At 72.3% G+C, this 56,744-nt stretch carries 52 protein-coding genes (2 of these 52 only partly in view); 15 read left to right on the top strand and 37 right to left on the bottom strand.

Annotated features, from left to right (window positions below; all coding sequences use genetic code 11):
- Positions 1–3,327, bottom strand: partial view of a non-ribosomal peptide synthetase gene (locus IE241_RS03765; RefSeq protein ID WP_190020095.1) — the 5' portion only. 3,879 nt of this gene lie to the left of the window's left edge; 3,327 of the gene's 7,206 nt are visible here — the first part of the coding sequence; it begins with the start codon at positions 3,325–3,327; its stop codon lies off the left edge, out of view.
- 142 nt (positions 3,328–3,469) lie between these two features.
- On the opposite strand from IE241_RS03765, the gene IE241_RS03760 reads away from it, so the two are divergent.
- Positions 3,470–4,603 carry a M20 family metallopeptidase gene (locus IE241_RS03760; RefSeq protein WP_190020094.1) on the top strand — a complete coding sequence of 378 codons (1,134 nt, stop codon included), beginning with the start codon at positions 3,470–3,472 and terminating at the stop codon, positions 4,601–4,603.
- Positions 4,604–4,713: 110 nt separating this feature from the next.
- Here IE241_RS03760 and IE241_RS03755 read toward each other — a convergent pair whose 3' ends face one another.
- Complete coding sequence (locus IE241_RS03755) at positions 4,714–5,718, bottom strand: ABC transporter substrate-binding protein (protein WP_190020093.1); 1,005 nt, start codon at positions 5,716–5,718, stop codon at positions 4,714–4,716.
- A gap of 174 nt (positions 5,719–5,892) precedes the next feature.
- On the opposite strand from IE241_RS03755, the gene IE241_RS03750 reads away from it, so the two are divergent.
- Complete coding sequence (locus IE241_RS03750; protein ID WP_190020092.1) at positions 5,893–6,690, top strand: ABC transporter ATP-binding protein; 798 nt, start codon at positions 5,893–5,895, stop codon at positions 6,688–6,690.
- 17 nt (positions 6,691–6,707) lie between these two features.
- Here IE241_RS03750 and IE241_RS03745 read toward each other — a convergent pair whose 3' ends face one another.
- From IE241_RS03745 to IE241_RS03730, 4 genes are all read right to left on the bottom strand, one after another.
- On the bottom strand, positions 6,708–7,868 hold the full coding sequence (locus tag IE241_RS03745) for a serine hydrolase domain-containing protein (protein ID WP_190020091.1): 1,161 nt from the start codon (positions 7,866–7,868) through the stop codon (positions 6,708–6,710).
- A complete protein-coding gene (locus IE241_RS03740; protein WP_190020090.1) occupies positions 7,865–8,413 on the bottom strand; it encodes a cupin domain-containing protein in 549 nt (182 codons plus the stop codon). Before IE241_RS03740 ends, IE241_RS03745 begins: the two co-directional genes overlap by 4 nt.
- A gap of 110 nt (positions 8,414–8,523) precedes the next feature.
- Positions 8,524–9,192 carry a hypothetical protein gene (locus tag IE241_RS03735; protein WP_190020089.1) on the bottom strand — a complete coding sequence of 223 codons (669 nt, stop codon included), beginning with the start codon at positions 9,190–9,192 and terminating at the stop codon, positions 8,524–8,526.
- The gene (locus IE241_RS03730) at positions 9,192–9,887 is read right to left on the bottom strand and encodes a sigma-70 family RNA polymerase sigma factor (RefSeq protein ID WP_190020088.1); all 696 of its coding nucleotides are present in this window, start codon (positions 9,885–9,887) and stop codon (positions 9,192–9,194) included. Before IE241_RS03730 ends, IE241_RS03735 begins: the two co-directional genes overlap by 1 nt.
- A gap of 213 nt (positions 9,888–10,100) precedes the next feature.
- Between IE241_RS03730 and IE241_RS03725 the strand changes: the two genes are divergently transcribed.
- Entirely contained in the window at positions 10,101–10,925 is an 825-nt protein-coding gene (locus IE241_RS03725) for an SAM-dependent methyltransferase (protein ID WP_190020087.1), read from the top strand.
- A gap of 31 nt (positions 10,926–10,956) precedes the next feature.
- On the opposite strand, the gene IE241_RS03720 is transcribed toward IE241_RS03725, so the two are convergent.
- The 5 genes from IE241_RS03720 to IE241_RS03700 all read right to left on the bottom strand — a co-directional run bounded on the left by IE241_RS03720 (position 10,957) and on the right by IE241_RS03700 (position 15,257).
- Positions 10,957–12,165 (bottom strand): hypothetical protein, encoded by a 1,209-nt coding sequence (locus IE241_RS03720; RefSeq protein WP_229898724.1) that lies wholly within the window; start codon positions 12,163–12,165, stop codon positions 10,957–10,959.
- A 68-nt stretch (positions 12,166–12,233) separates the two neighbouring features.
- Positions 12,234–12,620 (bottom strand): GntR family transcriptional regulator, encoded by a 387-nt coding sequence (locus IE241_RS03715; RefSeq protein ID WP_190020086.1) that lies wholly within the window; start codon positions 12,618–12,620, stop codon positions 12,234–12,236.
- A gap of 48 nt (positions 12,621–12,668) precedes the next feature.
- Positions 12,669–13,667, bottom strand: a complete 999-nt coding sequence (locus IE241_RS03710) for an ABC-2 membrane transporter-related protein (protein WP_190020085.1) — start codon at positions 13,665–13,667, stop codon at positions 12,669–12,671.
- Positions 13,664–14,611 (bottom strand): ABC transporter ATP-binding protein, encoded by a 948-nt coding sequence (locus tag IE241_RS03705; protein ID WP_190020084.1) that lies wholly within the window; start codon positions 14,609–14,611, stop codon positions 13,664–13,666. The genes IE241_RS03710 and IE241_RS03705 overlap by 4 nt, the downstream gene beginning before the upstream one ends.
- Positions 14,612–14,726: 115 nt before the next feature.
- Positions 14,727–15,257 carry a CGNR zinc finger domain-containing protein gene (locus tag IE241_RS03700; RefSeq protein WP_190020083.1) on the bottom strand — a complete coding sequence of 177 codons (531 nt, stop codon included), beginning with the start codon at positions 15,255–15,257 and terminating at the stop codon, positions 14,727–14,729.
- A 132-nt stretch (positions 15,258–15,389) separates the two neighbouring features.
- Between IE241_RS03700 and IE241_RS03695 the strand changes: the two genes are divergently transcribed.
- From IE241_RS03695 to IE241_RS03685, 3 genes are all read left to right on the top strand, one after another.
- Complete coding sequence (locus IE241_RS03695; RefSeq protein WP_190020082.1) at positions 15,390–16,112, top strand: AzlC family ABC transporter permease; 723 nt, start codon at positions 15,390–15,392, stop codon at positions 16,110–16,112.
- Positions 16,109–16,420, top strand: a complete 312-nt coding sequence (locus IE241_RS03690; protein WP_168094501.1) for an AzlD domain-containing protein — start codon at positions 16,109–16,111, stop codon at positions 16,418–16,420. Before IE241_RS03695 ends, IE241_RS03690 begins: the two co-directional genes overlap by 4 nt.
- A 95-nt stretch (positions 16,421–16,515) precedes the next feature.
- Positions 16,516–17,238 carry an RraA family protein gene (locus IE241_RS03685; RefSeq protein WP_229898723.1) on the top strand — a complete coding sequence of 241 codons (723 nt, stop codon included), beginning with the start codon at positions 16,516–16,518 and terminating at the stop codon, positions 17,236–17,238.
- 284 nt (positions 17,239–17,522) lie between these two features.
- Here IE241_RS03685 and IE241_RS03680 read toward each other — a convergent pair whose 3' ends face one another.
- The 14 genes from IE241_RS03680 to IE241_RS03615 form a co-directional block, all read right to left on the bottom strand.
- Positions 17,523–19,322 carry a S9 family peptidase gene (locus tag IE241_RS03680; protein ID WP_190020081.1) on the bottom strand — a complete coding sequence of 600 codons (1,800 nt, stop codon included), beginning with the start codon at positions 19,320–19,322 and terminating at the stop codon, positions 17,523–17,525.
- A gap of 132 nt (positions 19,323–19,454) precedes the next feature.
- On the bottom strand, positions 19,455–20,525 hold the full coding sequence (locus IE241_RS03675) for a hypothetical protein (RefSeq protein WP_190020080.1): 1,071 nt from the start codon (positions 20,523–20,525) through the stop codon (positions 19,455–19,457).
- A gap of 448 nt (positions 20,526–20,973) precedes the next feature.
- Positions 20,974–22,044 (bottom strand): hypothetical protein, encoded by a 1,071-nt coding sequence (locus IE241_RS03670; RefSeq protein ID WP_229898722.1) that lies wholly within the window; start codon positions 22,042–22,044, stop codon positions 20,974–20,976.
- A 542-nt stretch (positions 22,045–22,586) separates the two neighbouring features.
- Positions 22,587–23,990 (bottom strand): MFS transporter, encoded by a 1,404-nt coding sequence (locus tag IE241_RS03665; RefSeq protein ID WP_190020079.1) that lies wholly within the window; start codon positions 23,988–23,990, stop codon positions 22,587–22,589.
- A gap of 196 nt (positions 23,991–24,186) precedes the next feature.
- Positions 24,187–24,831, bottom strand: a complete 645-nt coding sequence (locus IE241_RS03660) for a hypothetical protein (protein WP_190020078.1) — start codon at positions 24,829–24,831, stop codon at positions 24,187–24,189.
- Positions 24,832–25,322: 491 nt separating this feature from the next.
- A complete protein-coding gene (locus IE241_RS03655; protein ID WP_190020077.1) occupies positions 25,323–26,549 on the bottom strand; it encodes a cytochrome P450 in 1,227 nt (408 codons plus the stop codon).
- Positions 26,550–26,577: 28 nt separating this feature from the next.
- On the bottom strand, positions 26,578–26,760 hold the full coding sequence (locus IE241_RS03650; protein ID WP_373300557.1) for a rubredoxin: 183 nt from the start codon (positions 26,758–26,760) through the stop codon (positions 26,578–26,580).
- Positions 26,757–27,620: an alpha/beta fold hydrolase gene (locus IE241_RS03645; RefSeq protein WP_190020076.1), complete on the bottom strand. Its 864-nt coding sequence runs from the start codon at positions 27,618–27,620 to the stop codon at positions 26,757–26,759. The genes IE241_RS03650 and IE241_RS03645 overlap by 4 nt, the downstream gene beginning before the upstream one ends.
- A complete protein-coding gene (locus IE241_RS03640; RefSeq protein ID WP_190020075.1) occupies positions 27,617–28,720 on the bottom strand; it encodes a fatty acid desaturase in 1,104 nt (367 codons plus the stop codon). The genes IE241_RS03645 and IE241_RS03640 overlap by 4 nt, the downstream gene beginning before the upstream one ends.
- Positions 28,721–28,747: 27 nt before the next feature.
- Positions 28,748–29,047, bottom strand: coding sequence for an acyl carrier protein (locus IE241_RS03635; protein ID WP_190020074.1), 300 nt, complete (start codon positions 29,045–29,047; stop codon positions 28,748–28,750).
- An 82-nt stretch (positions 29,048–29,129) separates the two neighbouring features.
- Positions 29,130–30,077 (bottom strand): acyl-CoA desaturase, encoded by a 948-nt coding sequence (locus IE241_RS03630; protein ID WP_229898721.1) that lies wholly within the window; start codon positions 30,075–30,077, stop codon positions 29,130–29,132.
- Positions 30,078–30,104: 27 nt separating this feature from the next.
- Positions 30,105–31,079, bottom strand: coding sequence for an acyl-CoA desaturase (locus IE241_RS03625; protein WP_190020073.1), 975 nt, complete (start codon positions 31,077–31,079; stop codon positions 30,105–30,107).
- A 12-nt stretch (positions 31,080–31,091) separates the two neighbouring features.
- Complete coding sequence (locus IE241_RS03620; protein ID WP_229898720.1) at positions 31,092–32,891, bottom strand: fatty acyl-AMP ligase; 1,800 nt, start codon at positions 32,889–32,891, stop codon at positions 31,092–31,094.
- Between the two features lie 104 nt (positions 32,892–32,995).
- The gene (locus IE241_RS03615; RefSeq protein ID WP_229898719.1) at positions 32,996–33,805 is read right to left on the bottom strand and encodes a thioesterase family protein; all 810 of its coding nucleotides are present in this window, start codon (positions 33,803–33,805) and stop codon (positions 32,996–32,998) included.
- A 306-nt stretch (positions 33,806–34,111) separates the two neighbouring features.
- Here IE241_RS03615 and IE241_RS03610 point away from each other — a divergent pair, with 306 nt between their 5' ends.
- The 8 genes from IE241_RS03610 to mtnB all read left to right on the top strand — a co-directional run bounded on the left by IE241_RS03610 (position 34,112) and on the right by mtnB (position 40,857).
- The gene (locus IE241_RS03610) at positions 34,112–35,110 is read left to right on the top strand and encodes a beta-ketoacyl-ACP synthase 3 (RefSeq protein ID WP_190020072.1); all 999 of its coding nucleotides are present in this window, start codon (positions 34,112–34,114) and stop codon (positions 35,108–35,110) included.
- Positions 35,111–35,288: 178 nt separating this feature from the next.
- Positions 35,289–36,098: a 2OG-Fe dioxygenase family protein gene (locus IE241_RS03605; RefSeq protein WP_190020071.1), complete on the top strand. Its 810-nt coding sequence runs from the start codon at positions 35,289–35,291 to the stop codon at positions 36,096–36,098.
- 151 nt (positions 36,099–36,249) lie between these two features.
- Positions 36,250–37,128, top strand: coding sequence for a MetQ/NlpA family ABC transporter substrate-binding protein (locus IE241_RS03600; protein ID WP_190020070.1), 879 nt, complete (start codon positions 36,250–36,252; stop codon positions 37,126–37,128).
- 5 nt (positions 37,129–37,133) lie between these two features.
- On the top strand, positions 37,134–38,153 hold the full coding sequence (locus IE241_RS03595; RefSeq protein WP_229898717.1) for a methionine ABC transporter ATP-binding protein: 1,020 nt from the start codon (positions 37,134–37,136) through the stop codon (positions 38,151–38,153).
- Entirely contained in the window at positions 38,150–38,812 is a 663-nt protein-coding gene (locus IE241_RS03590) for a methionine ABC transporter permease (RefSeq protein WP_190020069.1), read from the top strand. Before IE241_RS03595 ends, IE241_RS03590 begins: the two co-directional genes overlap by 4 nt.
- 97 nt (positions 38,813–38,909) lie before the next feature.
- Positions 38,910–39,491 carry a 1,2-dihydroxy-3-keto-5-methylthiopentene dioxygenase gene (locus IE241_RS03585; protein ID WP_190020068.1) on the top strand — a complete coding sequence of 194 codons (582 nt, stop codon included), beginning with the start codon at positions 38,910–38,912 and terminating at the stop codon, positions 39,489–39,491.
- The gene (gene mtnC / locus IE241_RS03580; RefSeq protein WP_190020067.1) at positions 39,488–40,228 is read left to right on the top strand and encodes an acireductone synthase; all 741 of its coding nucleotides are present in this window, start codon (positions 39,488–39,490) and stop codon (positions 40,226–40,228) included. Before IE241_RS03585 ends, mtnC begins: the two co-directional genes overlap by 4 nt.
- A complete protein-coding gene (mtnB, locus tag IE241_RS03575) occupies positions 40,225–40,857 on the top strand; it encodes a methylthioribulose 1-phosphate dehydratase (protein ID WP_190020066.1) in 633 nt (210 codons plus the stop codon). The genes mtnC and mtnB overlap by 4 nt, the downstream gene beginning before the upstream one ends.
- A 30-nt stretch (positions 40,858–40,887) precedes the next feature.
- On the opposite strand, the gene IE241_RS03570 is transcribed toward mtnB, so the two are convergent.
- The 6 genes from IE241_RS03570 to IE241_RS03545 form a co-directional block, all read right to left on the bottom strand.
- On the bottom strand, positions 40,888–41,523 hold the full coding sequence (locus IE241_RS03570) for a trimeric intracellular cation channel family protein (RefSeq protein WP_308433618.1): 636 nt from the start codon (positions 41,521–41,523) through the stop codon (positions 40,888–40,890).
- Positions 41,524–41,611: 88 nt separating this feature from the next.
- The gene (locus tag IE241_RS03565) at positions 41,612–42,634 is read right to left on the bottom strand and encodes a terpene synthase family protein (RefSeq protein ID WP_190020065.1); all 1,023 of its coding nucleotides are present in this window, start codon (positions 42,632–42,634) and stop codon (positions 41,612–41,614) included.
- Positions 42,635–42,973: 339 nt separating this feature from the next.
- A complete protein-coding gene (locus IE241_RS03560) occupies positions 42,974–44,107 on the bottom strand; it encodes a L,D-transpeptidase family protein (protein WP_190020064.1) in 1,134 nt (377 codons plus the stop codon).
- A gap of 240 nt (positions 44,108–44,347) precedes the next feature.
- A complete protein-coding gene (panD, locus tag IE241_RS03555; RefSeq protein WP_190020063.1) occupies positions 44,348–44,719 on the bottom strand; it encodes an aspartate 1-decarboxylase in 372 nt (123 codons plus the stop codon).
- A 149-nt stretch (positions 44,720–44,868) separates the two neighbouring features.
- Complete coding sequence (locus IE241_RS03550) at positions 44,869–45,432, bottom strand: PadR family transcriptional regulator (protein WP_190020062.1); 564 nt, start codon at positions 45,430–45,432, stop codon at positions 44,869–44,871.
- 41 nt (positions 45,433–45,473) lie between these two features.
- Complete coding sequence (locus IE241_RS03545; RefSeq protein WP_190020061.1) at positions 45,474–47,513, bottom strand: NADPH-dependent 2,4-dienoyl-CoA reductase; 2,040 nt, start codon at positions 47,511–47,513, stop codon at positions 45,474–45,476.
- Between the two features lie 238 nt (positions 47,514–47,751).
- Here IE241_RS03545 and IE241_RS03540 point away from each other — a divergent pair, with 238 nt between their 5' ends.
- Positions 47,752–48,423: a hypothetical protein gene (locus tag IE241_RS03540; protein WP_229898716.1), complete on the top strand. Its 672-nt coding sequence runs from the start codon at positions 47,752–47,754 to the stop codon at positions 48,421–48,423.
- Positions 48,424–48,515: 92 nt separating this feature from the next.
- Here IE241_RS03540 and pcaB read toward each other — a convergent pair whose 3' ends face one another.
- The 6 genes in view from pcaB to IE241_RS03510 are tightly spaced (at most 58 nt apart) and all read right to left on the bottom strand, a layout consistent with a single transcriptional unit that may run on beyond the window.
- On the bottom strand, positions 48,516–49,952 hold the full coding sequence (gene pcaB / locus IE241_RS03535) for a 3-carboxy-cis,cis-muconate cycloisomerase (protein ID WP_190020060.1): 1,437 nt from the start codon (positions 49,950–49,952) through the stop codon (positions 48,516–48,518).
- Positions 49,949–51,988: an FAD/NAD(P)-binding protein gene (locus IE241_RS03530; protein ID WP_229898715.1), complete on the bottom strand. Its 2,040-nt coding sequence runs from the start codon at positions 51,986–51,988 to the stop codon at positions 49,949–49,951. Before IE241_RS03530 ends, pcaB begins: the two co-directional genes overlap by 4 nt.
- Positions 51,989–52,027: 39 nt before the next feature.
- Entirely contained in the window at positions 52,028–52,561 is a 534-nt protein-coding gene (gene ssuE, locus IE241_RS03525; RefSeq protein WP_190020058.1) for an NADPH-dependent FMN reductase, read from the bottom strand.
- Between the two features lie 58 nt (positions 52,562–52,619).
- Positions 52,620–54,143 carry an FAD-dependent oxidoreductase gene (locus IE241_RS03520; protein ID WP_190020057.1) on the bottom strand — a complete coding sequence of 508 codons (1,524 nt, stop codon included), beginning with the start codon at positions 54,141–54,143 and terminating at the stop codon, positions 52,620–52,622.
- Complete coding sequence (locus IE241_RS03515) at positions 54,140–56,251, bottom strand: molybdopterin oxidoreductase family protein (RefSeq protein WP_190020056.1); 2,112 nt, start codon at positions 56,249–56,251, stop codon at positions 54,140–54,142. The genes IE241_RS03520 and IE241_RS03515 overlap by 4 nt, the downstream gene beginning before the upstream one ends.
- A gap of 10 nt (positions 56,252–56,261) precedes the next feature.
- Positions 56,262–56,744 carry the final stretch of an MFS transporter gene (locus tag IE241_RS03510; protein ID WP_190020055.1) on the bottom strand. 852 nt of this gene lie beyond the right edge of the window, so 483 of the gene's 1,335 nt are visible here — the last part of the coding sequence; the start codon falls outside the window, past its right edge — the gene reads right to left on this strand; the stop codon is at positions 56,262–56,264.

Raw genomic sequence — 56,744 nt, 5'->3', positions numbered from 1 at the left:
GGTGAGGAGCAGGGGGATGTTGTACGTGGGGCTGGGGCCTTCGAGCCGGTGCATGAACCACAGCCGCTTCTGGGCCGGGGAGAGCGGCATCCGCTCCGTGCGCGGTACGGGCACGAGGGCGGGGCGCTCGTCGGCCGGGGCGCCGGGGGCGCTGCCGAGGAGGGCGGCGAGGGCTGCGGGGGTGGGGTTGCGGAAGACGTCGGCGAGGCCGAAGCCCTCGCCTGCGGCCTCGCGGATGCGGGCGGCGATACGGCCTGCGAGGAGGGAGTGGCCGCCCAGAGCGAAGAAGTCGGCGTCGGGGGACGGCGGGGCGTCCAGACCGAGGACGTCCTGGAAGAGGGCGCAGAGCGCGGCTTCCTGCGGGGTGCGGGGCTCGCGGGCGGCCGGGCCGGCGGTGGGCTCGGGGTCGGGCAGGGCGCGGTGGTCGAGCTTGTCGTTGGCGGTGCGGGGCAGGGCGTCCAGGGCGAGGATCGCGGCGGGCACCATATGCGCGGGCAGCTGCCCGGCGAGGTGGGCGCGCAGGGCCTCCGTGTCGAGCTCCGCGGCGGCCGTGCCCTCGGCGGGGACGGCGTAGCCGAGGAGTCGCTTGCCGTGGGCGGTGTCGCGGGCGATGACCGCGGCCTGGGAGACCGTGGGGTGGGCGGCCAGCGCGGCCTGGATCTCGCCGAGTTCGATGCGGAAGCCGCGGATCTTGATCTGGTCGTCGGCGCGGCCGAGGAACTCCAGGGTGCCGTCGGGGCGGCGGCGCACCAGGTCGCCGGTGCGGTACATGGCGGCGCCGGGCTCGCCGTGGAGGGCGCCGAAGGGGTCGGCGGTGAAGCGCTCGGCGGTCAGGTCGGGGCGGCCGAGGTAGCCGCGGGCCAGGCAGGCTCCGGCGATGTACAGCTCGCCGGTGACGCCGTCGGGCGCGGGGCGCAGGGAGTTGTCGAGGACGTAGGCGCGGGAGCCGCGGACGGGTCTGCCCTGGGGGGTGCCGTCCTCGCCGGGCAGCCAGTAGTAGGCGTCGACGGTGGTCTCGGTGGGGCCGTAGAGGTTGACGGGGCCCAGGCCCTCGGTGGCGGCCAGGCGCCGCCAGAGCGGCTCGGGGGTGGTCTCGCCGCCCACGACGACGACGGCCGGGTGGTGCCGGCCCTCGTCCAGCAGCCCTTCGGCGAGGAGGGCTTCGGCGTAGGAGGGGGTGACGTCGAGGTAGTCGAGGCGCTCGTCGTGGACGTAGCCGGCGAGGGCGGCGGGGTCGCGGTAGCCGGCGTCGTCCAGCAGGTGCAGCTCGTGGCCGTGGACCAGCCAGATCAGCGGGTCCCAGGAGGCGTCGAAGGCGAAGGAGGCGCTGTGGCCGATGCGCAGGCGGTCGCGGCCGGTGCGGGCCACGGCGGGGGCGATGTGGTCGCTGCCGTGCCCGGCGTGCAGGTTGGCCAGCGAGGCGTGGGTGACGACGACGCCCTTGGGGCGGCCGGTGGAGCCGGAGGTGTGGATGATGTACGCGGCCTGACGGAGCGTGGGCGCGGCCGGTGCGGTCGCCGGGCGGGCGTCGATGCGGGCGCGGGTCTCCGGGGCGTCCAGGAGCAGCGTGGGGATGTCGTGCGGGGGCAGGCCGCGCACGGCGTCGGCGGTGCCGACGAGGCAGCCTGGGCGGGCGTCTTCGAGGACGGCGGTGATGCGCTGGGCGGGGTGCCCGAGGTCGAGGGGCTGGCAGACGCCGCCCGCCTTGAGGACGGCCAGCAGGGCGACGACGGTCGAGGCGCTGCGGGGCAGGGCCAGGGCGACGGGGGTCTCGGCCGTGACGCCCGCGGCGGTCAGCTCGTGGGCCAGGCGATTGGCGGCGGCCTCTAGTTCGGCGAAGGTGAGGGTCTCGCCGCCGCTGCGGACGGCCGTGGCGCCGGGGGTGCGGGCGGCCTGCGCGGTGAAGAGCTCGGGCAGGGTGTGCTCGGCGGGCGGCTCGGCGCGGCCGGCGGTGGCCCGCCGGATCCCGTCGGCGTCGAGGAGGTCGAGGGTGCCGACCGGCCGGTCCGGGTCGTCCAGGAGGAGGTCGGCCAGCGCGTCGAGGTAGCGCAGGAAGGCCTGTTCGTGGGCGGCGAGCTCCTCGGCGGTGTAGCGGCCGGGGTTGGCGTCGAGGCCCAGGACGAGGGAGTCTCCGGGGCCGGGGGTGGCGGTGACGGCGAGGTCGTCGACGGGTCCGGCGGCGAGGTTGCGGAGGGTGCCGGGCAGGCCCGCGAAGTCCAAGTCGGCGCCCTCGAACGGCTTGATGTTGAGCATCGGGCCGAACATCGGCTGGTCGCTGCCGGTGAGCCCGAGGTCGTGGCGCAGCTCCTCCAGGCGGTAGCGCTCATGGCGACCGACGGCGCGGGCCGCGAGGACGACGCGGCGCAGGAGCGTGGTACCGGTGTCGTGGGGCCGGACGGCGACGCGCAGCGGCATCACGTTGACGGTCATGGCAGGGGTGTGCAGGGCGGCCGAGCTGCGCCGGTTCTTCAACGGCAGGCCCAGGAGGATGTCCTGGGCGCCGGATATGCGGTGCACGTAGCCGGCGGTGGCGGCCATGACGAGGTTGGCCCAGGTGCTTCCGCCGACGGCGTCGGCCGCCTGCTTCAGGCGGGTGAGGGTGCCCGCGGGGAGGGCGGTCAGGCGGCGCAGGACCGTCGTCGCGGGCGCGGCGGGGCGGGCGGAGAGCGAGGCGGGCCCGGGGCGGTCGGCGAGGTGCTCGCGCCAAAAGTCGCGGTCGGCGGCGTAGTGCTTGCCCGCGCGGTAGGCGGCCTCCTCGTCGGTGAGTTCGCGGAGGGGGGCGAAGCGTGCGACGGGGGGCTCCTCGCCGGCGGCCAGGGCGGTGTAGACCGCGGCGACGCGCTGGCCGATGAGGGTCAGGGCGTAGGCGTCGACGGCGAAGTGGTGGACGCGCTGGTACCACCAGTGCGTCTCGTCGTCGATGCGGAAGAGGGCCTGGGTGACCAGGGGGCCGCGGGTGAGGTCGACGGGCCGGTCGAGGTCGGCGCGCATCCACGCCTCGGCCTCGGCCCGGGGGTCGCCGGCGGTGCGCAGGTCGGCCCGGTGGAGCGTCGGTTCCCGCCCGGCGGCGAGGCGCTGGGCGGGGGCGGCGTCCTCGTCGGCGGGGTCGGCCGGGACGGCGCGGAGGGAGAGGGTCTGCGCCTCGCGGGCGGTGCGGAGCAGTGCGCGCTCGAAGAGCTCCTCGTCCAGGGGGCCCCGGATCTCCACGCAGTCGCCCGTGTTGTACACGGGGTTGTCAGGGGCGAGTTCCTGTGCGTACAGGATTCCGGCCTGGGCCGCGAGCAGCGGCAGCTCGACAGGAGAAGTCTCGGCCTCGTGGTGACGCATGGTGTGGGGACTCCCGTTGGATGACAGCGATCTGGCCACACCGGTACCCCCCGGTATGTCAGCTTAGGTAAGCCTAAGCTATTTTTTGCCTATCCGTGAGAGTCTCCCACCACAGGGTGCGGAACGAACAGGAGCACCGATCATGACCGCGGCCGACGGCCTCAAATCCGCCCTGCGCGAGCGCGTACTCGCCCACCGCGACGACCTCCTGTCGCTCAGCCGGCGCATCCACGCGCACCCCGAGACGGCCTTCGCCGAGCATCAGGCCGCCGCCTGGTGCGCCGACTTCCTGCGCGGGCACGGCTTCGACGTCACCGCGCCCGCCTACGGCCTGGACACCGCCTTCGCCGCGACGACGGGCTCAGGGCCGGTCACGGTGGCCGTCGTCTGCGAGTACGACGCTCTGCCCGGCCTCGGGCACGCCTGCGGCCACAACCTGATCGCCGCGGCCGGTCTCGGCGCCGCCCTGGCCCTCGCCCCGCACGCGGACGAACTGGGCCTGACCGTACGGGTCCTGGGCACGCCCGCCGAGGAGCGCGGCGCGGGCAAGGCGCTGATGCTGGAGGCGGGCGCCTTCGACGGCGTCGACGCCGCGATGATGGTGCACCCGTGCCCGTTCGAGGTGGCCGAGTTCCGCTCGTTCGCGCTCGGCACGCTCTCCGTCGCGTACACCGGCAAGGCCGCCCACCCGAGCCTCAACCCGCACGAGGGCCGCAACGCCGCCGACGCGCTCACCGTCGCCCAGGTCGCCCTCGGGCTGCTGCGCCAGCAACTGCCCCCGCAGTGGAAGGTGCACGGGGTGACCACGGGCGCGGGCACGGCGCCCAACCTGATCCCCGACCGCGCCACGGCCGAGTACGAGATCCGCGCCTCGGCCGCGGAGGACCTCCGGGAGCTGCGCGAACGCGTCGAGGCGTGCTTCCGCGCGGGCGCCCTGGCCACGGGCTGCGAGGTCGAACTGACCCGCCCCGAGCCCGACTACCTCGACTTCCGCACCGACGCGGAGCTCATCGCGCTCTGGCAGGACAACGCGCGTGCGCTGGGCCGGCCGGAGCCGCTGCAGCGGGACGCTTTCGCCTGCACGGACATGGGCAACGTCTCGCATGTCGTGCCGTCGATTCACCCGGTGCTGGACATCACCGGGGGTGCTTGCGGGCCGCACGAGGCGGAGTTCGCCGACGCGGCGGTTTCGCCTCGCGGCGAGCAGGCGGTCCTCGACGGGGCGGTCGGCATGGCCTGGACGGCGGCCGACTTCGCGGCGGCGCGCCGCGCCTGACCGCTTCGGGGCTCCGCCCCGGACCCCGGTCCTCAATCGCCGGACGGCTCTCTTCTGTGCCGGGCCGGCGATTGAGGATGCGGCGGGCCGGCGATTGACGCCGGAGCGCGTCAGGACTTCGCCGACAGCGCCTTCACGATGTCGTCCACGACGACCGTGCTGGCGATCGGGCCGCCGCGCGTGGACCAGACCGAACCGTTCACCGTCACGGCGTGGTTCTTCTTGACCGCGCCCAGGTCCTTGTACGCCGGCTTCTCCTGGACGTCCTTCAGCGCCTTCTCACCGTCGGAGGTGAGGGTCGACAGGAACAGCCAGTCGCCGTCGATCTCGTTGATCTTCTCCAGGCTGAGCGCCGGGGTGTGGGCGTTGCCGTCCTTGTCCTGCGTCTTGGGGCGCTTGAGGCCCATGTCCAGGGCGACGCCGCTGGCGAACTGCTTCTTCTCCATCCAGCTGGGGCCGTCCGGGTTCCAGCGGACGATGCTGACCTCGGCGCCCTTGTTGTCGCCCAGGCCCTCGCCGGCCTTCTTCGCCTTGGCCTCGTAGTCGCCGATGACCTTGTTGGCGTCGTTGATCTTGTTCAGGGCGTTGCCGATACCCCGGAAGGAGAGCTTCCAGTCGTCGGTCGGGGCCATGGTGACGAGCGTGGCCGGGGTGATCTCGCGCAGCTGCTTGAGCATCTGCTCGTCCTGCATGTCACCGGCCAGGATGAGGTCGGGCTTCGCGGCGACGACCTTGTCCATCACCGGCTGCAGCAGATTGCCGACGACGTTGATGTCCTTGACCTTGTCGGCGAGGTAGGCCGGCGGCTTGCTCAGGCCCTGGCCGTTGGTGATGCCGACCGGCTTGACGCCCAGCGCCAGCACCGCGTCCAGGTCCTCCTGGGTGAGCGTCACGATGCGCTTGGGGTTGGCCGGGACCTTCACCGCGGTGCCGGTCGCGTCCTTGACCGTACGGGTGCCGCCGCTCGCCTCGGAGGCGTTGTCGGACTTGCCGTCCGAGCCCTTGTCGGAGTCGGAGCCACAGCCGGTGACCAGCAGCGCGGCCGCCCCCACAGCGGCGAGCACCTGCACCGCGCGGCGCGGGGCGAAGGGGAGGAGGCGGTTGGGAGTGGTCATCAGAAAGCTCCGGGCGTGGGTGAAGAAGGGGACGGAAAGGAATGGCAAAAGGACAGCGGGCAGCATGAGGAACCCCTCGCACCGGCCCGCAATGGACATTAGGTTAGCCTTACCTTAAAGCTCTCCTCATGGGAGGGTCCATATCAGCCGGCGATCTTCTGGAAAGGCCCGCCTGTGGAGCTCCGCGTCGAACAGCTCATCGCCGGTTACCCCGGCCACCGCGCCGTGGCGGGAGTCGACCTGACCATCCCCTCCGGCCGGGTCGTCGCGATCGTCGGCCCCAACGGCTGCGGCAAGTCCACGCTGCTGCGCTCCGTCGCCCGGCTCCACCAGCCCGAGTCCGGCCGGGTCTACGCGGGCGACGCCGACATCTGGCAGCTGAAGCAGCGCCAGGCCGCGCACCGCATCGCCCTGCTCCCCCAGTCGCCCCTGGCCCCCGAGGCCGTCACCGTGGCCGGGCTCGTGCGCTACGGGCGCCACCCGCACCAGGGCCTGTTCCGCCAGTGGTCGCGCGACGACGAGCGGGCCGTCGAGGAGGCACTGCAGGCCACCGGCGTCGCCGCACTCGCCGGCCGCCGGCTCGACCAGCTCTCCGGCGGCCAGCGCCAGCGCTGCTGGCTCGCGATGGTCCTCGCCCAGGAGACGCCGATCGTCCTCCTCGACGAGCCGACCAGCGCCCTGGACATCGGCCACGCCGTCGAGGTGCTCGACCTCGTCCGCGAAGTGGCCCTCGCCGGCCGCACGGTCGTGATGGTCCTGCACGACCTCGCGAGCGCCGCCCGCTACGCCGACACCGTCGTCGCCATGAAGGACGGGCGCGTCGTCGCCCACGGCGCCCCGCGCGACGTCGTCGACACCGCCCTGGTGCGCGAGCTGTACGGGATCGAGGCCGACATCCTGGAGGCGCCCGCCGACGGCTCCCCCGTGGTGGTCCCGGCCCGGCGCGCACCGGTGGCCGCGGCCGTCTCGTAGGCCGGGCGCGCCGTCCGTCAGAAACCGGCCGCGTACCGCCAGAAGTCCCGCATCAGGGCGGACGGCGTCGGTCCGGTCATCAGGACCTGCGTAAGCAGGATCGCGACCAGCCCGGTCGACGGCACGATGTGTGCGGCCGTCCCGGTGCCGCCGACCCAGCCGTAACGGCCCGGCACGTTCCACGGCTCGGCCGCCGTGATGTCGACCGAGCCGCCGTACCCCCAGCCCTGGCCCTCCAGGAACAGCGCGCCGCCCTCGCGCTGGGCCGGCGTCAGGTGGTCGGTGGTCATCCGCCGTACGGACGCGGGCGACAGCAACCGCTGCCCACCGGGCCCGGTGCCCCCGGCGAGGAGCATCCGGGCGAAGGCGTACAGGTTACCGGCGGTGGAGACGAGCCCGCCGCCCGCGGCCGGGAACGCGGGCGGGCGGCTCCACTCCCCGTCAGGAGGGTCCACCGGCTCCGGGCCGCCCTCGCCGCCCTCCGGAGCGGGCCGGTAGAGCGTGGTGAACCGGCCGAGGTCCGCGGCCGGGACCGAGAATCCCGTGTCGGCCATGCCCAGCGGTTCGAAGAGCCGCTCGGCGAGGAAGGCGGGCAGGGAGCGGCCCGCGGCCCTGGCGATGAGCACGCCCAGGATGTCGGAGCAGGTCTGGTAGAGCCAGGCCTCCCCCGGCTGACGCAGCATCGGGATGCGGGCCAGGTCCGCCAGCCACGCGTCCGGCAGCGGGGCCTGCTGCGGGGCCAGGAGGTGCCGGTGCGCCTCCTGGTGCAGGAGCACGACCGCCGGCAGCGAGAAGTCGGCCGGGAAGCCGTAGCCCGCGCGGAAGGTGAGCAGATCTTCCACGGTGATGGGGCGGGCGGCCGGGACCACGTCGTCGACGGCCGCGTCCGGCGTACGGACCACGACCGGCGACGCGAGCTCCGGCAGCCACTGTTTCACCGGGTCGCCGAGCGCCATCCGGCCGTCCTCGATCAGCATCATGGCGGCCGCGGCGATCAGGGGCTTGGTGAGCGATGCGATGCGGAACAGCGAGTCCTGCGCGACGGGCGCGCTGCCCGGGCCTCCGGCCGAGCCGGTGGCCTCCGCTTCGGTGCGGTCGCCGCGCGCGACCAGCGCCACGGCGCCGGGCACCGCACCGCCGCTGACGTACGGCCGGAGGACCTCGCGCAGGCCCGTCACGATCCCGCCGCGGGCCCGGCCGTCCGGAGCGGAGTGATCTGCTCGATGTCGTAGCGGACGCGCAGCTTCGCGATGGCCTCCAGGTCGACCGGCGGGCCCGCCTCCAGGATCTCGAAGAGCTCCTCGAAATAGCGCTCGTGGTCGGGCGGCGGCGAGGCCTGGAAGAACATCCGCACCGGCTCGGACGTCGGGTTGGCGAAGGCGTGCGGGCAGCCCGGCGGGACGAGGATCACCGTGCCCGTGGTGGCCCGTGCGTACCGCTGGCCGGCCGCCGAGCGCCACTCCCGCCAGTGATCCGGCGTCCGCACGAGCGGCTCGAAGGCGAGCACGTCCAGCTCGCCCTCCAGGACGTAGAAGAGCTCCTCGCTGCGGGTGTGCAGGTGCGCGCCGACGTCGAAGCCGGGCGGGACGACGACCTCGAAGCTGGAGGCCGCGCGCGAGTGCTCCCCCGTGACCTTGAAGGTGACCTGCTGGGCGGGGCTGACGAGGGTGCGGCCCCCGCCGGGTGGCACGACGAGACCGTCCTGGGCTGAGATCAGGGTCATCGCGGCGGTCCTTCCCGGCGGCGCTCCACGGCGTGGCGGAACCACGGCGTCCGATATTCCGTAGATTTCCCGTTCGGACCACGCGGCACCCCTGCCCTCACCCGTACGGGTCACACCTCGCGGGACAGCCGCTCCACGAGCCCGGGGTCGGGCTGCGGGATCTCACCGAACTCCTCGTCGTCGCCGTCGACCGTGAGGCGGTTGACGACGCTCTCCAGAGCGGCGGGCAGATGGGGGGTCAGGCCGCTGTGCCACTGGATGAGCAGTTCGTGGCGGGCCGCGTCGGACAGGAGCTTGCGGCGGCCGTGCACCCCGGACGCGGGGCGCGGGGGCTCCTGCGGGTCGTGGGCGGCCTGGGCGCGCCAGAAGGCTGCGTCGCGGAGCTCGCCGTTGCGGCGGTGCGAGAGGTGGAGGCAGTACGCGGCGGTACGGCTGCCGCCGCCGGCGGCGAACTGCCACCAGAAGTCGGCCGCGCGGGTGTGGCCGACCACGTGCAGCAGGCACGCGAAGACGAGGGCGCCTTCGGGGTCGATGCCCCGGTCGTCCGCGAACCGTTCCAGGCTGCCGGCCGCCTCGACGGCGTTGATCACCAGGACGCAGGCGAGGTCGAGCTCGTGTGCGGCCTCGTCACGGGCGGCGGGACCGGCCGGGGCGGGCTCCACGGCCGGCCGGCGCCGCCGCGGGCGGCGCCGGCTCTCGAACGCCACCGCGATGGCGCGGGCGTCCGAGGCCAGCATGGCTTCGATGGCGTCACCCTCGGTGTCGTGGCTGCGCGGCATTACTTCCCCCTGCCGGAATGCTGGGCCTCTGACGGGACTTCTAACGCGGATAACGCGACAGATACGGTCGATCCGATTGATGCGGATGATGCAGTCGATATGGATGGTGCGGTCGATACGGATAGTGCGGGTGATACAGATGCCGAGGACAGCGCCGCGGCGACCTTGCGCTTGGCGTGCCCGATGAAGGAGCGCGCGGCCGCCCGCTCGACGCCGAGCAGGTCCGCGACCTGGGCCACGGTGTAGCCGATCAGCAGGTTCAGGACGAGGGCGTCGCACTGCCGCTCGGGCAGCCTGGCCATCGCCGCGTACAGCGCCATCCGGCCCTCCAGGAGCCGGAACCGCCGGCCGCGCTCCGGCGCCCGGGCGTGCGCCGCGCAGTGGAGGGCGCCCGCCGGCAGCGCAGCGCCGCGCCGGTGCCGGGCCGGCCAGCCCGCCACGTGCTCCTTGAGCAGCGACCAGGCGTAGGAGTCGGCGGAGGGCTGGCGCAGTGCGTGCGGCCACTGCGCGCACAGCCGGTCGAAGACGGCCTCCGTGATGCGTACGGCCGCTTCGGCGTCCCCGGTGTGCACGTAGGCGTATGCGCCCCACCTCTGCTCGTGCAGTTCGCGGAAGGCCGTGAAGGCGATCTCCATCCGGCGCTCGGACGGGAGGGTGGTCCCGGCGGGCGCGGGTGTCCGACCGCTGTCTCTCATGGGCGCCTCTCGTCGCGTCTTCTTCTGCTTCTTCTGCTGCTGCTTCTGCTGCTTCGTCCGCTGCTTCGTCTGCGCTCTTCCAATGAACCGGAAAAGCAGACCCCGCCGTGCCACAACCCCGCAAAAAATCTGGCTCTCCGGATCGGCGCGGTTACTCTCCAGTGACCCGGGACAGGTATGGGGCTGTCGTAACGCCACGGGGAGGCAGAGCAGATGGGCGAGGCCGGCGAGGAGCCCGTGGTCGACCTCCGGCTGGACCGGGCCCATTCGGCCCGTATCTACGACTACTTCCTCGGCGGGCGGACCAACTTCGCCGCCGACCGCGAGGCCGCACGGCGGATCCTCTCGGTCTTCCCGGCGGCCGGGGTCGCCTGCCGGATGAACCGGGCGTTCATGCACCGGGCCGTGGGCCATCTCGCCCGCGAGGGGCTGACCCAGTTCCTCGACATCGGCACGGGCATCCCGACCTCGCCCAACCTGCACGAGATCGTCCAGGGGATCCGCCCCGCCGCCCGCATCGTCTACACGGACAACGACCCCATCGTCCTCGCGCACGCCGCCGCGCTGCTGCGCGGCCGCCCCGAGGGCCGCACGGCGTACGTCCAGGCCGACATCGCCGTCCCCGGCAGCGTCCTGGCGGCGCCGGAGCTGCACGCGACCCTCGACCTCCGCCACCCGGTGGCCCTCACCCTCAACGCCCTGCTGCACTTCATCCCCGACGACGGCCGCGACCGCGCCCACGCGGTCGTCGAGGGCCTCAAGGCCGCGCTGCCCGGCGGCAGCGCTCTCGTCATCACGCACGGCACCTCCGACTTCTCCCCGCTGGCGATGGGCCGGGTCACGGACATCTACGCGCGGGCCGGGACCCCGCTCCAGCTGCGCAGCGCGGCCGAGTTCCACCGCTTCTTCGACGGCTGGGAGCTGCTGGAGCCGGGCGTCACGCTCGCCCACCGCTGGCGCCCCGGCAGGCCCGGGGACCCGGGACTGCCCACGGCCGCCGAGGCCGCCTGCTACGCCGCGATCGCCCGCAAACCGTGACCTGCGCACCCCACATATCGCGTACCTCCACTCATATCGCGTACTTCCACACCGTGAGCATGAAGGCGCCGTACCAGCAGCCGAAGAGCGTGGCCGCGCACAGGACGGTCACCGCCGTACGGGTGCGGGCCGCCGCCAGCGCGCGGGCCACGGGGACGAGGAAGAGGACCGCGGGTATGAGCAGCCGCAGCTTGGAGTGCGAGTAGTTGCTCTGGGCCAGGGTGAGGACCACGATGCCCGTGCCGTAGACGAGCAGCGGCGGCCAGGTGCCGCGGTGCCAGGTGAGCACGGTGGCACAGCCGAGGGCGAGGAGGAGCACGGCGGTGCTCACCGGGACCCAGCCCTCGCCCCGGCGCAGGGTCTCGCCGAGGAAGTCGAGGAAGGACGCCCCGTTGTCCCAGTGGGTGCCCCAGCCGGCCTCCTGGATGCGGAACCAGGCGCCGAGTTCGCCGACGCGCCGCCCCACCCACCACAGGTACAGCGGCGTGCCGAGGCAGCCGAGGGCGACGGCGGCCAGGGGCCGCGGGCTGAGGCGGCGTTCGCGCAGCAGGTGCAGCCCGGCGGCGACGGCGAGGGCTGCGACGACGGCCGCGGCGGCGGGCCGGGTCAGGCCGGTGAGCAGTGCAAGGATCCCGGCGGTGAGCCAGGCCTTGCGGTGCGCGGCGAGGAGCGTGCCGGCGGCCAGGGCGAGGAAGAGCGACTCGCTGTAGGACATGAGGAAGGACAGCGCCATCGGCTGTGCCCCGGCGAGCAGCACGATCGCGACGAGGGCGGTGCGCGCTCCGTGGAGGCGGGTCAGCAGGCGGTGCACGACGATCAGCGCGGCGAGCAGCGCGAGGTGGGCCGTGACGATGCCGGAGGTGCCCCAGCCGAGGCCGGTGACGGCGTGGACGGCGCGGATCAGCATCGGGAACAGCGGGAAGAACGCGAGGTTGTTGCCGGTGAGGCTGCCGTCGTCGGCGTAGGAGTAGCCGGGGGCGTAGCCGCCCTGGGCGATGCTCACGTAGAGGTTGCCGTCCCAGGCCAGCAGGCGCTTGCTCAGGGCGGGGCCGCCGGCGTCGCTCATGGCGGACAGGATCAGCAGGTGGAGCGCGGTGGTGCCCGCGTAAACGGCGAACGCGGGCAGCGCCAAACGGAAGATACGTTTCCCTCGCTGCTGCACGGACGGGTCCGACGGCTCCGGCGGGGTCGGTATCGCGCCGGAGCCGGCGGTGGAGGAGTCGGGTGCGAGAGCCGTCATGGGCGGTCATGCCATTTCGTCGGGGGCGTACGGAGGTACGCGGTGGGGGCGGTGCGGGGGCCGGGCCGTCACACGGCGGGGTAGTGCTCCACGCGGGCGGCCGTGATCAGCGCGGAGACGTCCGCCCATTCGAGGCCCTCCCCGTGGGCCCGGCGCATCCAGTCCGAGAGCTCGCCGCGCAGCGGGGAGTCGGCGAGGGAGCGGGGCCGCGCCGGGGAGGCGCTCACGAACGTGCCCACCCCGGGCCGGGGCTCCACGAGCCCGAGGTGTTCGAGCTCGCGGTAGGCCTTCAGCGTCGTGTTGGGGTTGAGCTTGGTGTCGGCGGCGACGCGGGCGGCGGTGGGCAGCTGGTCCCCCGCGGCGAGGATGCCGAGGCGCAGCGCCTCCTGGACCTGCTGGACGATCTGCAGGTAGGCGGCCATCCCGCTGTGCCGGTCGATCCTGAACTCGACCATGGTGCGACCCCCCTCATCCCGTCCCGGCGTGCTGCGACCCGGCGCGGCTCACAGCGGGCGCCGCCGGCCCCACCAGAGGGTGAGGGCGAGAAGGGCGACGGCCGCTGCCAGCACGAGCGCCGCGTAAGTCCACTGCATGCCGGGCATCTGGTCGTACCCGAAGTATTCCAGGCGCTCGGCGACGATGCCCTTGGCCCTGCAGTCCGCGGGGGTGCGCTCGTTGAAGCACGTGCCGAAGCCGTGGAGCCCGCCGTGCGCGTCCACGGTCCAGTTGTCGTGACGCACCGCGCCCTCGGGCAGCTTGGGCTGTCCCTGCTCGACCGGGTTGACGAGCACGCGCGGCTCCGGGAAGCCCGCCCTGAACCAGCCGGACAGGACGATGTCCCAGACGAAGGAGAAGCCGAGGGCGAGCCCCATGACGGTCAGGGTGCGGCGGACGAACAGGCCGAGCGCGGCGCCCACGGCGAGGTGGAGCAGGGCCAGGGCCACGGGCACGGGGCCGGTGTTGCCGAAGATGTTGTCCGCGTTCCAGTCGCCCGCGTTGACGAGCTCGTGCGCGGGTTCCCACCAGGAGGTGAAGGCGGCCGAGAGCGCCGCGGAGCACACGATGGTGATCAGCACCGCCATGCCGAGCTTGACGGCGAGCCAGCGGCCGCGGGTGACCGACTGGGTGGTCACCAGCTGCACGGTGCCGTGCTCGCGGTCTCCGGCGATCAGCGGGGCGCCGAGGAAGACGCCCGCGACCACGGGCACCATCGACATCATCCACGTGGCGTTCTGGAAGGGCTCGGCGTACGTCTGCTGGAAGACGTCGTACAGCTCCACCCCCGCGGTCGTGCGGGCGCGGTCGAGGAAGTCGTTCGTCGAGCCGCGCTGCCAGAGCATCTGCACGCAGCCGGCCGCGGTCAGCAGCAGGCAGGCCACGTAGGCCACGCGGTGCTGGCGCCAGACCAGCCACGGCAGACCCCGCAGGATGCGCGGCGGCTTCTTACCCTCTTCGCCGTCGCCGCCCTTCGCGGCGACGGACGTCTGTGCGACCGTGCTCATGCCGCCGCCCCCTCGTCTTCCTCGTTCTCTGCGCTCTCGGTACGGGCTGCGGCCGTGAGCAGGGGAGGCGCGGCGGGCGAGCGCATGTAGCCCAGCAGCACCTCCTCCAGGCCGGGTTCGGCGATCTTCCAGTCGCCCTCGATGCGGCCGCGGGGCCGGACGAGGGCGGTGAACTGGCGGCCCACGGCACGCGATTCGACGACGGTGTGCCGCGCGATCTCCGCCGGAACGCCCTCGGTGAGGTGCACGCCGGTCACCAGCACGTGGGCGGCGAGCAGCGTGTCCACCTCGCCGGCGAGGCGCACCCGGCCGCCGTCGAGGGCGACCAGGTGATCGCACATGGTCGCCACGTCGGCCATGCGGTGCGAGGACATCACGACCGTCGTGCCCTGCTCGGCCGCCTCGGCCAGCAGCAGGCCGCCGATCTCGTGGGCGGCGAGCGGGTCGAGGTCGGCCATGGGCTCGTCGAGGAGCAGCAGGCGCGGGCGCTTGCCGAAGGCCAGCGCGAGGGCCACGCGGGAGCGCTGGCCGCCGGAGAGGCTGCCGATGCGCGCGGCCATGGACAGCTTCCCGGACCGTACGATCCGCTCGGCCACGGCACGGTCCCAGCGCGGGTTGAGCTCCCGGCCCAGGCGCAGGGTCTCCTCGACCGTAAACCGGGGGAACAGGGGCTTGTCCTGGGTGAGGAAGGAGATGTCGGTGAGGCCGGGGGCGGCGGATACCGGCGCCCCGAAGACGTGCAGGCTTCCGGTCGTCGGGCGGACGAGCCGCCCGGCCATGCCCAGCAGCGTGCTCTTGCCGGCGCCGTTGGGGCCCACGAGTCCGCAGACCGCGCCGGCCGGGATCCGCACGGAGAGGTCCCGCACGGCCCAGCGGCGCCCGTAGCGCTTGCCCAGCCCCCGCGCCTCGACGGCCCAGCGGCTCGCGCCGTCGGCTGACGTCATCCCACCCCACCTACCCCGCCTGCTAATTAACTAGTCAGCTAGTGGAATGAGCATATAGGCCGCCCCTGCGCTGTCAATATCCGGTACAGAGTGAGGCGAAAGGTGCAATTCAGCCTTAGGTTGCCGCGCCTGCGGCCTTTCGCCGGGCCCGGTGGGCGGCCGCGGTCGCACGGTTGCCGCAGATCTGAGGCGAGCAGAAGCGCCGCGACTGGTTACGGGACGTGTCCACGAAGACCTCGGCGCAGCGATTGCCCACACATACGTGAAGCCGCTCCATGCCGCCGGTGGTCACCACGGTGAGCAGCCCCATCGCCGCGTTCACCGCGTACTGGTCGACGGCCGGGGCGTCGGGCGCGGCGACGTGCAGGTGCCACGACCCGTCGTGGTCGGTGTAGTGCGGCTGCGCGCGGCGGTCGGAGAGGACGGCGTTGAGCAGGGAGACGGCCGTCGCCTCGTCGGGGGCGCCGAAGACCTCGCGCAGCACGGGCCGGAGCTCGCGCGCGGCGGCGAGATCCGCTTCGGTCAGGGGGGCGGGCGGCCGGATGTCATGGGCGTCGAACAGGGCGGACAACGCCGCAACATCGGGCATTTTCTCCACATTGCGCACGATGCTGTAGGTATTGACCAGGTCCTCAGCCAGGGTCACCGAACCGTCCGAGTAACTAGTAAACCTCACCATGACTCCGTACTATTGCTGCTCGTAGTCGCCACCGCATCACCTACGGCGGCGCTGTTTCCTGTTGCCCGGTTGTTGCTCGCATGTCCGCGGAGGACGTCGATGGACTCGCAAGAGGCATTACCCGCCGACGGGTTGGCACCACCACGGGAAACGCCCGCCCCCGCCGCCGGATTCCGCGAGGAGGCACTGTACGGCCTGCGGGCCGCCGTGCCCCTGGCCGTGGCCGTCTTCGGATTCGCGGTCTCCTTCGGCATCGTGGCCCGCGCGGCGGGCATGGGGGTCCTGGCCCCGGTGGTGATGTCGCTGACCACTTTCGCGGGGTCCGCGCAGTTCGCCGCGGCCTCGGTGCTCGGCACCGGCGGCGGGGTCGCCGCCGCGATCGTCGCGGCCGTCCTGCTGAACTCCCGCTACCTGCCCATCGGGATCAGCGTGGCCCCGGCCATGACCGGCGGGGTCCTCAAGCGCTTCCTGTCCGCCCAGCTGGTGGTCGACGAGTCGTGGGCCGTGGGCCACGTGGGCAACGGCCGCTATTCGCGCGGCCGGCTGCTCGGTGCGGGCGTGCTGGTCTACGCCGCCTGGGTCGGCGGCACCGCGGTCGGCCTGCTGGGCGCCCACTACCTGGGCGATCCCGAGCGCTTCGGGCTCGACGTCGTCTCGCCCGTGCTGTTCATCGCCCTCCTCAAGGGCCAGATCACCAGCCGCAAAGCACTCGCGGCCTCCGCCCTCGGGGTCGCCATCGCCCTGTCGCTGGTGCCCTTCGCCTCGCCGGGTGTCCCGCTCATCGCCGCCACCGCCGCCTGCCTGCTGGGACTGAGGAAATGACCGGACTGTGGCTCGCCGTGCTCCTGGTCGGCGCCGTCTCGATGGCGCTCAAGGCGACCGGCCCCGTGCTGCTCGGCGGCGAGGAGCTGCCCGCGGCCATGCAGCGCGTGGTCACGCTCATGGCGCCCACCCTGCTCGCGGCGCTGATCGCCACCCAGATGTTCGGCCAGGGCAAGTCGCTGGTGATCGACGCCCGGGCCGTCGGGCTCGTCGTCGGGGCCTTCGGCGTCTGGCGCAAGTGGCCCACCCTGCTCGTCGTCGTGCTCGGGGCCGCGGCCACGGCCCTGACCCGGCTGGTGACCGGCTGACCGGGCCCGCGGGCGGCGCCCGCAGCCACGGCGGCCGCTCCCCCGGCCGCCCGCACCGACCCCCAGCCCCGCTCCCCGACCGGAAGGAGGCACCCATGGAGAACACGGAAGCGCCGCCCGTCATGCCGGCCGCGCCCGCCGCGGAACAGCCGATCGATACGCCGCCCACCACGGCCCTGTGGGACGCGGGCGTCCGCCTGGGTGCCGCCGTCACGCTGCCGCCCCTGCCGCTGGCACCGGTGGCGGCGGGCATGCGCTGCAGCGGCCCCCTGCGCCGCGTGCAGCACACCGAGGGCGTGGTCTCGATCTTCACCGGGATCGACGCGGCCGCCCCGGGCGACGTCCTGCTCATCGACAACTCCGGCCGCACGGACGAGGCCTGCGTGGGCGACCTCGTCGCGATCGAGGCCCTGCAGGCCGGCATCGCGGGCATCGTGGTGTGGGGCTGCCACCGCGACAGCGACGAACTCGCCGCCATCGGCCTGCCGGTGTTCAGCCTCGGCCCCTGCCCCGCCTCGCCCCGGCTCGGCCCCGGCCGCACCCCGGCGCCCGCCCTCCCTCCGTTCACGGGGCGGGACGGCGACGGCGTGACGGCCGACTCCGACGGCGTGCTGATCGTCCCGGCGGCGGCCCGCGCCGAGGTGGCCGCCGTCGCGGAGCGGATCGTCCGGGCCGAGCGCGCGCAGGCCGAACAGGCCCTGAAGGGCGTCAGCCTGCGCGAGCAGCTGGGCTGGGACCGCTTCCTGGAGCGCCGGCGCACCGACCCCGGCTATGCGTTCCGCTCCCATCTGGCCCAGGTCGACGGAGCACTGGAGTAGGAGGCGCACGGGACGTACGAGGGAAGGCCGCGCCGCAGCAGCAGCTGTCGGCGGGACCAGGGGTGGGGCTCCGGAATCCCGTCCCGGAAGCAGGGCGAGAACGTGAGCACGGCGAGTCCGTCCGCAGGTCGGTTCACAGGAGGTCCCCTTTCCTCATGACGTCGAGACCGGTGCAGGCACAGTGGGCTCCGGCCCGGTTCCCGGTGGACCCCCGCCGCCGGGGACCGGACCAGGGCCCACTGCGCCGGGCCCCCGGCCCGGCCGGGGGCGGCCCGCAGGACCGTTCAGGAGAGGGCCTGCGGAAGGTGGGCGCGCGCGAACTCCAGCTGCCGGCGGAACATCGCCACGCGCTCCTCCACGTCCGTCACGCTGTGGCCCCCGTCGTGGACGTGCAGGCCGTGGGCGATGCCGCGCCGCGCGAGCCGCTCGGCGTAGTCGCGGACCTGCTGTACGGGGCAGCGGGCGTCGTTGGCGCCGGCGAGGATGAGCACGGGCGCGCGGACGGCGTCGACGTACGTCAGCGGCGAGGACTCCCGGTAGCGCTCGGGCACCTCGTCGGGCGAGCCGCCGAAGAGGCTTCGGTCGAGCGCCTTGATCTCCTCCATCGCGCCGTGGTGGGCCGCGGCGCAGTCGGCGACCGGCGCGCCGGCGAGGCCCAGCGCCCACTCCCCCGGCCGGGTGCCGAGCGCGAGCAGCGTGAGGTAGCCGCCCCACGACCAGCCCGCCACGACGAGCCGGGCGGGGTCGGCCACGCCGTGGTCGACGGTCCACTGCCGGACCGCGGCCACGTCCTCCAGCTCGGTGAGGCCCACGCGGCGCCGCAGCGCCTCGGTCCATTCGCGCCCGTAGCCGGTGGAGCCGCGGTAGTTGACGCGCACGACGGCGAACCCGTGGTCGGTCCAGGCCGCGACGGCCGGGTCGAAGGCGTCCTCGTCCTGTTCGTCGGGGCCGCCGTGCAGCAGGAAGACCGTGGGGTGGGGGCCGGGCCCCGCGGGCGTGTTCAGCAGGGCGTGGATGCGGCCGCCGGGGCCGTCCACCCACAGGTCCCGGGCCTCGGCCGCCGGGGGCGGAGGCGCGTCCGGGAGGGGCAGCCGCGGGTCCTCCAGCAGGCCGCGGAACTCCGGGGGCCGTGCGGAGCTCGACCACAGCAGCCAGGCGTCGCCGCCGGGGCGGGTCCGCGCGTGGGCGATGACGCCGGGCGGGGTGCCGATGCGCTCCAGGCGACCACTGCCCAGGTCGTAGCGGTGGAGCGTGGAGCGGGCCTCGTGGTCGTGGACGACCAGCAGCGAGCGCGCGTCCTGGCACCACTGCACCGACACGTCGCCGGGCAGGCCGAGGCGCAGCTCGGTGCGCTCGCCGGTGCGCGGGTCGAACAGGACGGGTTCCCAGCGGTCGTCGCGCTGGTGCGTGAGCAGCAGGCGCGCGTCGCCCCGCACGGGCGAGAAGCCGACGGCCTCCAGGCCGCCGCCCTCGTCGTCGGCGAGGTCGGCCACCGTCGCGCCGTCGTCCGTGGCGAGGACGCGCACGCCCAGGTCCCACAGGTCGCCGCGCTCGCTGTGCGCGATGACGGCCAGGTCCAGGGAGCGGGAGAGGTCGACGGCGTAGGCCGGTTCGTCGTGCCGGTAGAGCCGACGGGCGGTGCCGCCGGGCAGGACGAGGTGGACCTCCGCGCCGTCCTCGGTGGAGCAGCCGAGCAGGGCGTGCCCGTCGAGGCCGACGGCCAGGCCCGAGGGCCAGTACTGCCCGGCGGACGGGACGGCCGGGGTGTCGGGGCCGCCGGCGAAGGGCTGGCGCATCCAGCGGCCGTATTCGTCGCCGTCGCCGTCGTCGAACCACCACACGGCTTCCCCGGAGGCCTCGACGGCGCACTGCTGGGTGCCGGCGGGGCGGTCGGTGACCTGCCGGAGCGTTCCGGCCGCGCGGTCCCAGGCGTACACCTGGGCGATGCCGGAGAGGTCGCTGACGAACACGCAGCGGTCGGGCGCGCTCTTGGCCCAGGCCGGCAGGGTGTGGCGGGGGGCGCGGAAGCGCCGTTCCCACACGGGCCCGTCGGCGAGGTGCGGGCGGGGGGCGGTCGTGGTCATCGAGGGGGTTCCTCCCGTGGCTGCCTGAGGTGTGCGCCCCCGCCCCTCGCTCAGCGGTCCGCCGCCGCCGGCGAGGGGCCGGGGCGGCGGGCGGACGGCGCGAGCGGGCGGGCGCCCGGTGGAACGGGTGCGTCAGTGGCAGCCGCAGCTCGCCGAGGTGACCCGGTTCATCCGGCGCCTCGGCCGCGCCTCGCCGGTCTCCGTCCCGGCTCCGGCGAGCGGTTCGGTGCCGCCGAGGGCGGTGACCGTGCTGGTGGAGCAGGCCAGCGTCAGCTGGTACGGGGTCTGCGGCAGGGCGCCCAGGACGATGTGCGCGCAGACGGCGGCCTTGCCGGCGGCAGCGGAGTTGCCCTCGGTGTTGAAGGGCAGCGGCTGCGTCCCGCTGCTCAGGCCGAACTCGACCCCGGAGACCAGCGCGTGGTCGGGGTGCTCGGCGAAGAGGCGCTCCAGCTCGGCCGCGGCCGTGCCGGAGCCCGGGGCTGCTGCCTTGAGGTCGGTGACAGCGCCGTTCTCCACGGTGAGCACCAGCGGGTAGTGCGAGAGGCCGGTCAGCTGCTCGTAGATCTCGTGGCGGCGTTCGGCGCTCGCGCTGCGGGCCCGGACGACGGGCCAGCCCTTGACGGTGACCTGGCCGGAGAGCCCGGTGCCGGTGAGGTCGGCGGCGAGGCGCAGCCGGCCGGTGGGGGCGGTGCGGACCGCGCCGGGCTGGAAGAGGCCGCCGTCGGTCCGCGACCAGGTCGGCCGGTCGTAGGTCAGCTCGGCGACGGAGCCGGTCAGCGCTTCCTCGATCTGCAGGCCGCCGGAGGAGGCGAGGGCCGCGGTGAGCTTGTCGGCGCGGGCCTGCACCTCACCGGGGTCGGCCTTCTCCAGGCCCGTCAGCACCGTGCCGACCTGGTCGAGGGCGAGCGGGCCCTGGCCCGCGCGGACTACGGCGACCGTGCGGCCGGGGCCGATGTCGGCGGACGGAGCGGTCAGCAGGGCGTCTGCGGTGGCGATCACAAGGACGTCGCAGTTGTCCGGGACCTCGGTGCGCAGGATGTCGCCCAGGGTACGGCCGGGGCCGGCGGTCACGGTGGCGCGCTGCTCGTAACGACTGCCGCTCTCAAGACGGAAGAAGTCGGCGAGCGCCTTTTCCATGACCAGTACGAAGTGTGTACGGCCGACCGGATACTGGCGGTAGGCCTCGGGGCGGACAATAATCATCGCGACACCACTCCCAGATATGCGTGTTGCGTGTCGGCGAGGCGGGTCGAGTCAGCACCTCGACCCGCCTCGCGCCAGGGCTGTTCAATTCAGCCCGTCACCCGGGTTCAGCCCAGCAGGGTCCCGAGGTAGTTGCTGTTCTTGCGCACCTTGATGGTCTTCTTCATGGGAACTCACCTCCCGCCAATGGCCATTGTTCTCGGATGGACTGCGGGGCGATTAGCCCAGCAGGGTCCCCAGGTAGTTGCTGTTCTTACGGACCTTGATGGTCTTCTTCACGGGAACTCACCACCCTCCATTGGCTCGGATCCGGCCGGGTACCGGGCAATTAGCCCAGCAGGGTCCCGAGGTAGTTGCTGTTCTTGCGCACCTTGATGGTCTTCTTCATGGGGAATCACCTCCCGTCTATAATGGATTTCGCGCTCCCGCCGCGTCCGCGGCCGGCCGCTCAGGCGGCCGGTGCGATGCGGACGCCCGGGGCGCCGCCTTTGTTGCCGAGCACCACTTCACCGCTCTCGGTGTAGACGGTGGTGTCAGGCGAGATGATGTCGAGGTGGTACTGGGTGAAGGGGGTGAGCCCCAGTCCCCAGTGCAGGCAGCCCTGATCGCCGCCGTAGACCTCGTTCATCGCGTGGTTGCCCCGGACGATGTCCAGGCTGGTGTTGAGGGCGTGACCGATCTCCCAGACCAGGGTGTAGCGGGAGTCGATCTCGAACATCGCCTCGAAGACCTCGGCGACCGGAGCGCCGGCGGGCCGGAACGGCCGGAGCGAGGAGATCGCTCCCTTGTGCACGTCGGCCACCACCGCCTCGTGCTCCAGCCCGGCCAGCTTGCCCTGCAGGCGGGCCTGGTCCTTGCGGAGGAACGAGGGCGTTCCGTTGTGCAGGATGGGGAATCCGCGAAAGGCGATGCTGCCTTCGAGCGGGAGGTGCAGCGACTCGTCGAACTCGACGATCTGCATCGGCAGGACGCTGATCTCGCCCGAGGGTACGATCTGCTGCTCGCCCCATTCAAGGGGGCCGGCCTGCTGATTCCAGACCAGTCCGTCGGCGAGGTGGTCCAGGACGGCGCGCGTGCCGTGCCGCTCGTCCACGTACACCAGGTGATCGGTGGATTCGGCGAGTTCGAAGAAGCGGTCGCTGAACTCCGCCTGCTCCTGGGCCGAGGTGCGCTCGATGACCCCGATGAAGTGGCGGATGATCCCCAGGTCCGTGGGCGTCGAGTTGCAGGCCATGCCCATCAGCTTGCGGCGCGGGCCGAGCGCCTCCTCGGACGGGGACTCAAAGAATCGGTAGGGCGAGATGACCAGCGAGTGGGAATTCTGCGGAACCGTTTCATCGGCGAGCATCTTCTCGAAGTCGTCGCCGGGCTTCAGGATGATCGTCCGGTACTCCGCGTAGGGGGCATCCCTGACGATTTCAAATTCCTGGACCATCTCCTGATTGGTGATCAGGCAGAAGATGCTTCCCTCGGCGGGACCGAACTGACTGAATCGAGCCGGGTTGATCTTGATTGCCATAATCGGCGATACCCCCAGGTGGCTGATTATCTGGACGCAAGAAAACAGCACCCGGCGAACCCCGCGCAATATGCCGGGGGGCAATGGCCGGAACATATGCCGGTTTGAGAAGCGGATCCACCCGTTTTGCCTGACTGGTGCGACTTGCCCGGCTCTATGGGCGTCTCGCGGTAGATAAATCCACGGCGTCCGGCGTCAACGGTGCCCGCACCACTGCGAAACAGACCGTATGCCCGCTTCACCCCTCGTCTCAACACACCCGCACGCACCCGGCCCCCTGTCCCCCCGGAGGGGAGTTCCGACCCCGGAGGCAAAGCGGAATCCCGCCGCCGCACGATTCCGGCCATGATCCAACGGGCGCTCGGCGTCCAACCGGCGGTCATAGGCCGGAATTCCCGGCTCCGCCCCACTGTGATGTGAATCACTCCTGACGCAGAGTCGGGGATCCGGGCATGAAAAACGCCGGGCGGTCACGCGCGGTCGGGGGTTTCCGCGCGGACCGCCCGGCTCGTGTGCCGCGCTGTCCTGTGAGCGTCAGGGCATTACGCGGCTGGCTTGGGGCGGGGGATGAACAGGCAGGCGAGGGCCGCGGCGGCCGTCGCGACGAGGATGAAGGCCCAGCCGTGGTCGAAGGCCGTGACGGCCTCGTCCGCGCCGGAGGGGGCCCCGATGAAGGCCACCAGCAGGGCCACGCCCAGCACGGAGCCGACCTGACGGGCCATCGTGACGACGGCCGAGCCCGTGGAGAAGCTCTGCGGCGGCAGTGCGGAGACGGCGGCGCCGACGAGGGTCGGGACGACCATGCCGACGCCGATGCCCGTGAGCAGCATGCCGGGCAGCAGGCCCGCGGCGTACTCGTGCGCGGTGTCGAGGCGGTAGATCCACCAGCCGATGCCGGCGCCGAAGAGCACGCAGCCGACCGCGGAGACCGCCGCGGAGCCGAACTTCTTGATGACGGGGCCCACGCCCATCGCGAAGGCGGGGACGAGGACCGGTCCGGGCGCGATGGCGAGACCGGTCTTCAGCGGCGACCAGTGCCACACCTGCTGGCACCACAGCACCGCGGACAGGAGCATGGCGCCGAAGGAGACGGCGAACAGGAGGTTCGCGAACGTCGAGGGCCCGACGGCGGGGATCCTCAGCAGGCCCAGCGGCAGGATCGGCGAGGCGTGGCGGGCGGAGCTGTAGACGAAGGCGGCGAGCAGCGCGATGGCGACCAGGAGCGAGCCGAGCACCTTGCCCGAGGTCCAGCCCCAGTCCTCGCTCTTGACCAGGCCGAGCGCCAGGACCGCGATGCCCAGGGTGAGCAGGGCCGCGCCGGTCAGGTCCAGCCGCGCGGCGGCGGGGCGTGCCGCGATGCGCGGCAGCACCTTGGCTCCGAGGAGGAGGGCGAAGACGCCGATCGGCAGGTTGACGAGGAAGACCCAGCGCCAGTCGAGCTGCGTGAGCAGGCCGCCGATGACGGGGCCGAGGGCGGCGGCCAGGCCGCTGATGGCGGTCCAGCCTCGGACGGCGGGGATCCGCTTCTCCGGCGGGGCGGCGGCGAGCAGCAGGCCCAGCGAGGAGGGGATGAGCATGGCCGCGCCGACGGCCTGCACCACGCGGGCCGCGACCAGGAGCCAGACGCCCGGCGCGACGGCGCACAGCGCGGAGGCGACGGTGAAGACGGCGATGCCCAGCAGGTAGGCGTTCCGGGGGCTGGTGCGGTCGGCGAGGCTGCCCGCCGGGACGAGCAGCGCGGCGAAGATCACCGCGTAGGCGTTGAGGATCCACGACAGCGATGCCAGCGAGGATCCGGAGAACTGTGCGCCGATGTCGGGCAAGGCGACGTTGACGATGAACATGTCGAGGTTGGACATCGCAACCCCGGCTACTACGACGGCGAACACCGGTCCGAAGGCGGGCTTCGTCGCGATGCCCGCCTGTCCGGCGGCAGTCTGAGTCATCGCTCTCCTCGCTAGTGAGTTGGCTTTTCCAACTGACGTGAGCATACAGCGTTCCCCGGGGTGTGCCGGTGTGATGTAGGCGTCACGGGGCGCATACGGCAGGACGGCCGCACCGGCCGAAAAGGGCCTGGTGCGGCCGTCCTGACGGTGCGTCGAACGCCGGATGCCGGATGCGGGGCGGGGCGGGGCCGGGGCGTCAGTCGTTGACGAGGTTGACGACCATCCCCACCACGATCACGAGGACGAAGGCGATGAGCGGGCCGCCGCAGCCGCCGCCCAGCAGCCACAGCGGGAGCCGCCAGGGCCGGCGCCCCGATGCGGCGCGACGGTCGGTGACCAGGGTCAGGAGGGCGGCGGGGGCGACGGCGGCCGTCACGCCCAGCCACCACCACAGGCAGGTGACCGGATGCCGGGTGAGGGCGTCGGCGTGACCCGGTATCAGCACCGCGGCCAGGACCGCGGCTGCGGCGACGGCGGCAGCGGCGACGGGTGCGGCGGCGGTGGGCGCCCACCGCCGGGCGCCGCCGAGGCCCGGGCGGCTTCCCGCCCAGCGGGCGAGTGCGGCGGTGGGGACGACCAGCGCTGCGGCCAGGAAAGCCGCCACGAGGGTCCAGGCGGCCGCGAAGAACGGGAGGAAGAGGATGCCGAAGGCGCCGCTGTCCTCCTCGGACGGATCGAGGGAGTCGGAGCCGGAGCCGGAGCCCGGGCCGGCGTCCGGATACACCAGCGTCCACAGGACGAACAGAGCGGCAGCGAAGGTCGCCTCGGCCACGAGGGCCCCGGTCGCCGTGACGAAGGTCGGCGGCGACCACAGGCTGTAACGTGCGGTTTCTTGCTTCACCGGGCCATCATGCGCCGCCGCCTGCGGCGCGCTCGCGCCAGGGGGCCCGCCCCGGATCCCACTGCCGCAACCCCACCGGAACGCCGGCGCCCCGCACCCCGGACCCGCCGCGACCGCGCCAAGCCACCCGACACGCGACCGGCGGTGCCGGACCCACCCGAGGTGAGCACGGCACCGCCGAAATCCGCCGTAGGGGCTGAGCACCGCTGCGGCGGAGGGGGGTGTGCGGTGCACCGGAACTGCTGCAGAGCCCGGCAGCGCTCCGGCCTTGACGGCTGCCGGCTGCCGGCTGCCGGCTGCCCCACCGTAACCCTGGTGCCCCGCACCTCGGACCCGCCGCGACGGCGCTCAGCCACCCGACACGCGACCGGCGGTGCCCAGCCCACCTGAAGTGAGCACGGCACCGCCGGACACCGCCGTAGGCGGCTGAGCACCGCCGCGGCGGAGTTGTTCGTGCGGGTATCCACGGGCCGGGCCGGAGGCCCCCCGGTTCAGGCCAGTTTCACCGGGAGCGTGGCGAAGCCCCGCTGGACCAGTTGGTCGCGGAACGTCGGTTCTCCCGCTAGGGCGATCCCCGGGAAGCGGCGCAGCACCGCCGGCAGGGCGGTCTCCGCCTGCATGCGGGCGAGGCCCGCGCCGAGGCAGTAGTGCGCGCCGCCGCTGAGCGTCAGCGCGTGGTTGCCCTTGCGGTACGGGTTGAACGTGCCGGGGTCGGCGTACTGCCGCGGATCGCGGTTGCCCGCGGCGATCAGGAGCGTGACCTTCGTACCGGCGGTCAGCGGGACGCCGAAGAAGTCGATGTCCTTGACGGCCATGCGGTTGAGGGCCTGCGCCGCGGGGTCGAAGCGCAGCACCTCTTCCACGTAGCCCTCCGCGAGGGAGTCGTCCTCGCGGAGCGCGTCCGCGTACTGCGGGTGCTCGATCGCGAGCCGCAGCGCGTTGCCGATGAGGTCCATCGGCGCCTCGGTGCCGGCGACCAGCAGCAGCATGAAGTTGGCAACGAGTTCTTCCTCGCTGATGCCGCCGGTAGTGTCGAGCTGCCGGACCATCTCGCTGACGAGGTCGTCACCCGGTTCGGCCCGCCGCTTGGCGACGAGGTCTGCGAAGTAGACGGCCAGTTCCTCCATGGCGGCGTCGCCGGGCCGGAGCTGGGCGAGGTCCTGGATGGGCTCCAGGGCAGTGGTGATGGCGCCGATGTGGCCCCGGAACCCCGCCTGCTCCTCCTCGGGTATGCCCAGCAGCTCGCCCATGATCGCCATCGGCACGCGGAAGGCGAACTCGGCCATGAAGTCGACGGGGTTCCCGTCCTCGCCGAGCGTGGCGAGCCGGTCCACCAGCCCGCCGATGAGGCGCTCCACCGCCGGCTGCAGCGCCGCGATCCGCCGCGGCGTGAAGCCGACGCTGAAGAAGCGCCGGTAGCGGTCGTGGTCGGGGTTGTTGCTGAAGAGCATGTTCTTGGTGAGCCACACCCAGGAGGAGTGGTCGCGCCAGCCCGGCATCATCGTGTCCTGCACGGACCCGTCGGTCGACAGGAGGGCCGGCTCCCGCAGCGCCCGGGCGCACTCGGCGTGCCCGGTGACCACCAGCTGGCCGGGGCCGAGCGGCAGCAGCGGCCCGTAGGAGCGCAGCGCCTCGTAGAGCGGGTAGGGGTCCCGCTTCCCGGCCGGGCTCAGCAGCGTCATCATCGCCTGACCGGGGTCCATCACCGGTGTGGTCATGTCACTTCTCCTAGCGGTCTACGGCGGTCTACAGCGGTGCCATGACGAAATCGGCCTTGGTCGTCCCGCAGTCCGGGCACTCCCAGTCGTCCGGGATCTCCTCCCAGGGCGTGCCGGGCGCGATCCCCTCCTCCGGCAGTCCCAGGGATTCGTAGTAGACCCAGCCGCAGACGAGGCACATCCATGCCCTTTTCCCGGCGTCTTCGCTCACGGGATGGTCTCTCCAGTTCTCGTTCCGTGTTCGGCGACGAACACGGAGATGGCGCTTTTCACTTCGGGGGACATGAGGATCCCCATGTGGCCCCGGCCCGGGGCCTGCTGGAGCCGTACGTCGCGCAGGCCGGCGGCGATGGCCTCGGCCTCGCAGTACGGCACGACGGGGTCCTCGGGGTCGTGCAGGGCCAGTACGGGGACGTCGAGCTCACGGCCGAGGCCGACGACGTCCCAGTGGCTGACGGGCACCCCGTTGCGGCGGTGCAGTTCGCGGTAGATGCGGTCGACGACGGCGCGCGAGAGCATCAGCTCGCTCCGGGACCACCGCTCCAGCACCGCGGTCAGCGTGCAGGTCGGGGCGACCAGGGCGATGCAGTCGACGTCCGGCCGCTCCTCCAGGGCCACCGCGCCGACGGCGGCGATGGAGCCCAGGGAGTGCGCGACGATCACCTTGGCCCCGCCGAGCGAGTCCAGGGCGGCGCGTACGGCCGCCGTGTACTGCGTCATGGTGGCCTGCGTGCCGCGGTTCACGCCGTGGGCCGGAGCGTCGAACGCGGCCACGCGGTAGCCGAGTTCACGCAGCGGGGCGATCAGCGAGTACATGCTGCTGCTGTCGGCTCCCCAGCCGTGCACGAGGAGTGCGGTGGGCCGGTCGTCGTCGCCCCACAGGTATCCGCCGCTGACGTCGGGGTTGCCCAGGATGTCGAAGCCCCGGGCGCCGAGCGGCAGGACGTTGTCGGGCCGGGTGCCGATGGCCCGGGTCCGGCTGAAGACGTCGGTGGCCCAGCGGCCGCCGGGTCCGGGCGCGAGGGCACCGGCGGCCGCGTGGGCGAGCCTTCTCAGGACGAGGGGCGTCATGACGGCGACTTCACCGTCACCGGCTTGGCGTCCGCCGGGGCGATCGTGGTCCGGTTGAAGTCGGTGTAGAAGCCCGACTCGGTGTCGTAGAAGTGCAGCCGCCGGATGATGGTGCTCAGCTGGCGGAGCTTCACGCGCTCCTCGCGGACCATGCCCGGGTAGGCGTCCTTCAGGGCCCGCTGCGCCTTCTGCAGGTTGTAGAAGGGGACGACCGGGGCGACGTGGTGGGCCGTGTGGATGGAGATGTTGTGCGTGAGGAACAGCAGCCACTTCGGGTACACGAAGTCGGTGGTGACCAGCAGGCGGCTGGCGTTGCGCGTCCAGTGCTCGTTGGTGAGGTACGGGATGTCGCTGGAGCTGTGGTGCATCAGCGTCGTCGCGCTGAACCAGGCGTGGGTCGCGAGCCACGGGGCGACGAAGTAGATCAGGAAGCCCGTGAAGCCGGTGAACCAGATCAGCGGCACGAAGTAGGCGACCATGACGGCCAGGACGAAGAGCATCGACCGGCGGACGTCGCGGCGCGCCTCCCGCTTGGGGAAGTAGCTGGGCCGGAAGCCGGACTCGCGCCAGTAGTTGATGGTGCCGCCCCAGAACGCCCAGGTGCGCGTCCCGTGGTAGATGATCTTCTCGTGCAGCGGCATCCGGTCGTAGAGCGCCGCCGGGACCGGACGCCAGTCGGTGTCCAGCTCCAGGTTGTTGGTGTGGCTGTGGTGCAGGTTGTGCACGTGCCGCCAGGCGTGGAACGGGTAGATCAGCGGCAGCAGCGAGACGTGCCCGATCGCGAAGTTGAACTTGCGCGAGCGGGAGAAGGAGCCGTGCCCGCAGTCGTGCGCGATGCAGTGCAGGCCCCAGCCGCCCAGGCCGGCGACGATCCACAACGGGATCCAGAGCAGCCAGTGGGGTGAGAACGCGATGCCGACGAGGGCACCTATATACAGCACCCAGCTGACGGCGAAGCCGAGCAGGCCGCGGCCCACCTGTGGTTCGAAGTACTCCCTCGGGATGGCCCCCGCGAGCCGTTCGCCCTCGATCTGCTCCGACTTGCGCTTGAAGTCCTCGAACGCCTTGTCCGGAGCGGACGGAAAGTTGTATGCCCCCATCGTCGTGGTGTCCTCTCTCGGCCGGGCTCAGCCGGTCCGGCGGGTCAGCCGGAGTTCCTGGGCCAGATAGCTGCTCAGGTCGTCGATGGTCTGGTGCTCGTAGAGCAGGCCGGGCGAGAGCCGGCGCTCGACGACCTTCTCCAGGGCGCCGGAGACCTGGACGGCGACCCGCGAGTCGAGTCCGTAGGCCTCGAAGGACTTCTGGGTGTCGATGTCGGAGGGCGCGGCCTCGATGCGCTTGGCCAGGTGCTCGACGAGCCACTGGCGCAGGGACTCCTCCGTGAGCGGGCCCTGGATCTGCTGGGCGTCCTTCTTGCGTCCGAACATGATGGTTACGCTCCTGCTGGTGTGCGAGGGTGAAAGCTCTTGCGCTCTTGCGGGTGGAACACTGCTGCGGGGGCAGCTGCGGTCACGCGGCCTGCTTCATGGCGCGCTTGCGCTCGATGGTGGCCTTGTCCGGTTCCCGCAGGTCCCAGACGACGCCGGCCTTGCCCAGGCCGAAGAGGAGCCAGCCGCTCAGATCCGGCTCCCACCAGGTCACGCCGTGGCGGTACGAGCCCGGGAAGGCGTGGTGGTTGTTCTGCAGGCCCTCGCCGAAGGTGAAGGCGGCGACGGGCCAGTTGTTGGCGCTGCGGTCCTTGTTGTCGAAGGGGCGGCTGCCGATCGCATGGCAGATGGAGCCGACGCACCAGGCGGCCTGGTTGGCCACGAAGATGCGGGCGAATCCGCCGAAGACCAGGCCGGTCAGCAGCGACATCGGGGTCTGCTCGACGGCGAAGCCGACGACGGCCGGGATCAGCAGGCCGGTGAGGACCCAGGCCGGGTAGGTGCGGTGGTACCACATCAGCCGGCGGTCGCGCAGGACGTCGGGGGCGAAGACGCTCCACTTCGAGGTCTCGTCGCTGAGCATCCACGGCATGTGCGCGTACCACAGCCCGCGCATCCGGGCCTTGAGGCTCCAGCCGTGCAGGTTGGGCGAGTGGGGGTCGCCCTCGCGGTCGCTGAAGCGGTGGTGGCGGCGGTGCGTGGTGACCCAGAACATCAGCGGGCCCTGGGCCCCCATGGACCCGGTGACCATCATGACGGCCTCGAACGCGGGCGAGGTCTTGAACGCCTTGTGCGAGAGGTAGCGGTGGAAGCCGATGGTGATGCCGCCCATGTGCACGAAGTACATGACGACGAACATGACCAGGTCGGTGGTGGTGTAGTTGCCGGTCCACAGGAACCATGCCGCGACGGCGGTGCCGATCAGGGGCAGCGTCATCGTGGTGAGTGCGGAGAAGCGCTTGATGCGGCGGCTGGCGGGGTCGAGCTTGACGATCGCCGCCGCGAGCGGGTCGGCGGTTGCGGAAGACACGGGGCCGCTCCCTTTCTGCTCGGAGTGCTACTTGGAGTGCTGCTCGGACCGTGCGCGCTTGGGATAGCGGACGTTGGTGACCAGGCCCAGGACGTCCAGCAGCCGGATGAACCCGCCGGCGATGTCGATCTGCCAGAAGGTGTGCCGGTTGTGGGCCAGGGCGGGCTGGGCGTGGTGGTTGTTGTGCCAGGAGCCGCCCACCGAGAAGGGCGCCAGCGTCGCGACGTTGCGGCTGTTGTCCCTGGTGCGGTGGGGGCGGCTGCCCAGCGTGTGCCCGATCGAGTTGACGCTCCAGGTCACGTGGTCGAGGAGAAAGATGCGGGCGAGACCGCCCCAGAGCAGCCCGCCGGCCGCTCCGCGGAGGCTGCCGCCGGTGAGCGCCCAGCCCAGCAGCGCGGGCAGGGCGAGTCCGGCCAGGACCCAGACGAAGTAGTACTCGTTGATCTTCATCACGAGCCGGTTCTTCATCAGGTCCGGGACGTAACGGCTCCAGTTCTGCCGGCGGACGGTGAAGAGCCAGCCGACGTGTCCGTGCCACAGTCCGCGCAGCCGCGGGTACTTGCGCCCGTCCTGCATCGGCCGGGGCGAGTGCGGGTCGCCGTCGCGGTCGGTGAACGCGTGGTGCTGGCGGTGGGTCGCCACCCAGAAGACGACCGGGCCCTGCGCGGCCATGCTGCCGGCGATGCCCCAGAAGGCGGTCACCCCCGGCTTGGCCGCGAAGGACAGGTGCGAGAAGAAGCGGTGGAAGCCGCCTTCGACGCCCAGGGACGTCAGCAGGTACATCCCGATGAGCAGGCCGAGGTCGACCCCGGTGAATCCGTAGTGGTACGCGAAGACGACCGCGCCGGCGAAGCCCGCGGTGGGCACGCCGACCGTGAGGTAGGCCAGCCGGCGGGCCGAGGCGTCGGTGTCGCCGCCCGCGGCCTGCGGGGCGGCGGCCGGGCGGGAGGTGCGCGGGGCACCGGATGCGGCGGCCCCGGGTGACTCAGGCGAAATCGTCATGGTGGGCTCCCGTCACCGCACGGCCTGCGGCATGTCGTCGGCGGCCGGGGCGAGCTTCTTGAGCGTCCCCTGGACATAGGCCTTGCGTGTCGCGTCCCGGCGGACCTTGCCGCTGGTGGTCATGGGGATCGCGCCGACCGGGCCGAAGTGGACGTCGGCGGGCCGGACTCCGTGCTCGGCCGTCACCGCCGCGATCACCGCCTCCAGCACGGCCGCCCCCTCCGCGGCCAGCTGGCGTGCGGTGCCGCGGTACTCGGCGGCGACCACGAGCTCCTCGCCCTGCTCGCCGGGGACGGAGAAGGCGGCGCAGCCGCGCACCTTCTCGTGCGCCTGGCGGACGCTGAGCTCGATGTCCTGCGGGTAGAGGTTGCGGCCGGCGATGACGACGAGGTCCTTGAGGCGCCCGGTGATGAACAGCTCGCCGTCGAGCAGGAATCCGAGGTCGCCCGTGCGCAGGTGGGTCTCCGCTCCGCCGCCGGCCGTGCGCGCCGTGAAGGTCGCGGCGGTGAGCTCCGTACGGCCGAGGTAACCGTGGGCCACGTTGGGGCCGTTCACCCAGATCTCCCCGACCCGGCCTGCGGGGACCGGCAGCAGGGTTTCGGGGTCGACGACGGTCACCTGATGCCCGTCGGCGACGGTTCCGCAGCTGACGATGTGCGCGACCCGGCCGGGCGCCGCGTCCTGACCGGCTGCCGCCTGAGCGTCCCCCGGCTCGAACCGGCGCACGATGCCGTTCTCCAGGGCTTCCTTGTCGAGCAGTTCGGTCCGCAAGGGGGTGCCGGTGGGCTTTCCCGACACGTAGAGCGTCGCCTCGGCCAGGCCGTAGCAGGGAATGAGGGACGTCTCGTCGTAGCCGCGGGGGCCGAATCGCTCGCGGAACCTGTCGAGGGTTACCCTGGATACGGGCTCGGATCCGCAGAACACCTGGCGCAGCGTGCTGAGGTCGAGGGTTTCCAGCTCGTCATCGGTGATACTCGAAGTGCACATGTCGAAAGCGAAGTTGGGCCCGACGGAAATGGTGACCTTGTGGTCGGTGATCGCCTTGAGCCAGCGGTACGGCTGCTGGACGAAGTGCGCCGGCGACATCAGCACCAAGGGCCAGCCGCCGTGCACCGCGAGCATGATCGTGCCCATCAGGCCCATGTCGTGGTAGGGCGGCAGCCAGGTGCAGCCCACGCGGTCGGCCTCGTACCCCATGTTGGCTTCCAGGGCGCGGCAGTTGCTCACCAGGTTCTCGTGGGTGAGCACGATTCCCTTGGGGTCGCCGGTGGAGCCGGAGGTGTACTGCAGCAGGGCCGGTTCGGAAACGGCGTCGGGAATGGTGCCGGCGGGCGCCGGGCCGCCGAAGTACGCGTCGTCGACGAACAGCCATTGCGGCGGGCGCACCGTATCGGGGAGTTCCGCGGTGAATTGCGCGGCGCGCCCCTCCAGCCGCCGGTCGGCGATGATCACATCGGGCGTGCTGTCCACGACGATCGAGGCGAAGCGGGCCACTGCGCGCTTCCCGGTGGGCGGGAAGGACGGCACCGCGGTGGCGCCGGCACGGAATATCCCGAACAGCGCGGCGATGTAGTGCAGACCGGGATCGAGCGCCAGCACCACGCGGCGCCCGGTGAGTTCGCGGTCCAGCAGATCCGCGGCGATACGGCCGGCGTGTTCGTACACCTCGTGGTAAGTCCAGTCGACGGCCTCGTCTCCGGTGCCGTCGGCGAGAAAGCGGAAGGCCGTGCGCCGGGGTCCGGCGGCCCGTTCCCGGAGGATGCCGGGCAGCCCCGGCAATGAGGTACGGGTCCGCCCCGCTATGTGGTCCACAACGCCCCCGTGAAAGTTCAGTTCAGTGAGCGGGCCGCACCCGTGTCACCGGTGCGCGGCCCGCAAAAAAGTGGTGTGCGCCGTACCGTCGGCTGTCGCCCTTGTCAGCCGGTACGGACGATGCGGAGCTGTTGTGCGGAGCCGAGGTGGGCCCCGTCCCTGCCCCAGGCATCGATTTCCTCCTCGACCCAGCCCTCGGCGGTCGCGGAGCGGGTCCGTGCGCGCAGCAGGATCCACGGAGACGACGCCTGCGCGAGCTGCGCGCCGGGCCGGACCGTGAGTTCGACCGTGGGCACCAGCGCCAGCGTCGAGAGCACCGCCGCGTACGACGGAGCCAGCGCGTCCATCAGGAACACAAAACGCAGTGCGTCCGGTGGACGCTCGTCCTCCAGGATCCTGATCCACGCGATGAGTTCGGGCTCGGTGCCGCCCGCGTAGGGACGGTTGGGCCCGACCGGCCGGATCTCCAGGTAGGTGGAAATGGCGACGAATTCGGGCGGAATGACGAAGACGTCGCACTCCTCCGGAGCCGGCGCTTCGGGAGCCGCCGGCGCGAACGGCTGCCAGTCGGCCGGCTGCGGATTCCCGAAGACGGCCGATCCCTCTACGTGAATACCCTTATCGGTGACCGCGCGGCCACCGAGCGTAGTGAGCGTGCGCCCGGCGCGCAGCACCGAGGTCTCCAGCCGGAAATCGTCGCCGATCGGCCGCAGAAAACGCGCCGTTGCGCTCTGCAGCCGGAGGCCGGGTGCCACCTCTCCTGCGGCATCCTGCATCGCCGAAGCCAGAAGCGCCAGCGTCAGGCCGCCGTGAAAGCCGCCGAAGCCGTGCAGATGAGTTCCGGCGGCGATCCCTTCGCCGGAAGGCCGGTCGAGGAGCGCCACCGGGGAAAGCGGTGAAGCGGTACTGGTCATGGCCCCTCCGACCCGTTCGCCGGCCGGGCGGCGGCAGTACGGAAGAGGGACGGAATTCCGTGGTGGTGCTCGGTCCTTGGCAACAAGCCATTCATTGTTCCGAGTTGGATCACACGAGTGACCGTAGAAGGGCGGTGCGTCACCAAGCAAGGAAAAAATTTTGTGACCCGCGTCACGACACAAGTGAATCCCCGGCCCGGAGTGACGTTCGACACGCATACTCTGCGCTGCAGTGGGTTGCGTCGTCCAACCCACCCGGGGATAGTCTCGCCGCCGACACGTCAGAGGTGGCTTGGGGGGGCCTGTATGCGCGCATTGACGCAGCGAACTGCGGTGAACGGCGTCGGAATTCTGGGTATCGGTGCGTACCGCCCGCACCGGGTGGTGGGCAATGAGGAAGTGGCGGCCCGCACCGGCCGGACCGCCGAGTGGATAGAGCGCCGCACCGGCATCGTCGAGCGCCGATATGCCGGAGCGGGCGAATCGGTGACCGATATGGCGGTGGAAGCGGCGCGGAAGGCCGCGGCCGACGCGGGAATCGCGCCCGGAAAGCTGGGGGCCGTCATCCTGGCCTCCATGTCGTATCTGCGGCAGAGCCCGGGGGGTGCCGGGGAGATCGCCGACCGGCTCGGAATACGCGCCGCCGCTTTTGATCTCAACGCCGCCTGCGCAGGGTTCTGTTACGCACTGGCGCTCGCCGCGGCCATGGTGCGCGACGGATCGGCGCAGTACGTGGCGGTCATCGGCTCCGACCGGATGACGGACATCGTCGCACCGGAGGACCCGTCGGCGGCGATCCTCTTCGCGGACGGGGCGGGGGCGGTGGTGGTCGGCCCGCAGGACGACGAGGGGATCGGCCCGGTCGTCTGGGGTTCCGACGGCAGCCGCGCGGGCCTGATCGCGCACGACGCCACCTGGGACGAGTTCCGAGGCGATCCGGAAAAGCCGTGGCCCGTCATGCGGATGGCAGGCCCCGAAGTCTTCCGCTGGGCCATCGAGGAGATGCCGCCGGTCGCCCGGGCGGCCCTCGAAGCGGCCGGGGTCACGCCCGGCGAGCTCGACGCCTTCGTCCCGCACCAGGCCAACCTGCGCATGATCGAGACCATCACCCAGCGGCTGGACCTGCCCGGCAGCGTCGCCGTGGCCCGCGACGTGGCGCACAGCGGCAACACCTCCGCCGCCTCGATCCCGCTCGCCCTGGCGCGCCTGAAGGAGCTGGGTTCCGTCGGCAGCGGCGGCCTCGCACTGCTCCTCGGGTTCGGCGCGGGGCTCACGTGGGGCGCCCAGGTCGTCCGGCTGCCCTGAGCGGTCCCGGCCGCCCGGCCCCTTCCACCGGATCCCTCCCATTGACACCTGCCACCGACATCTGCCTAGGGGAACACACTCGCGGCCGCGCGACCGAACGATGCGTTCCGGCCAGCGCAACCGGCAATCGGCCTACTGTCGAAGCGAAGCGCATCCCCGTACGAAGGCAGGAACCACCATGACCTCCAGCCCGCCGGGCGCACCGGCCCCCCACCTGACCCGCACGCCGCCCGGCACTCCGGGGGCCCAGGCCGGCCCGCCCTTCGTGCACTTCGGCCCGGAGCTGCTCGGGGCCGCCCTCGGCGGGGTTCCGGCAGGCGCCGTCGAGGAGTTCACCGGATCGTGGGACGACCTGCCGGCCGACACCCACCTCGGCACCGGCACCCCGTACCGCTTCCGCCGCTACGGGCTCTTCCGGATCCGCCCCGACCGGCTGGAGCGGCTGCCGCACACCGCGTTCTTCCAGGACAAGTCCGTCAACAAGGTCCACGGCGGAGTGCCTCGCCTGTTCGCCCCGCTCACCGGTGCCGTCGCCGGCGGCGAGGTGCTGCGGACCGTCGTCCACACCCTCCGGCGCCATCTGCCCGGCCCGCGCGCCGGCATGGACACCTGCGGGGTCCATCAGATACGCGTCACGGCCACGACCCGCACCGAGGGTCACCCGGCCCCGGAAGGCGTCCACCAGGACGGGCACTGCTACGTGGCCCAGGTGCTGATCCGGCGCGAGGGCGTCAGCGGCGCGGAGTCCGCTCTGTACGACCTGCGCAGCCGCCCGGTGCACCGGGCCCTGCTCACGGCCCCCCTGGAGACGATCGTCCTCGACGACCGCCGCCTGCTGCACGGCGTCTCCCCCGTCCGGCCCGCGCCGGGCGCGTCGTCCGGGGTGCGGGACATGCTGCTGGTGGACTTCTTCCCCGGCGGCGGGGACGGCCCGGCCGGGGACGGGGACGGATTCACCGACGGCGAGGGCGGCACATTGCCGGGGTGAGTCCCTCCGTCTCGGCTTCTTTTCGTTCCATTGCAGGGACGTGAATCCTGCCTTTATTTCGAAGGAAACGCTCGGTTCCGATCTTACGATCACCGGGAAAGTCCCGCCCCATGGCAGGGATCGTCCCCGTAACTCCTGGAACGAGCCTCCGATGAAGAACACCCCTACCCTCCGCCGTGCCGCGGCGGCCGCCCTGGCCGCCGCGCTCTCCCTCGCCCTGGCCGCCTGCGATCTGTCCGACGCAGCCGGCGCCGACCAGGTGCGGATCGGGGTCAGCGGGGCCGATCCGGAGTGGGACGTCCTCGCCGAGGAGGCGAAGAAGGAGGGAATCGACGTCAAGATCGTCCCCTTCGACGACTACCAGCTGCCCAACAAGGCGCTCGCCGACGGCGACATCGAGCTCAACGCCTTCCAGCACCTGGCGTTCCTCAGTCAGTTCAACGCGCAGAACCACACGGACATCGTGCCGGTCACCTCCACCTCCGTGGCGCCCATGGGCCTGTACTCGCTCAAGCACAAGAAGACGGAGGAGATACCCGACGGCGCGCGCATCGCCATCCCCAACGACCCGTCCAACCAGGGCCGGGCCCTGCTGGTCCTGGAGCAGGCGAAGCTGATCGAGGTCAAGGACAAGGCCGGAATCTACGGCACGCCCGAGGACATCACCGCCAACCCGCGCCATCTGAAGATCACCCCGGTCGACGCCCAGCAGACCCCGCGCAGCCTCAAGGACACCGCGGCCTCCGTCATCAACGCCGGCGTGGCCGAGCAGGCCGGGTACAAGGTCAGCCAGGCGATCTTCCACGACGAACCCGGGAGCGCGGCGGCCCGCCCGTACGTCAACGTCATCGCGGCCCGCGCGAAGGACAAGGACGAGGAGAAGCTGCGGAAGGTCGTCAAGATCTACCGCTCCCCCAAGGTGCAGGAGGCCGTGAAGAAGTCGGCGAACGGCGCCCGCTACACCCTGGACATCCCGGAGGCCGAGCTGGTCGGGGAGCTCGGCCGGCTCACCGGGCAGGGGCGGGGCTGACCGCGGTGATCGAGCTACGCGACGTCACCAAGACGTTCCCGCAGGGCAAGGGCGAAGGCGGCGGGTTGCGCGCCGTGGACCACGTGTCCCTGCACGTGCCGCGCGGCAGCGTCTACGGCATCGTCGGCCACAGCGGCGCGGGCAAGAGCACGCTGCTCCGGCTGATCAACCACCTGGAGGAGCCCACCTCCGGCAGCGTCCTGGTCGGCGGAGCGGACCTCGGGGCCCTCGGCGAGCGGGGGCGGCGGCAGGTGCGCCAGTCCATCGGCATGGTCTTCCAGCAGTTCAATCTCTTCCGCTCGCGCACCGTCCTGGGCAACGTGGCCTATCCGCTCAAGGTCGCCGGGGCCTCGCGCGCCGAAGCGCGCGAACGGGCCGCGGAGGTCCTGCGCTTCGTCGGGCTCGACGGGCACGCCCGCCGCTACCCCGAGCAGCTGTCCGGGGGCCAGCGCCAGCGCGTCGGCATCGCCCGGGCCCTGGCCACCTCGCCCGGCGTACTGCTGTGCGACGAGGCCACCTCCGCGCTGGACCCGCAGACCACCCACGAGGTGCTGGCCCTCCTGGAGCGGGTCAACCGCGAGCTGGGCATCACCATCGTGCTGATCACCCACGAGATGGACGTGGTCCGCTCCTTGTGCGACCGGGTGGCCGTCATGGCCGACGGCAAGGTCGTCGAGAGCGGCGGCGTCTACGAGGTCTTCTCCCGGCCGCAGCACCCCACCACCGAGGCGTTCGTCCGCTCCGCCCTGCACGACCGCCCCGACGGGCCCGCGCTGGAACGGCTGCGCGCCCGTCACGGCGGGCGGCTGGTCACCGTCCCCGTCACCGGGGACGCGGCCGGCGGCCACGAGCTGTCCCGGCTGCTGCGCGAGCACGCGGTCGACTTCACCGTCGCACACGCCGGGGTCGGCGAGGTGCAGAACCGGCCGCTCGGCAGCGTGACCCTCGAACTGCGCGGCGCGGAGGCCGACATCGACGCCGTCGTGGCACGCCTCGGCGGCCTGGAGAAGGCGGGTGCCCGGTGAAAGCCGACTGGAACACCTTCTGGGTCAAGGTCGTCGACGCCACCGGCGAGACGGTCTACATGGTGCTCGTCACCCTGGCGCTGTCGGCGGTGCTCGGCATGGTCGTCGGGCTGGCCCTGTACGCGACGCGCAAGGGCGGCGTCCTGCAGAACCGCGTCGTCTTCGCCGTCCTCAACGCCCTGATCAACGTGGTGCGGCCGGTGCCGTTCATCATCGCCATCGTGGCCCTCTCCCCCGTCACACGCAGCGTCGTGGGCACGATGATCGGCACGGACGCGGCGGTCTTCCCCATGGTGGTGGTGGCCACGTTCGGGGTCGCCCGGATCGTCGAGAGCAATCTGCTCTCCGTCGAGCCCGGGGTCGTCGAGGCTGCGCGGGCCATGGGCGCGAGCCCCTTGCGGATCGTGCTCACGGTGCTCGTGCCGGAGGCGCTGGGGCCGCTGATCCTGGGCTTCACCTTCATGCTCGTCGCCCTCATCGACTTCTCCGCCGTGGCGGGGACGGTGGGCGGCGGCGGAGTGGGCAACCTCGCCATGACGTACGGCTATCTGCGCTTCGACACCTCGGTGATGGTGGTGGCGGTCGCGGTCCTCGTCGTCCTGGTGCAGCTGGCCCAGCTGCTGGGCAACCTGCTGGCGCGCAAGGTGCTGCGCAGGTGAGGCGGGCGGGCGGGGCGTGCCACCTTGGGCGCCCCGCCGCGCCGGGCTACGATCCGAACGGGCGCTTCCTCCCGGCCGATTGGACCCTGGAGTTCCGATGACGCTGCTGACCACCTGGCCGGATGCCGGCCCGGACACCCTCCTCCGGCGCACGGACGACGCCGCCGGGATCGCAGCGGTGCTGGCCCCGGCGGGCGTGCGCTTCGAGCGGTGGCCCGTGCGCAGCGGCGTGCCGGCCGGTGCGCCCGCCGGATCCGTGCTCGCCGCGTACGCCCCCGAGGTCGGCCGGCTCACGGCCGAGGAGGGCTTCGCCACCGTGGACGTGGCCGCGCTGCACCCCGACGGCTCCCCCGGCTGGGCGGCGAAGGCCGCGGCCGCGCGGGAGAGGTTCCTGGCCGAGCACACGCACGAGGACGACGAGGTCCGCTTCTTCGTGGCCGGGGCCGGGGTGTTCTACCTGCATGTGGACGGCCTGGTGCACGCGGTGCGCTGCGAGCGGGGCGACCTGCTGGGCGTGCCGCGCGGCACCCGGCACTGGTTCGACATGGGGACGGTCCCGTCCTTCACGGCGATCCGTTTCTTCCACGGGCCGGACGGCTGGGCCGCCTCCTTCACCGGCAGCGGCATCGCCTCCCGCTTCCCCTCCTTCGACGAACTGCGCGCCGGGCGGGCGGCATGAGCCTGCGGTTCGCGGCGGACTGCGTGGTCCTGGACATCGAGGGCACGACGAGCGCGACCGGCTTCGTCGTGGACGTGCTCTACCCGTACTCGCGCAGCCGGTTCGGCTCCCTGCTCACCGAGCGGGCCGCCGAGCCCGCGGTCCGGCGCGCCGCCGAGCAGGTCCGCACGCTCCTGGGGGAGCCGGATGCGGGCGCCCCGCGCATCGTGCAGGCCCTCAACGCCTGGCTGGACGAGGACCGCAAGGCCACGCCGCTGAAGACCCTGCAGGGCATCGTGTGGTCGGAGGGGTTCGCCCGCGGCGAGCTGGTCTCGCACTTCTACGAGGACGTGGTGCCCGCGCTGCGGCGGTGGCGTGCGGGCGGGGTGCGGCTGCACGTGTACTCGTCCGGGTCGGTGGCGGCGCAGCGCGCGTGGTTCGGGCACAGCGCGCAGGGCGATCTGCTGCCGCTGGTGGACGGGTTGTACGACACGGAGAACGCCGGGCCGAAGCAGTCGCCGGGCTCGTACCGGGCCATCTCCGAGGCCATCGGCGCGCCGCCGGAGAGGACCCTGTTCCTCTCCGACCGGCCCGCGGAGCTGGATGCGGCGCGGACGGCGGGCTGGCTCACGGCCGGCGTGCGGCGCCCGGGCGAGCCGTATTACACGCAGGGCACGGGCGGGCATCCGGAGGCGGGGTCGTTCGCCGGCATCGAGGTCGCGCGGGCGGGGAACGGCCGGGCGGGGAACGGACCGTGACCGGCGCCGGCGAGGACGTCCTCGACCTGGAGGAGGCGGGCGCGGTGCTGGCCGCGGAAGCCGCCCGCTTCGCGTCGTTCGGCTGGATGCGCGGCACTTCGGGGAACCTGTCGGTGGTCACCGGCCGCGGGCCGCTGCGCCTGGCGGTCACGGCGAGCGGTCTCGACAAGGGCGAGCTGACGGCCGCCGACGTGGTGCTGGTCGACGGCGAGGGCGCGGCCGTGCGGGGCGGCAGGCCGTCGGCGGAGGCGGCACTGCACGCGCGGGTGGTCCGGCTGACGGGCGCGGGCGCGGTCGTGCACGTCCACACGGTGGCGTCGGTGGCGATGAGCCGCCGCCGTCCGGGGGGCATCGTGCTGAAGGACCTGGAGATGCTGAAGGGGATCGGGCTGCCGGCCCACGGCCGGGAGGCCGTCCTGCCGGTGATCGGCAACAGCCAGGACATGCGCGTGCTGGGCGACCGCCTGGAGGCCGCGCGCGAGCCGGGGATGCCCGCGGTGGTCGTGGCCGGGCACGGTCTGTACGTGTGGGGTGCGGATCCGCGCGAGGCGCGGCACCGCACCGAGGTCGTGGAGTGGCTGCTGGAGTTGGAGCTCCTGGAGGGGCCGGGTCCGGCCGGCGCCCGCTGAGCGCTGCGAGGCCTACGAGTCCTCCGGGTCCTACGAGTCGTCCGCCCGCGGACGCCCCGCGAGCCGGGGCAGGTGCAGGCCGAAGTGCAGCGCCCCGATGCGCGCCGCGAACACCGTCGAGGCGGCCACGACGGCCGCGGTCGTGGGCCCGGTGCCGAGGCGGTCCAGGAGCAGGTAGCAGACCGCGCCGAGCAGCGCCGCGGTGGCGTAGACCTCTTCGCGGAGCAGCAGCGGCGGGAACTCCCCGCACAGCACGTCGCGGACGACCTCTCCGGTCACGCCGGTGACGACGGCGAGGAGGACGGCTGCGAACGGAGTGACTCCGGCGTCGAGCGCGGCCCGTGCGCCGATCACGGTGACGACGGCGAGGCCGACGGCGTCGACGGTCATCAGGGAGCGGCGCGGCAGTTCGCGGTGGTGCAGGAAGAACATGGTCGCCACGGCCGTGACGGCGATGACGGTGAGCAGGACCCGGTCGTGGGTCCAGTACAGCGGGTGCCGGTCGAGGATCAGGTCGCGCAGGGTGCCGCCGGAGACAGCGGCGGCGAAGGCGAGGACGAGCCCGCCGAAGGGGTCGAGGCGGGCGCGGTGGGCGGCGAGCACGCCGCTGGCCGCGAAGGCGGCGATCCCGGCGAGGTAGAGCAGGTGCAGCATCCTTCCAGGCAAGCAGCCGCGGCTCCCCCGCCGCCTCGGCCGATCGGCCGGAGCCGCCTCGGCCGAAGGGACGAGTGCCCCCGGCCGTGGCGCGCCGCCCTCACTCGGCGGTCCGGGCGACCACGTCCTCTATCCGCGGGGAGCGGTTGACGTGCAGGACGCCGATCTCGCTGTAGCGGCCGGTGTCGTTGCTCCAGTCGAGGTTCCCGCGCATGCAGGCGCGGTTGGCGTCGAGGAAGAGCCGGGTGTTCTCGCGCTGTCCGGGGGTGAGGCCGAAGACCTCGCAGAGCCGGTCGGCCTCGGCCTCCAGCTGCAGGAAGCGGGTGGTGCGGCGGCGGATCATGCGCTGGACGTGGACGATCGCCTCCGCGCGGCTGCACCCGTGCTCCAGGCCGAGCAGCAGGACGGCGTTGTTGACCTCGCCGTTGGCCAGGTCCTTCTCCAGGGAGTGGAGGTCGTTGGTGAGGGTGACGACCTCGGCGGTGATGGCCCGGGCCTCCAGGACGCACATGCTCTGATGGATCTCGGGGGGCGCCTCGAAGTGCCCGCAGCGCTCGGAGACGTCCACGACGACCTCGCTGCCGATGCCGAGGCGGCGCAGCTTCATGTACGGGTCCATGCCGAGGACGGTGCCGCTCCTGCGGTTGACGGCCTCGGAGACGTAGGTGAGGAAGTACTCCTCCCAGTGCCGTACGGCGCGGGCCCGCCAGGCGGCCGACATGCCCAGCTGGGCCTGGAACCACAGCTCCGTCCAGACGCGCGCGAGCGGGAAGGAGGGGGTGGTGCCGGCCGAGCCGGGTTCCTGGCGGGCGAGGGCCGCCATCTCGTGGCAGATCTCGTAGGTGGCGGCGGGGTCCTCGCCCAAGCCGCTGTCGAAGAGATCGTCGAAAAAGAAGAAGAAGCTCTGTACGGCGAGGCCGAACGTCAGGTCGTTGACGCCGACGCCGGGCAGGAAGCCGGCGGCCAGCCGCTCGATGCGCCAGGTGCGGTACCGCTCGACGTTCTGCGGGCTGCTGAGCAGACCGGCGGAGACCAGCCAGTGTTCGTTCCGTGCCCGCGCCACCTCCACGTAGGGGTTCAGCCGCTTGGGGAAAGGAATGTCCAGGGCGATGTCCTGTGGCATCGAGGCCAGCCTCCTTCAGGGCCGTGCTGAGCCGATCTCGATCCTTCCGCGGTTCGGGCCCGGCCTGCACGGAGCATCCGCTCCGCCCTCTGCATTCCCGGGCGGGCCTGGCAGAGTGCTGCCCTCTTGGCACAGCCATTAAAACGACAACCATATGTTCCATGGGTGCATTGGGGCCGTCGGGCGCACTGGCCGCCCCTTGCATAGGACAGCGGCCTCAGTCCACGCGCCACGCGCCCCGCCGCCCAGGTCAGAGCAGTGCGGGGCGCACTCGTCACGAGCGCGCCCCGCATGCTCACGGACGGCCGGAAAGCGCCCCCGCCCACCGGACCCCCGGCATCACTTCAAGGCGCTGCGCTTCTGCCACTGCTCCCAGCTCTCCTGCCAGACCTCCAGGCCGTTGCCGGGGTCGGTGACCTTGGTGCTGGTGGTGTTCTTGACCTCGACGGTGGAGCCGATGGAGAGGAAGTCGTAGGCCCTCTTCGCGTCGGAGGTGGTCATGCCGAAGCAGCCGTGGCTGTTGTTCTCCACGCCGATGGACTGGTTCCAGGGAGCCGAGTGCAGGAAGGTGCCGGAGGCGGTCAGGTGGGTGACCCACTTGGAGTCGAGCATCCACTCGTTGCCGTGGCCGATGGTCGCGGAGTCCATGGTCTCGTCGGCGTTCTTGCTGCGGACGGTGTGGATGCCGCCGCGGGTCGGGTCCACGGGGGAGCCGGCGGAGCCCTTGATGGTGCCGACGGCCTTGCCGTCCTCGAACATCGTGAGGGTGTGCGAGGGGACGTCGATGACGGCCTTGTGGTCGGCGCCTATGGAGAAGTCCCAGGCGTAGTTCTTCGCGAACCAGCCGCCCTCGCCGGAGTCCACGCCCGCCAGCAGGCCCTTGACGTTCACCTTGGTCCCGGAGGGCCAGAAGGTCTTGGGGCGCCAGTCGATGCGGTCCTGGCCGGACCAGTCCTTGACCCAGCCCCAGGCGCCCTCGACCTTGGGCGTCGTGGTGACGGTGAGGGACTTCTCGATGTCGGCGCGCTTGCTCTTGTCCACCGGGTGGTCGAAGAGGATCGACACGGGCATGCCGGTGCCCACGGTCTGGCCGTTGCCGGGGGTGTTGGTGAGCTTGTTGACGCTCGGCGCGGCCGCGGTGGTGAAGGTGGCCGTCGAGGAGGCCTCCTTGCCCTTGCCCTCCTTGCCGCCCTTCGCCTTGGAGCGCACGGTGTAGGTGTTCTGCGGCCCGACCTTGCCGTCGGCGGTCCAGGTGGCGCCGTCGTCGGCGAGCTTCCCGGTGACCTTCTCGCCCTTGGCGTCCTTGACCTCGACCTCGGTCAGCTTCCCGCCGTCGGCCTTGACCGATATCTGCGAGCCCAGCTTGACGTCCTTGCCGTCGCCGGGGGTGACGGTGATCTTCGGCTCGGGCCCGGCATCCATATCGGCCCCGCCCGAGCCGCCCGAGCAGGCGGTGAGCACCAGGGAACCCATGAGAGCGGCGGATGCCCACAGGGCGGAGCGACGACCCGGTCCGACGTGCACGGTGAGACGACCTTTCTGGCTTTCTGCGCGTTTTTTCCTTCGCTCGTACAGATGATCCACACGCTTGTACGGTTGCAGGGAGAAAGGAACTTTTGCGCATCGAAAGCCGGACGCCCGGCGTCCGCTCACGGGCGGCATCTCCCGAGCGGCTGCCGGGCGTCGATGGAACGCCGGATTCCGGTGCCGGCGTCAGACCGACGGGTCGTCGCCGACGCTGATCGCCTTGTTCTCGCCGTCGACGAAGACCACGCGCGGCTTGAGCTCGCGGGCCTCGGCGTCCCCGACCGACGCGTAGGCGATGATGATCACGATGTCGCCGGGGGCGACCAGCCGGGCGGCGGCACCGTTGATGCAGACGACGCCCGAGCCCCGCTCGCCCTCGATCACGTACGTCTCGAGCCGCGAGCCGTTGTTCACGTCGACGATGTGCACCTGCTCGCCGGGCAGCAGGTCGGCCTGCTCCATCAGTACGGGGTCGAGCGTCAGCGAGCCTATGTAGTTCAGGTCGGCGCCGGTGACCGTCGCGCGGTGGATCTTGGACTTGAGCATGGTACGCATCATGGAGAACTCCTGAAATGTCTGCTCCCTGCCTGCTTTATGCAGGTCAAGGGCGGTCACCGCACCCTACAACGACGGGCGGAAGGCGGTGCTCCACCCCTCCGGCTTGAAGCTCCCAGCTCCGTCTCAAATAAGTGAAACCAGCGGGTAGTTCACTGTCTGCGTTTCCGCTCCTTCTCCTCATTCCGCTCCCCGAGCGCCGTGAGCGTCTCGGCGAGCCACTCGGTCCAGAAGGTCTCCAGGCCGATGCCGCCGCGCAGCACCGCATGGCGCAGCCGGTCCTCCTCGCCGTCGCGCTCCGGCGGGAAGTCGCGCTCCTCGATCGCCCGGTACTCCGCGAGCTGGCTCCGGTGCAGGTCCAGGTGGCGCCGGAGCTCCTCCTCCAGGCCGCCCGTGCCCACGACGGCCGCCGCGCGCAGGCGCAGCAGAAGCGGGTCGCGAACGGGCCGGGGGGCGTCGCTCCCGGAGACCCAGGCGGTGAGCGCGTCGCGGCCCGCGGGCAGCACCTCGTACTCCTTCTTCTGCCCGCGGGCGGGGGCGCCGGCGGGCAGCGCGCGGATCAGGCCGTCCTGTTCGAGCTTTCCCAGCTCCCGGTAGATCTGCTGGTGCGTGGCGGACCAGAAGTAGCCGATCGACTTGTCGAAGCGGCGGGCGAGCTCCAGCCCCGAGGAGGGCTTTTCGAGGAGCGCGGTGAGGATCGCGTGCGGGAGGGACATGCCCGCATCCTATGGAGCGGGCCCCTGCTGCGGTCTCCCCGTCAGAGTGCGGCCGCGAGCTCGGTGCCCTGGCGGACGGCCCGCTTGGCGTCGAGTTCGGCGGCCACGTCCGCGCCGCCGATGACGTGGACGGACTGCCCGGCCGCGCGCAGCTCCTCGTACAGCTCGCGTCGCGGCTCCTGTCCGGTGCAGAGCACCACCGTGTCGACCGGCAGGACGGTGGACGCGCCGTCGACGGTGATGTGCAGCCCGTCGTCGTCGATGCGGTCGTACGTGACGCCGGCGACCATGGTCACGCCGCGGTGCTTGAGTTCGGTGCGGTGGATCCAGCCGGTGGTCTTGCCCAGCCCCGCGCCGACCTTGGTGGCCTTGCGCTGGAGCAGGTGCACGGTGCGCGGCGGCTTCGGGCGGCGGGCCTCGCCGAGCCCGCCGGGTGCGCGGTAGCCGGTGTCGACGCCCCAGTGGCGGAAGTACGTCGCGGCGTCGAGGCTCGCGTCGTCGCCGCTGTCGGTGAGGTACCCGGCGATGTCGAAGCCGATGCCGCCCGCGCCGATGACGGCCACGTGCTCGCCGACCTCGGCGCCGTCGCGCAGGACGTCGAGGTAGCCGACGACGCTGGGGTGGTCCGTGCCGGGGATCTCCGGGGTGCGGGGGGTGACGCCGGTGGCCAGGACGATGTCGTCGTAGGCGCCGGCCGTGAGGTCGGCGGCGGTGACGGGGGTGTTCAGGCGGACGTCCACGCCGTGCAGGGCGAGCTGGGTGCGGAAGTAGCGCAGGGTCTCGCCGAACTCCTCCTTGCCCGGGACCCGCTTGGCGACGTTGAGCTGGCCGCCGATCTCCGCGGCGGCGTCGTAGAGCGTCACGGCGTGGCCGCGCTCGGCCGCCGAGACCGCGAAGGCGAGCCCGGCCGGTCCCGCGCCGACGACGCCGATGCGCTTGCGGCGCCGGGTGGGCGCAAGGACGAGCTCGGTCTCGTGGCAGGCGCGCGGGTTGACCAGGCAGGAGGTGATCTTGCCGCTGAAGGTGTGGTCGAGGCAGGCCTGGTTGCAGCCGATGCAGGTGTTGATCGCGTCCGCCCTGTTCGCGCGGGCCTTGGCGACGAAGTCCGGGTCGGCGAGGAAGGGGCGGGCCAGCGACACGAGGTCGGCGTGACCGTCGGCGAGCAGCTGCTCGGCGATCTCGGGGGTGTTGATGCGGTTGGTGGTGACCAGGGGGATGGAGACGGACCCCATGACCTTCTTCGTCACCCAGGCGTACGCGCCGCGCGGCACGGACGTGGCGATGGTCGGGATGCGGGCCTCGTGCCAGCCGATGCCGGTGTTGATGATCGTGGCGCCGGCCGCCTCGATCTCCTTGGCGAGGGTGATCACCTCCTCCAGCGAGGAGCCGCCGGGCACGAGGTCGAGCATCGAGAGCCGGTAGATCAGGATGAAGGCGGGGCCGAGGCGCTCACGGGTGCGCCGGACGATCTCCAGGGGGAAGCGGATCCGGTTCTCGTACGAGCCGCCCCAGCGGTCGGTGCGCCGGTTGGTCCCGGCCGCGATGAACTCGTTGATCAGATAGCCCTCGGAGCCCATGATCTCGACGCCGTCGTAGCCGGCGTCCCGGGCGAGCTCCGCGGTCCGCACGAAGTCCTCGACGGTCGCCTCGACCTCGTCTTCGGTGAGGGCGTGCGGGACGTACGGGCTGATGGGCGCCTGCACGGCGCTGGGCGCCACCAGGTCGGGGTGGTGGGCGTACCGGCCGAAGTGGAGGATCTGCAGGGCGATCCGGCCGCCCTCGCGGTGCACGGCCTCGGTCACGGCCCGGTGCTCCTCGGCCTCGGCGGCCGTGGCCAGCCTGGCCCCGCCCGCCCACGGCCGCCCCCGGTCGTTGGGGGCGATGCCGCCGGTGACGATCAGCCCGGCTCCGCCCCGGGCCCGGGCGGCGTAGAAGGCCGCCATCCGTTCGAAGCCCCGCTCGGCCTCCTCCAGCCCGACGTGCATGGACCCCATGATCACGCGATTGGGCAGCGTGAGGAAGCCGAGGTCGAGGGGGCGCAGGAGGTGCGGATACGGGGTGGCCTGGCTGGACGGGCTCATCGGGGACCTTCCTCGCGGTGTCGTCCCCTCCAGTTCTAGAACACCCGACCCCCTTTTGCAACAAGTTGCATAACAGCCTGCATGAAAATCTCATGGAAATGTGCATCAAGTGGAACATTTCAAGATCAACTACAACTTTACCAACTCTTGGTGTAGTTGACCCAATCTATGCACCAGCCTCTAGATCAACACCGGAACCACCGGTTCCACCAAGCAAGTTGAGAGGCACGGGATCACGTTGAACTCACGCGTCATGCGCAACGGCGGCAGACTGGCGGCCCTTTCGGCGGCCTCGCTGGGAATGATGGCGGCCATGGCCCTGCCGGCGGCCGCCGCCGACGAGCCCACCCGTAAGGAGCTCATAGCCGACTGTGCGTCGGGCGAAGGGAAGTGCAGCTTCAACGACCCGGTGCTCGGCAAGGCCTTCCTCGGCGAATTCCGCCAGGTGTCCAACTCGCTCTACAACTGCAGCACCTCGGACGCCACGCAGTCGATGGGCTGGTCCGACTCGGTCGGCTCGACCGACTCCGTGGGCGTCTCCGTCACGGCCGGCGGCAAGATCGCGGGCATCGTCGACGTCAGCGTCACGGCGAACTACGGCCACACCTGGTCGAGTTCCCACGAGGAGAACAGCTCCCTGAACATGACGGTGAAGCCCGGCGAGGTCGGCTGGATCTCCCGCGCGCAGGTGATGCAGACCGTCTCGGGCACCTGGCAGACCCACTACGACAGCCCCAAGTGGGGCCACTACTACTGGTACATCCCCGACACCATCACGGGCCCGGCCAAGAACGGCACGGACGGGCAGAGCAACGCGGTGGTCGTCAAGTCCCGCAAGATGACGTCGGCGGAGAAGGCGTCCTGCTCCTCGGGCCAGAAGGCCGGCAAGGCGTTCGTCGCCCAGCGCTGATCCTCCCCCACGCGACTGCGCCCGGCGGCACCCCCGTCCGCCGGGCGCAGTCGTGCCCGCCGCCGGCGGCCGGGCCGCGCGCAGCGACCGGCTCAGGCACACTCCGCCGTGCGCGCCCGGTGGTGGTCGAGCGCCCTGTCGACCAGTTCCCCCGCGCCGCCCGCGTACCGCGTCGGATCGAGGAGCCCGGCCAGGGCCTCCGGCGGGAGGTGCCGGCCGATGACGGCGTCGGCGGCCACGGCCTCCGCGAAGGAGCCGCCGACCGCCATCGCCTCGGCCGCGACCCGGGTGATGTGCTTCTTCGCCTCCGTCTTGCCCATGCCCGCCGCCAGGTGGACGGCCAGGCGCTCGGCGACCACCTGCCCCCGGGTCAGGGTCAGGTTCTCCGCCATCCTGCCGGGTACGGCGGTCAGGCCCTCCGCGAGCTCGGCCGCGGTGTGCGCGGCACCGCCGGCCAGCCGGAGCGCCTCGCGGAGCGGCTGCCACTCCGCGTGCCAGGCGCCGGCCGGACGCTCGTCCTCGGCCAGCATGGACTGGTGCAGGACGGACACGTGGCCCGGCATCTGCAGAGCGGCGGAGACCAGCAGCGCGGACAGGACGGGGTTACGCTTCTGCGGCATCGCCGAGGAGCTCCCGCGGCCGTCCGCGAAGGGCTCCGCGGCCTCCCCCACCTCGGTGCGCACCATGTTCTGCACGTCGAGGCCGAACTTGCCCAGGGAACCCGCCAGCAGGGCCAGGTCACCGCCCAGGCCCGCGACGGGGATGCGTGCCGTGTGCCAGGGCAGGACGGGGTCGGCCAGGCCCAGCTCCCGGGCGAACTCCGCCGAGAGCGACAGCGGCGAAAAAGCGGCCCCGGAGGCAGCGTTCAGCGCGGCGACCTCCTGGTAGGCGGCCATGGTCCCGGCGGCGCCGCCCAGTTGGACGGGCAGCCGGGCCCGGGACGAGCGCAGCCGGTCCTCGGCCTCCCCGACGGCGTGCAGCCAGCCCGCCGCCTTGAGCCCGAAGGTGGTCGGCACGGCGTGCTGGGTGAGCGTGCGGGCGGCCATCGGGGTGTCGCGGTGGGCCGCGGCAAGGGCGGCCAGGGCCCGGCCCACCCGGGTCAGGTCCCCCAGGACCAGGTCGAGTGCGCGCGCCGTGACCAGCATGGCCGCGGAGTCCAGGACGTCCTGGCTCGTACTGCCGAAGTGGACGTGTTCGGCCGCGGCCGGGTCCTCGGCCGCCACCGCCCGCGTGAGGTCTCCGACGAGGGCGACCACCGGATTGGCGGCCTCACGTGCCCTGACCGCCAGGGAGACGAGGTCGAAGCGTCCCTTGTCCGCGACCGAGGCGATGGCGTCGGCCGACTTCCGCGGGATCACGCCGAGGCGGGCCTGGGACCGGGCCAGGGCCGCCTCCACGTCGAGCATCGCCCGGAGCCAGGCACCGTCACCGAGCAGCGCCTCGGCGGGCGTTCCCGCGCGGACGGTGGACAGCAGGCCGGCGTCCGGGTCCGGAGTGGGGTCCGGCGACTGGGGTGCAGGCGTGTTCATACGGGGCGGTTCCCTTCGTGCCGGAGGACTGCAGCAGGGCCGGTGGCGACCGTATCGCTCTGTGCCGTGCCGATGTCGCGTACGGTGCCGGGGACCGCAGTACCGGCGCCGGCGATGGCGGCGCATGCGGTCAGCGCCGCGCGGGCGATGGCGTCGGAGTCGCCGAGCGTCACGGAGTTCACCCCCGGCCGCACGCCTGCGGCCGTGACCCAGTGGACGTGTTCCGTGGGGACCCCGTAGGCGAACCGGGCGGGGTGCGGGCGCCCGCCCGCGTCGATCACGCGGTACGGGCGGCCGGTGACGCTCAGGCCACCCGTCCGGTAGCCGGGACCGGACGGATCGCCGATGTCGTACGGGCGGCACCGGCCGGCCGCCAGGAGGTCGCTCATCAGGGGGTCCCGGGTCGTGCGGAGGTCCGTCCCGGGAAGCCTGGCCTCGATGAGGGCCGCCACCCGCACGGGGGCCGATGCCCGGATGAGACGGGACGTGACGGCGAACCCGCCCGTCTCCGCGTCGGCCCTCACGGTCATTCCGGGGCCCACGAGGGTGAGGACGCCGGCTTCGACGAGCGCGGTCATCTCCCGGATGCGCCGCACCGGAGGGCCGATGGAGAGGAAGGCGTTCAAGGGCGTGTACCAGTGGTCCAGGTCGGCACGGTAGGAACTGCCCGTGATTCCCCCGTGGTCGACGACGAGGCGTATCTCGTTGCGGAGGTCGCGCAGGACGTCCAGGGCCGCCTTGAGCGGGTTGGTGACATTGCCCTGCGACGCCATGGCGGCGTCGGCGCGCAGGTGATCGACCAGCCAGGCGTTGAAGCCGGCGATTCCCTCGAAATCCCTTCCCTCGTACGGTTGCTGGAGACGGTTCCAGTCCCAGTGGTCCTCGCGGCCGACCGAGAACTCCAGCAGCAGCGGCTCCTCCGGCTCGGCGGCGCCGACCACCTTGACGTACCGCGTGAGGAATTCCGCGGCGACGTCGCGGTCCTCCCGCCGTGCGATCAGAGCGGCGTAGTAGGTCCCTTCCACTTCCTTGCTCGCCAGCGGCCATACGTCCCGGCGGAAGTCGGCCGGGCGGCCCGCCGCGGCCCGCTCCCTGAACCGGTCGATGACGCCGGGGGTCAGGAAGAGCGGGGAGTGGCGCTCGGACACGCCCTTCTCGTTCTCGCCTCGCGCGTGGTGGGGAATCCCGCGCCGCGATCCGGCGACGAGCCGCGGCTCCTCCCCTGACGGCTCGTAGACGAGCCCCCGGTCGCCCGGGCGGAACGTCCCGCCCCGGCCGGTGGACAGGAGGGCCATGTAGTCGAAGAAGTTGAGCCCGAGGCCGCGCAGGGCGACGACGGATCCGGGAGACAGGCCGGTCAGGTCGGCGTCGGCCGGATTGGACGGCGGGATGTACATGCTGCCACGGCGTTCCGCATGGTCCGCGAGCACGCGCTCGGAGCCCGACGGAGCGGTGTCCGTGTGTCCTTGCGCGAGAACGACGGCATCGAGCCCGGACAGGACGACTCCGCCGTCCAGTTCGACTTCCTGCCGGCCGTCGGCGCGGTCGGTGAGCCGGACCGCCCTGGCTCTGTGCCGGTGCACGGTGACCTGTTCCGGTGCGGCAGCGACGATGTGCTCGTAGGCCCATTCCAAGTAGGCGCCGTAGAAGGCTCTCGACGGATAGGAGTCGGGACCCAGCCGCCGGGCTTCCTCCCGCACGGCCTGCGCGCAGGTGTCCGCCCGGTCGGTGGAGGAGAGCGCCCGGGCCCATGCGTGGAGGCTCGGCCCCGCGGCCACCGGACCCTCCAGCTCGACGCTCTCGTCCGTGAAGATCGTGATCTGGGAGGCCACCGTGTTCATCAGCAGGTCGTGCGGCTGATCCGTCCGCCAGACTCTGCCGGATCCGGCGGCGAAGGGCTCGACGACCTCAAGGGTGACGGGAACGCCGGGGCTCACGACCGGCGCATTGGCGCATATCCTCTCGATGACCGAGAGGCCGCGCGGGCCGGCCCCGATCACGGCAATGGACCTGGTCGCAGATTCGGATGAAGCCATGTTCATCTTGCTCCTTCTCAACTCCCTCACGCCGTCCGGTCAGGGTGCCGCGATCAGTGCTTTGCGGAACTGCTCGATGACGCCGTCGAGCATTTCCGTGCTCTCGGGCGGAATGCCGGGCCTGCCGCTGCTGCAGTCCAGGTGCTTGTCCAGCAGGAAGAGGCTCTGTACGACGTGGCGCGCGCCGAGCGACTGCACGACCGGCCGCAACGCGTAGTCCAGGACGAGGACGTGTGCCGTGCTGCCGCCGGTGGCCAGCGGCAGCACGACCTTGCGGGTGAAGCCGAACTGCGGGAGCAGGTCCAGGAAGACCTTGAGCAGCCCGGAGTAGCTCGCCTTGTAGGTCGGGGTCGCCAGGACGATCCCATCGGCACGGGCGACCTGTTCGGCCGCCTCGGCGATCGCCGGGTCCGAGCGGTCCGCCTGGAGCAGCGGCGCTGCGGGCAGCGTACGGATCCGCAGATGGGCGGCGTTCCATTCGTATTCGGCGAGCCGCTCCGCCACCAGATCGCCGACCATTTCGGTCTTGGAGGTCGGAGACGGACTGCCGGAAATTACCAGGACTTTGGACACGGCCGCTCCTAGGAAGTGTCGCGATGAAGGTTTTCTCAGGTATTCCGGGGGTCGCAGGTCAACGGACGAGGAGCTCCTTGAGCTGCTGCGGTTCCGGCTGTGGATCCGGCTGCTGTGGATTCACAGCCGGGGCGAATGCGCCACCGGCATCGCCCGAGCGGGCGTCACCGGCCTCGTCCCGCTCCTCGCGCGTGGCGTTCAGCCACCGGCAGATGCCGTCCACCGCCCCGGCGCAGCTGCCGCAGCCGGTGGAGGCGCGCGTGGCGCGGGCCAGAGCCTCCGCCGTGCGGGCCCCGCTGCGCCAGCCGGTCACGAGGGCCGTCTTGGTGACGTTGTTGCAGCGGCAGACGACGGTCTCGCCGGGGAGGTCCGCCGGAGCGTCCGTCCGTCCGGCGACGGCTCGTCCGGCCAGCAGGGCGAGGCGGTCGACGGGGGTGGGCGCGCCGGCGTCGTAGAGCCGGCTGACGGCGGCCACGGAGGCGGGGAAGCCGAGCAGGATGGCGCCGACGATGCGCTCGTCCTGCAGGGCGAGGCGGGCGTACTGGCCACGGGCCGGGTCGGCCAGGGTGACGACCTCGGCGTCGGGGAGGTCGTGGTTGCCGTCGCCGATGACGGCGAGGTCGACGCCGCGGGCCTTGAGGCGCGTGACGGTGCGGGTGGTGGTGTAGGGCCGGTCTCCCCCGGTGAGGGCTTCGGCGAGGGTCTCGGCCTGCTCCCAGGCGGGGGCGATGAGACCGGATACCTGCCCGGCGTGCTCCGCGCAGTCGCCGAGGGCGTGGATGCGGGGGTCGCTGGTGCGCATGTGGTCGTCCACGACGATGCCGCGGCCGACCCGGAGCCCGGCGGCCCGGGCCAGCTCGGTATTGGGCACCACTCCCGCGGAGACGACGACCAGGTCGGCGGGCAGCCCGGTCCCGTCGTCGAGGACGAGCCGGCTTCCGGTCCAGGAGGCGGCCGCGCGGCCGGTGTGGATGCGGATGCCGAGGCGTTCGAGGACGCCTGCCAGGGTCTTCCCCGCGGGCGCATCGAGCTGACGTTCCATCACATGCGGTCCCATGTGCACGACGTCGACGCCGTGGCCCCGGTCGTTCAGGGCGCGGGCGACCTCCAGGCCGAGCACGCCGCCGCCCAGGACGACGATGCCGCCGGCCCGGTCCAGGCGCTCCTCCAGGCGCCGGCAGTCGGCCAGGGTGCGCAGGGCGACCACGCCCTCGGCGGGGTCGCCGCCGGCACCCGTCAGGCCGGGCAGGGGCGGCAGGAAACAGCGCGCGCCGGTGGCCAGCACGAGCTGATCGTAGAGGTGCAGCCGCCCGTCGCCGGTCCGCACCGTGCGCCGCTCCCGGTCGATGCCGGTCACGCTGACGCCCCTGCGGACGGTCACGGTGCCGCTGTCGTGGCCGGTGAGGTACGTCTGCTCGGGGGAGAGCTTTCCGGCGATCACGGAGGGCAGCAGCACCCGGTTGTAGGCGGGTTCGGCTTCCGCGCCCAGGACGGTGACGGCGCACGAGGGGTCGCGCGTGCGCAGCAGTTCGGCCAGCCGGTGCCCGGCCGGGCCGTTGCCGACGATGACGATGCGGTTCACAGCTCACCGCTGCCGGTCGTGGCTCCGGTGCCCAGCGGCTCCAGGCGTACGGCGCAGACCTTGAACTCCGGCATCCGCGACACCGGGTCCAGCGCGGGGTTGGTGATCAGGTTGGCCCTTCCGGCGCCGGGGAAGTGGAACGGCAGGAACACCGTGTCGGTGCGCAGCGAGGCCACGGTGCGCACCCGCGCGACGGTCGCACCGCGGCGGGAGACCACCCGGGCGAGCCGGCCCTCGGTCAGCCCGTTGCGGCGGGCGGTGTCGGGGTGGACCTCGACGAACGCCTCCCCGTCGGCCTCCATGGACTCGGGGACGCGCCGGGTCTGGGCCCCGCTCTGGTACTGCGCCAGGACCCGGCCCGTGGTGGCGTGCAGCGGGTAGGTGCCGTCGGGCAGCTCCGCGGCGTCGCGGTGGCCGACCGCCCGGAACCGGGCGCGGCCGTCGTCGTGGGCGAACCGCTCCAGGAACAGCCGCGGTGTCGGCGTGCCGCCTGCGGGATAGGGCCAGTACGCCGGCCCGGCGGGGCCCGCCGCGTCCACGGCGTCCATCGTGCTTCCCAGGTACTCCGGTTCGATGCCCGAGTAGTCCGCGAGCCCGCCCGCCGACGCGCGCCGCAGCTCGGCGAAGACGTCGCCGGGGTCGTCGGGGAAGCGTTCCCCGGGCTGACCGAGCCGGACGGCGAGCTCGCGCAGCACCCACAGGTCGCTGCGTACGCCCGGCGGCGGGTCGATCGCACGGCGGCGCCGCAGCACCCGCCCCTCCAGGTTGGTCATGGTCCCGTCCTCCTCGGCCCACTGCGTCACCGGCAGCACCACGTCGGCCGTCCGTACGGTCTCCGACGGCACGAAGTCGGCCACCACCAGCAGGTCCAGCGCAGCGAGCCGCTCGGCGATCCCCCGGGCCGCGGGCGCCGAGACCACCGGGTTCGAGCCGAACACCAGCAGCGCCCGCGGTCCGCCCGGCCGGCCCAGGGAGTCCAGGAGCTCGTAGCCGCTGGGGCCCGCTCCCGGCAGGTCGCCGGGGTCGACGCCCCACACCCCGGCCACGTGGGCACGCGCCGCAGGATCGGTGATCCTGCGGTAGCCGGGCAGCTGGTCGGCCTTCTGCCCGTGCTCGCGGCCGCCCTGCCCGTTTCCTTGGCCGGTCAGGCATCCGTAACCCGAGCCCTCGCGGCCCGGCATGCCCAGCGCCAGCGCCAGGTTGATGTAGGCCGAGACGGTGTCGGTGCCCTTGGAGTGCTGCTCCGCGCCCCGGCCGGTGAGCACGTACGAGCGCTTCGCCGCGGCGAGCATGCGCACGGCGGCGAACTGGTCGGCCACCGGCACGCCGGTCACCCGCTCGGTGCGCTCCGGCCACCACTCGGCCGCCCGGCGCCACGCCTCGTCGAACCCGCTCGTGCGCTGCGCGACGTAGTCGTGGTCCAGGTGGCCCTCCACGACCGCGGCGTGCAGCAGGCCCAGCGCCAGCGCCAGGTCCGTTCCCGGGGCGGGGCTCAGGTGCAGGGCCGCGCGCTCCGCCGTCGCCGACCGCCGGGGGTCCACCACGATCAGGTCGGCGCCGGCCAGGTGCTGCATCAGCGGCGGCATCGTCTCCGCGACGTTCGCCCCGGCCAGCAGGACCACGTCGGCCGAGGCCAGGTCGGTCACCGGGAACGGCAGGCCCCGGTCCAGTCCGAACGCCGCGGATCCGGCCGCCGCGGCCGAGGACATGCAGAACCGGCCGTTGTAGTCGATCTGCGAGGTGCCCAGCGCCACCCTCGCGAACTTGCCGAGCGTGTAGGCCTTCTCGTTGGTCAGCCCGCCGCCGCCGAACACCGCCACGGCGTCCGGGCCGTGTGCGCGGACGATCCTGCGGAGCTCGGCGCCGACGTGGTCCAGCGCCGTCTCCCACGACACCGGCCGCTGCGCCGTCCCCGGCCGGGGCCGCATCAGCGGCGAGGTCAGCCGGTCGGGCGCTGCGAGCACCCGCGCGGCCGTCCACCCCTTCAGGCACAGACGGCCGGCGTTGACCGGGAAGTCCTCGTCCGGGGAGACCGTCAGCCCCTGGGGCGAGACCTCCAGCCTGGTCCCGCACTGCAGCGCGCAGTACGGGCAGTGCGTTCGCGTCATCCTCGGCTCCTCACGCGGGTTCCGGGTGCGTCCGGTCGGCTGCGGCCGGCCGGTCCTTGCGCAGGTACACCGCGCGCACCACCAGCACGCACACCGCGTAGAAGACGACGAACCCGGCGACGGCCGGCCCGGCCGAACCGGCGGCGCCGAAGGAGAACTTGAACGCCAGGTTGATGAGCACTCCGCCCAGCGCGCCCACCGCCCCGGCGATCGCGATGACGGCGCTGGAGGCCTGTGCGGGAGAGCCCGCCCCGTCGTCCGCCCGCCGGGCGAACACCTCGGGGATCATCCGGTACGTGGAGCCGTTGCCGATGCCGGCGAACACGATGAGCACGGTGGACGCGATGATGAACGCCAGGGACGAGGAGACCTCGGTGGCCACGTACAAGAACGCGGTCCCGACCGTCATCGCCAGCAGCATCCACAGCGTGACCCGGGCACCGCCCCACCGGTCGGCCCAGCGCCCCCCGAAGGGGCGCGCGAGGGACCCCAG

Source organism: Streptomyces hiroshimensis (genome assembly GCF_014650335.1).
Classification (GTDB): domain Bacteria; phylum Actinomycetota; class Actinomycetes; order Streptomycetales; family Streptomycetaceae; genus Streptomyces; species Streptomyces hiroshimensis.
Note: the sequence above shows the minus strand (reverse complement) of the source record. Positions and strands in the feature narration are given on the sequence as shown.

Coding starts and splice junctions, on each gene's coding strand:
- IE241_RS03760 (WP_190020094.1), top strand. CDS start 3,470: ATGACCGCGGCCGACGGCCTCAAATCCGCCCTGCGCGAGCGCGTACTC.
- IE241_RS03755 (WP_190020093.1), bottom strand. CDS start 5,718: ATGACCACTCCCAACCGCCTCCTCCCCTTCGCCCCGCGCCGCGCGGTG.
- IE241_RS03740 (WP_190020090.1), bottom strand. CDS start 8,413: ATGACCCTGATCTCAGCCCAGGACGGTCTCGTCGTGCCACCCGGCGGG.
- IE241_RS03735 (WP_190020089.1), bottom strand. CDS start 9,192: ATGCCGCGCAGCCACGACACCGAGGGTGACGCCATCGAAGCCATGCTG.
- IE241_RS03730 (WP_190020088.1), bottom strand. CDS start 9,887: ATGAGAGACAGCGGTCGGACACCCGCGCCCGCCGGGACCACCCTCCCG.
- IE241_RS03725 (WP_190020087.1), top strand. CDS start 10,101: ATGGGCGAGGCCGGCGAGGAGCCCGTGGTCGACCTCCGGCTGGACCGG.
- IE241_RS03720 (WP_229898724.1), bottom strand. CDS start 12,165: ATGACGGCTCTCGCACCCGACTCCTCCACCGCCGGCTCCGGCGCGATA.
- IE241_RS03715 (WP_190020086.1), bottom strand. CDS start 12,620: ATGGTCGAGTTCAGGATCGACCGGCACAGCGGGATGGCCGCCTACCTG.
- IE241_RS03710 (WP_190020085.1), bottom strand. CDS start 13,667: ATGAGCACGGTCGCACAGACGTCCGTCGCCGCGAAGGGCGGCGACGGC.
- IE241_RS03705 (WP_190020084.1), bottom strand. CDS start 14,611: ATGACGTCAGCCGACGGCGCGAGCCGCTGGGCCGTCGAGGCGCGGGGG.
- IE241_RS03695 (WP_190020082.1), top strand. CDS start 15,390: ATGGACTCGCAAGAGGCATTACCCGCCGACGGGTTGGCACCACCACGG.
- IE241_RS03690 (WP_168094501.1), top strand. CDS start 16,109: ATGACCGGACTGTGGCTCGCCGTGCTCCTGGTCGGCGCCGTCTCGATG.
- IE241_RS03685 (WP_229898723.1), top strand. CDS start 16,516: ATGGAGAACACGGAAGCGCCGCCCGTCATGCCGGCCGCGCCCGCCGCG.
- IE241_RS03680 (WP_190020081.1), bottom strand. CDS start 19,322: ATGACCACGACCGCCCCCCGCCCGCACCTCGCCGACGGGCCCGTGTGG.
- IE241_RS03675 (WP_190020080.1), bottom strand. CDS start 20,525: ATGATTATTGTCCGCCCCGAGGCCTACCGCCAGTATCCGGTCGGCCGT.
- IE241_RS03670 (WP_229898722.1), bottom strand. CDS start 22,044: ATGGCAATCAAGATCAACCCGGCTCGATTCAGTCAGTTCGGTCCCGCC.
- IE241_RS03665 (WP_190020079.1), bottom strand. CDS start 23,990: ATGACTCAGACTGCCGCCGGACAGGCGGGCATCGCGACGAAGCCCGCC.
- IE241_RS03655 (WP_190020077.1), bottom strand. CDS start 26,549: ATGACCACACCGGTGATGGACCCCGGTCAGGCGATGATGACGCTGCTG.
- IE241_RS03645 (WP_190020076.1), bottom strand. CDS start 27,620: ATGACGCCCCTCGTCCTGAGAAGGCTCGCCCACGCGGCCGCCGGTGCC.
- IE241_RS03640 (WP_190020075.1), bottom strand. CDS start 28,720: ATGGGGGCATACAACTTTCCGTCCGCTCCGGACAAGGCGTTCGAGGAC.
- IE241_RS03635 (WP_190020074.1), bottom strand. CDS start 29,047: ATGTTCGGACGCAAGAAGGACGCCCAGCAGATCCAGGGCCCGCTCACG.
- IE241_RS03625 (WP_190020073.1), bottom strand. CDS start 31,079: ATGACGATTTCGCCTGAGTCACCCGGGGCCGCCGCATCCGGTGCCCCG.
- IE241_RS03615 (WP_229898719.1), bottom strand. CDS start 33,805: ATGACCAGTACCGCTTCACCGCTTTCCCCGGTGGCGCTCCTCGACCGG.
- IE241_RS03610 (WP_190020072.1), top strand. CDS start 34,112: ATGCGCGCATTGACGCAGCGAACTGCGGTGAACGGCGTCGGAATTCTG.
- IE241_RS03605 (WP_190020071.1), top strand. CDS start 35,289: ATGACCTCCAGCCCGCCGGGCGCACCGGCCCCCCACCTGACCCGCACG.
- IE241_RS03600 (WP_190020070.1), top strand. CDS start 36,250: ATGAAGAACACCCCTACCCTCCGCCGTGCCGCGGCGGCCGCCCTGGCC.
- IE241_RS03585 (WP_190020068.1), top strand. CDS start 38,910: ATGACGCTGCTGACCACCTGGCCGGATGCCGGCCCGGACACCCTCCTC.
- mtnC (WP_190020067.1), top strand. CDS start 39,488: ATGAGCCTGCGGTTCGCGGCGGACTGCGTGGTCCTGGACATCGAGGGC.
- IE241_RS03565 (WP_190020065.1), bottom strand. CDS start 42,634: ATGCCACAGGACATCGCCCTGGACATTCCTTTCCCCAAGCGGCTGAAC.
- IE241_RS03560 (WP_190020064.1), bottom strand. CDS start 44,107: ATGGGTTCCCTGGTGCTCACCGCCTGCTCGGGCGGCTCGGGCGGGGCC.
- panD (WP_190020063.1), bottom strand. CDS start 44,719: ATGATGCGTACCATGCTCAAGTCCAAGATCCACCGCGCGACGGTCACC.
- IE241_RS03550 (WP_190020062.1), bottom strand. CDS start 45,432: ATGTCCCTCCCGCACGCGATCCTCACCGCGCTCCTCGAAAAGCCCTCC.
- IE241_RS03545 (WP_190020061.1), bottom strand. CDS start 47,513: ATGAGCCCGTCCAGCCAGGCCACCCCGTATCCGCACCTCCTGCGCCCC.
- pcaB (WP_190020060.1), bottom strand. CDS start 49,952: ATGAACACGCCTGCACCCCAGTCGCCGGACCCCACTCCGGACCCGGAC.
- IE241_RS03530 (WP_229898715.1), bottom strand. CDS start 51,988: ATGGCTTCATCCGAATCTGCGACCAGGTCCATTGCCGTGATCGGGGCC.
- IE241_RS03515 (WP_190020056.1), bottom strand. CDS start 56,251: ATGACGCGAACGCACTGCCCGTACTGCGCGCTGCAGTGCGGGACCAGG.